Origin of the sequence: Bradyrhizobium cajani (assembly GCF_009759665.1) — a bacterium.
In the GTDB taxonomy this organism is placed as follows: Bacteria; Pseudomonadota; Alphaproteobacteria; order Rhizobiales; family Xanthobacteraceae; genus Bradyrhizobium; species Bradyrhizobium cajani.
On sequence record NZ_WQNE01000001.1, the window covers coordinates 399,892 to 457,562 of the forward strand.

Annotated in this window: 43 protein-coding genes (2 of these 43 only partly in view); 22 read left to right on the forward strand and 21 right to left on the reverse strand. The window is 63.4% G+C overall.

The window, feature by feature from the left end; genetic code table 11:
• Window positions 1-123, forward strand: partial view of an SDR family NAD(P)-dependent oxidoreductase gene (locus tag GPL20_RS01845; RefSeq protein ID WP_167532847.1) — the 3' end only. It extends 771 nt beyond the left edge of the window; only the last 123 of its 894 coding nucleotides appear in the window; its start codon lies off the left edge, out of view; the stop codon is at window positions 121-123.
• Window positions 124-434: 311 nt separating this feature from the next.
• Here the strand turns inward: GPL20_RS01845 and GPL20_RS01850 are convergent, their stop codons facing one another.
• Window positions 435-3,191, reverse strand: coding sequence for an ATP-binding protein (locus tag GPL20_RS01850; RefSeq protein ID WP_246249991.1), 2,757 nt, complete (start codon window positions 3,189-3,191; stop codon window positions 435-437).
• Between the two features lie 221 nt (window positions 3,192-3,412).
• Window positions 3,413-3,691 (reverse strand): hypothetical protein, encoded by a 279-nt coding sequence (locus GPL20_RS01855; protein ID WP_157327123.1) that lies wholly within the window; start codon window positions 3,689-3,691, stop codon window positions 3,413-3,415.
• 312 nt (window positions 3,692-4,003) lie between these two features.
• On the opposite strand from GPL20_RS01855, the gene GPL20_RS01860 reads away from it, so the two are divergent.
• Together GPL20_RS01860 and GPL20_RS01865 are read left to right on the forward strand one after the other, a co-directional pair.
• Window positions 4,004-4,246: a hypothetical protein gene (locus GPL20_RS01860; protein ID WP_157327125.1), complete on the forward strand. Its 243-nt coding sequence runs from the start codon at window positions 4,004-4,006 to the stop codon at window positions 4,244-4,246.
• A 257-nt stretch (window positions 4,247-4,503) separates the two neighbouring features.
• Window positions 4,504-4,737 carry a hypothetical protein gene (locus GPL20_RS01865; protein ID WP_157327127.1) on the forward strand — a complete coding sequence of 78 codons (234 nt, stop codon included), beginning with the start codon at window positions 4,504-4,506 and terminating at the stop codon, window positions 4,735-4,737.
• Window positions 4,738-4,945: 208 nt separating this feature from the next.
• On the opposite strand, the gene GPL20_RS01870 is transcribed toward GPL20_RS01865, so the two are convergent.
• Together GPL20_RS01870 and GPL20_RS01875 are read right to left on the reverse strand one after the other, a co-directional pair.
• The gene (locus GPL20_RS01870) at window positions 4,946-5,845 is read right to left on the reverse strand and encodes a helix-turn-helix transcriptional regulator (protein ID WP_157327129.1); all 900 of its coding nucleotides are present in this window, start codon (window positions 5,843-5,845) and stop codon (window positions 4,946-4,948) included.
• A 126-nt stretch (window positions 5,846-5,971) separates the two neighbouring features.
• Window positions 5,972-6,946, reverse strand: a complete 975-nt coding sequence (locus GPL20_RS01875; RefSeq protein ID WP_167532848.1) for an IclR family transcriptional regulator — start codon at window positions 6,944-6,946, stop codon at window positions 5,972-5,974.
• A 326-nt stretch (window positions 6,947-7,272) separates the two neighbouring features.
• Here GPL20_RS01875 and GPL20_RS01880 point away from each other — a divergent pair, with 326 nt between their 5' ends.
• From GPL20_RS01880 to GPL20_RS01895, 4 genes are all read left to right on the forward strand, one after another.
• Window positions 7,273-10,083, forward strand: coding sequence for an ATP-binding protein (locus tag GPL20_RS01880; RefSeq protein WP_254125032.1), 2,811 nt, complete (start codon window positions 7,273-7,275; stop codon window positions 10,081-10,083).
• A gap of 83 nt (window positions 10,084-10,166) precedes the next feature.
• Window positions 10,167-11,330, forward strand: coding sequence for an ABC transporter substrate-binding protein (locus GPL20_RS01885; RefSeq protein ID WP_157327135.1), 1,164 nt, complete (start codon window positions 10,167-10,169; stop codon window positions 11,328-11,330).
• 120 nt (window positions 11,331-11,450) lie between these two features.
• Window positions 11,451-11,882 carry a helix-turn-helix domain-containing protein gene (locus GPL20_RS01890; RefSeq protein ID WP_157327137.1) on the forward strand — a complete coding sequence of 144 codons (432 nt, stop codon included), beginning with the start codon at window positions 11,451-11,453 and terminating at the stop codon, window positions 11,880-11,882.
• Between the two features lie 13 nt (window positions 11,883-11,895).
• On the forward strand, window positions 11,896-12,564 hold the full coding sequence (locus tag GPL20_RS01895) for a hypothetical protein (RefSeq protein WP_157327139.1): 669 nt from the start codon (window positions 11,896-11,898) through the stop codon (window positions 12,562-12,564).
• 66 nt (window positions 12,565-12,630) lie between these two features.
• Here GPL20_RS01895 and GPL20_RS01900 read toward each other — a convergent pair whose 3' ends face one another.
• The 6 genes from GPL20_RS01900 to GPL20_RS01925 all read right to left on the reverse strand — a co-directional run bounded on the left by GPL20_RS01900 (window position 12,631) and on the right by GPL20_RS01925 (window position 20,760).
• Window positions 12,631-13,899 carry an efflux RND transporter periplasmic adaptor subunit gene (locus tag GPL20_RS01900; protein WP_157327141.1) on the reverse strand — a complete coding sequence of 423 codons (1,269 nt, stop codon included), beginning with the start codon at window positions 13,897-13,899 and terminating at the stop codon, window positions 12,631-12,633.
• A complete protein-coding gene (locus GPL20_RS01905; RefSeq protein ID WP_157327142.1) occupies window positions 13,896-17,078 on the reverse strand; it encodes an efflux RND transporter permease subunit in 3,183 nt (1,060 codons plus the stop codon). Before GPL20_RS01905 ends, GPL20_RS01900 begins: the two co-directional genes overlap by 4 nt.
• Window positions 17,079-17,211: 133 nt before the next feature.
• Window positions 17,212-18,198 (reverse strand): RNA polymerase sigma factor RpoH, encoded by a 987-nt coding sequence (gene rpoH, locus GPL20_RS01910; RefSeq protein ID WP_157327144.1) that lies wholly within the window; start codon window positions 18,196-18,198, stop codon window positions 17,212-17,214.
• A 146-nt stretch (window positions 18,199-18,344) separates the two neighbouring features.
• Window positions 18,345-19,766: a sensor histidine kinase gene (locus GPL20_RS01915; RefSeq protein WP_157327146.1), complete on the reverse strand. Its 1,422-nt coding sequence runs from the start codon at window positions 19,764-19,766 to the stop codon at window positions 18,345-18,347.
• Between the two features lie 56 nt (window positions 19,767-19,822).
• Window positions 19,823-20,503: a response regulator transcription factor gene (locus GPL20_RS01920; RefSeq protein WP_157327149.1), complete on the reverse strand. Its 681-nt coding sequence runs from the start codon at window positions 20,501-20,503 to the stop codon at window positions 19,823-19,825.
• A gap of 77 nt (window positions 20,504-20,580) precedes the next feature.
• On the reverse strand, window positions 20,581-20,760 hold the full coding sequence (locus GPL20_RS01925) for a hypothetical protein (protein WP_157327151.1): 180 nt from the start codon (window positions 20,758-20,760) through the stop codon (window positions 20,581-20,583).
• Between the two features lie 234 nt (window positions 20,761-20,994).
• Here GPL20_RS01925 and GPL20_RS01930 point away from each other — a divergent pair, with 234 nt between their 5' ends.
• Window positions 20,995-21,240, forward strand: a complete 246-nt coding sequence (locus GPL20_RS01930) for a hypothetical protein (protein ID WP_157327153.1) — start codon at window positions 20,995-20,997, stop codon at window positions 21,238-21,240.
• Window positions 21,241-21,529: 289 nt separating this feature from the next.
• Window positions 21,530-21,907 (forward strand): hypothetical protein, encoded by a 378-nt coding sequence (locus tag GPL20_RS01935; RefSeq protein WP_157327155.1) that lies wholly within the window; start codon window positions 21,530-21,532, stop codon window positions 21,905-21,907.
• 89 nt (window positions 21,908-21,996) lie between these two features.
• Here the strand turns inward: GPL20_RS01935 and GPL20_RS01940 are convergent, their stop codons facing one another.
• A complete protein-coding gene (locus GPL20_RS01940) occupies window positions 21,997-22,464 on the reverse strand; it encodes a general secretion pathway protein GspN (RefSeq protein ID WP_157327157.1) in 468 nt (155 codons plus the stop codon).
• Between the two features lie 480 nt (window positions 22,465-22,944).
• Between GPL20_RS01940 and GPL20_RS01945 the strand changes: the two genes are divergently transcribed.
• A complete protein-coding gene (locus GPL20_RS01945) occupies window positions 22,945-25,587 on the forward strand; it encodes a spermine/spermidine synthase domain-containing protein (protein WP_246249993.1) in 2,643 nt (880 codons plus the stop codon).
• A gap of 14 nt (window positions 25,588-25,601) precedes the next feature.
• Here the strand turns inward: GPL20_RS01945 and GPL20_RS01950 are convergent, their stop codons facing one another.
• The 3 genes from GPL20_RS01950 to GPL20_RS01960 form a co-directional block, all read right to left on the reverse strand.
• Window positions 25,602-26,225, reverse strand: coding sequence for a 2OG-Fe(II) oxygenase family protein (locus tag GPL20_RS01950; RefSeq protein ID WP_157327159.1), 624 nt, complete (start codon window positions 26,223-26,225; stop codon window positions 25,602-25,604).
• Between the two features lie 99 nt (window positions 26,226-26,324).
• Window positions 26,325-26,660 carry a hypothetical protein gene (locus GPL20_RS01955; protein ID WP_157327161.1) on the reverse strand — a complete coding sequence of 112 codons (336 nt, stop codon included), beginning with the start codon at window positions 26,658-26,660 and terminating at the stop codon, window positions 26,325-26,327.
• A gap of 95 nt (window positions 26,661-26,755) precedes the next feature.
• Window positions 26,756-28,741: a hypothetical protein gene (locus GPL20_RS01960; protein WP_157327163.1), complete on the reverse strand. Its 1,986-nt coding sequence runs from the start codon at window positions 28,739-28,741 to the stop codon at window positions 26,756-26,758.
• A 432-nt stretch (window positions 28,742-29,173) separates the two neighbouring features.
• Between GPL20_RS01960 and GPL20_RS01965 the strand changes: the two genes are divergently transcribed.
• Genes GPL20_RS01965 through GPL20_RS01980 form a run of 4 tightly spaced genes read left to right on the forward strand, consistent with a single transcriptional unit; the run spans window position 29,174 to window position 32,169 of the window.
• Complete coding sequence (locus tag GPL20_RS01965) at window positions 29,174-29,956, forward strand: peptidyl-prolyl cis-trans isomerase (RefSeq protein WP_309143204.1); 783 nt, start codon at window positions 29,174-29,176, stop codon at window positions 29,954-29,956.
• Between the two features lie 41 nt (window positions 29,957-29,997).
• The gene (locus GPL20_RS01970; protein WP_157327457.1) at window positions 29,998-30,933 is read left to right on the forward strand and encodes a HupE/UreJ family protein; all 936 of its coding nucleotides are present in this window, start codon (window positions 29,998-30,000) and stop codon (window positions 30,931-30,933) included.
• Window positions 30,934-30,949: 16 nt separating this feature from the next.
• A complete protein-coding gene (locus GPL20_RS01975; RefSeq protein WP_157327165.1) occupies window positions 30,950-31,555 on the forward strand; it encodes a HupE/UreJ family protein in 606 nt (201 codons plus the stop codon).
• On the forward strand, window positions 31,552-32,169 hold the full coding sequence (locus tag GPL20_RS01980) for a HupE/UreJ family protein (protein ID WP_157327166.1): 618 nt from the start codon (window positions 31,552-31,554) through the stop codon (window positions 32,167-32,169). Before GPL20_RS01975 ends, GPL20_RS01980 begins: the two co-directional genes overlap by 4 nt.
• A gap of 125 nt (window positions 32,170-32,294) precedes the next feature.
• On the opposite strand, the gene GPL20_RS01985 is transcribed toward GPL20_RS01980, so the two are convergent.
• From GPL20_RS01985 to GPL20_RS02010, 6 genes are read right to left on the reverse strand one after another with little or no spacing between them, the layout of a single operon-like run.
• Window positions 32,295-33,344: a LacI family DNA-binding transcriptional regulator gene (locus GPL20_RS01985; protein WP_157327168.1), complete on the reverse strand. Its 1,050-nt coding sequence runs from the start codon at window positions 33,342-33,344 to the stop codon at window positions 32,295-32,297.
• Entirely contained in the window at window positions 33,341-33,985 is a 645-nt protein-coding gene (locus tag GPL20_RS01990) for a ThuA domain-containing protein (RefSeq protein WP_157327170.1), read from the reverse strand. Before GPL20_RS01990 ends, GPL20_RS01985 begins: the two co-directional genes overlap by 4 nt.
• A 10-nt stretch (window positions 33,986-33,995) precedes the next feature.
• Window positions 33,996-35,093 (reverse strand): Gfo/Idh/MocA family protein, encoded by a 1,098-nt coding sequence (locus GPL20_RS01995; protein ID WP_157327172.1) that lies wholly within the window; start codon window positions 35,091-35,093, stop codon window positions 33,996-33,998.
• A gap of 21 nt (window positions 35,094-35,114) precedes the next feature.
• Complete coding sequence (locus GPL20_RS02000) at window positions 35,115-35,963, reverse strand: carbohydrate ABC transporter permease (RefSeq protein ID WP_157327175.1); 849 nt, start codon at window positions 35,961-35,963, stop codon at window positions 35,115-35,117.
• Entirely contained in the window at window positions 35,956-36,897 is a 942-nt protein-coding gene (locus tag GPL20_RS02005; RefSeq protein WP_254125042.1) for a carbohydrate ABC transporter permease, read from the reverse strand. The genes GPL20_RS02000 and GPL20_RS02005 overlap by 8 nt, the downstream gene beginning before the upstream one ends.
• Window positions 36,898-36,899: 2 nt before the next feature.
• Window positions 36,900-38,159 (reverse strand): extracellular solute-binding protein, encoded by a 1,260-nt coding sequence (locus GPL20_RS02010; RefSeq protein WP_157327179.1) that lies wholly within the window; start codon window positions 38,157-38,159, stop codon window positions 36,900-36,902.
• Between the two features lie 466 nt (window positions 38,160-38,625).
• Between GPL20_RS02010 and GPL20_RS02015 the strand changes: the two genes are divergently transcribed.
• The 4 genes from GPL20_RS02015 (at window position 38,626) to GPL20_RS02030 (ending at window position 45,267) form a co-directional block, all read left to right on the forward strand.
• Window positions 38,626-40,296 carry a TolC family outer membrane protein gene (locus tag GPL20_RS02015; protein WP_157327181.1) on the forward strand — a complete coding sequence of 557 codons (1,671 nt, stop codon included), beginning with the start codon at window positions 38,626-38,628 and terminating at the stop codon, window positions 40,294-40,296.
• 234 nt (window positions 40,297-40,530) lie between these two features.
• Window positions 40,531-42,771, forward strand: a complete 2,241-nt coding sequence (locus tag GPL20_RS02020; protein WP_309143205.1) for a type I secretion system permease/ATPase — start codon at window positions 40,531-40,533, stop codon at window positions 42,769-42,771.
• Window positions 42,761-44,011 (forward strand): HlyD family type I secretion periplasmic adaptor subunit, encoded by a 1,251-nt coding sequence (locus GPL20_RS02025; RefSeq protein WP_157327186.1) that lies wholly within the window; start codon window positions 42,761-42,763, stop codon window positions 44,009-44,011. The genes GPL20_RS02020 and GPL20_RS02025 overlap by 11 nt, the downstream gene beginning before the upstream one ends.
• A 215-nt stretch (window positions 44,012-44,226) precedes the next feature.
• Window positions 44,227-45,267: a transglutaminase-like cysteine peptidase gene (locus GPL20_RS02030; protein ID WP_157327188.1), complete on the forward strand. Its 1,041-nt coding sequence runs from the start codon at window positions 44,227-44,229 to the stop codon at window positions 45,265-45,267.
• A gap of 61 nt (window positions 45,268-45,328) precedes the next feature.
• Here the strand turns inward: GPL20_RS02030 and GPL20_RS02035 are convergent, their stop codons facing one another.
• Window positions 45,329-56,278 carry an immunoglobulin-like domain-containing protein gene (locus GPL20_RS02035; RefSeq protein WP_167532850.1) on the reverse strand — a complete coding sequence of 3,650 codons (10,950 nt, stop codon included), beginning with the start codon at window positions 56,276-56,278 and terminating at the stop codon, window positions 45,329-45,331.
• Here GPL20_RS02035 and GPL20_RS38635 point away from each other — a divergent pair.
• The 4 genes from GPL20_RS38635 to GPL20_RS02055 form a co-directional block, all read left to right on the forward strand.
• Window positions 56,267-56,497, forward strand: coding sequence for a hypothetical protein (locus tag GPL20_RS38635; RefSeq protein ID WP_167532851.1), 231 nt, complete (start codon window positions 56,267-56,269; stop codon window positions 56,495-56,497). The two genes, GPL20_RS02035 and GPL20_RS38635, sit on opposite strands and share 12 nt — an antisense overlap.
• A 126-nt stretch (window positions 56,498-56,623) precedes the next feature.
• A complete protein-coding gene (locus GPL20_RS38640) occupies window positions 56,624-57,043 on the forward strand; it encodes a hypothetical protein (protein WP_246249995.1) in 420 nt (139 codons plus the stop codon).
• The gene (locus GPL20_RS39900) at window positions 56,970-57,350 is read left to right on the forward strand and encodes a helix-turn-helix domain-containing protein (RefSeq protein WP_157327195.1); all 381 of its coding nucleotides are present in this window, start codon (window positions 56,970-56,972) and stop codon (window positions 57,348-57,350) included. Before GPL20_RS38640 ends, GPL20_RS39900 begins: the two co-directional genes overlap by 74 nt.
• Before the next feature lie 104 nt (window positions 57,351-57,454).
• Window positions 57,455-57,671: the 5' portion of a hypothetical protein gene (locus tag GPL20_RS02055; RefSeq protein ID WP_157327196.1), read on the forward strand. The gene runs 164 nt beyond the window's last position; only the first 217 of its 381 coding nucleotides appear in the window; the start codon lies at window positions 57,455-57,457; the stop codon falls past the right edge of the window.

Here is a 57,671-nt window from a genome sequence, read left to right on the forward strand (position 1 = left end):
GTTCATTTCGGTCCGGACGATGATGGGGCTGCGGCAGTCGACGCCACTGCCAACCGCGCCCGCACTGAGCTCCTCCGCCGGATCGGACTGGAAGACATTCTCGCGCCGACGGTCATCACCTAGCATGCGGCTGTCTTTCAACCGCGCGGCGTCCGCATTGGTGTCGACTGGTCTGGAGCGGCGTGCCGCACCAGCCGTGCAATCCTGACAGAAGGATGCAGAGTAGGAAGACCGCCTTGAGGACTGCGGGCATTTTGGATGCAGCAACGAGACGCCGGAGCCGCCCGCCCCCCGCTGCGGAGGGCGACACCACGCACAGGTTGCGGAACGTTCCTGAGCACGGGGAGAGCGGCGCTCGCCGAGGCCGCACCGGCATCCGATCGCATGAATCGGATGCCGCCCCGGCGCATCCGCTGCAACACCACCCTTCGAAGCTACGAACTCGAAAGCTTCGCCATCATCGCTCTGGCACGTTTCAAATCGGCGATCTCGAAACCCTCGGTGAACTTGCCGTACACGGAGTCCAGAACTTGCCGTGCGTCGGCGGGGCGGCTCTGGCTCGTCCATAGTCGCGCCAGGCTGATCGCCGTCCTCAACTCCCAGAACAGCGCCCCCTGACCACGCGCCACCTCGAACGCCTTCTCGAAGGCCTGCTCCGCGCCGGCCACGGAACGATACTCGCCAGGATGCAGCAGCAATTCGCCCTTGATGCGCCAGAGTTCCGCCGCGTACCACAGCTCGTCCCGCGCCTCGCACCGCGCCAGCGCCTCGTCGACGGTCGCAAGCCCCTGCGACACTTCGCCGGCCTCTCCGAGACATCCCGCCAGCTCACCGAGAGGAAGCAGAAAGCGCGGCAGAAATCGCGCCTCGCCCGCCAATGCGAGTGCCTTGCGCAGCAAGGACAAGCCGGTAGCAAGGTCGCCGCCTCGCGCCATCACCACGCCCCTGAAGGCGCGCGCCCACACGTTCCACAGCCGGATCGGGTGGCGTTCGGTGTGCTCGATCAGCATCGTGCAATAGCGCTCCGCCGCGGCGAGATCGCCGGCGAGAAAGGCAACGAAACAAGCGCCCTGGCCCAAGACGCTGCAAAATGTCAGCGCATGTCCGCTCGCGCGGCCTTCCTCGACGTTGCGCTCGACGACACTCAGCGCCTGATCCGCAAAGCCGAGCAGCCAGAGGATGCGCGCCTGGAAGCAATACGCTGAAGCGCGCAGGTCGAACCGGAAACGGGTAACCTGCGGCTTTGCCGTCAGATCGGCAAGGTGGCTCAAGGCCCGGTCGATGTGACGGTGCGCCAGCCACTGGTCGCCGAGATAGTGCAGCTTGGTGGCAAGCAGCCGTTCCGCCATCATTCGGTCGACCGAATTGCTGGATCCGGCCACGACATCCGTGAACCGGTCCACAAAGCCAGGCACCTGGCGAAACTCGCCATTGTTGAACTGATCGATGCACAATCCCCAGAGTGATCGCAGAAGATAATCGCGGTCGCCGAGCTGCTCGGCGAGCTGGAGGGTCACGGCCCAGGCCGGACCGGCTTCGCGGGCTCTCCCAACGCAGTACATCAGCGACCAGCCGCGCGCGGCCGACAATTGCATGCGAAGTCGCGGCGCGTTCGCAGCGCTCTCGTCAAGATTCGACAATGCAAGTTCGGTCCGCTCGCGGCACTCGGCGAGGAGCGACAATTGCACCCAGAGCGGGACCGCCGCCGCGGTCAGCGCCACTCCGATCCGGGCGTCGCCACCGGGCGCGAAAGCCCAATCCAGGCTGGATCGCACGTTGTCGATGTGGCGGCCATAGAAGGCAAGCCATTCCGACTGCGGCTTCACCTCGCTATCGGCCTCCGCGTTGGCGAACAAGCCGCAATAGTACCTGGCCTGGCGACGGGCCGCGTCGGGAAATTCTCCGCGGGCGCGCAGCTTCTCCAGCGCATAGGCGCGCGTGGTATCCAGCAGGCGATAGGAAGGGTGGTCGCCGCGAATTTCGGCAAGAACGAGCGACTTGGCCACCAGGTTGGCAAGCTGATCGGTCACGTCCCCCATGCCATCGCCGACAACCGCGATCACGCCATCGAGCAAGAACTCTCCGGCAAAGATGCCGAGCTGCCGCAGAATCCGTGCTTCGGTCTCCGGGAGCAGGTCGTAGCTCCAATCGAGCGTCGCACGAAGGGTCTGCTGCCGGGGCAACGCCGTCCGACGGCCGGTCGTCAGAAATTTGAACCTGTCGTCGAGAAGTGCCGCGATCTTCGCCGGACTGAGCATCACCGCGCGCGCCGCCGCGAACTCGATCGCAAGCGGAATTCCATCCAGCCGCCGGCAGATGGCGGCGACCGCCCCGAGATTTTCCTCGTCAGGCGAAAAGCTGGAGCCGAGCGCCTTCGCTCTCGTCATGAACAATTCGACGGCGGTGTAGGCCGATGCGCCATCGGGCCTGAGCCGGGGTTCGGGCGGCACGCCCAGGGGAGGAACGCGATAAACCTGCTCGCCGTCGATGCGCAAAGCTTCCCGGCTTGTCACAACGATGCTGGTCTCGGGGCAGCGGCTGACGATCGTGTTGGCCATCTGGGCCACGGTGTCGACGACATGCTCGCAATTGTCGAGGATGAGCAACAGAGGACGCGCGCCGATCGCACGCGCGATCGATTCCGGCGAAATCTCCTCTCCTTCGAGCTTGATACCGAGCATGCTGGCGACGGCCGAGCATACGAGCTTTGGATCAGGGAGCGAAGCCAGTTCGACCAGCAACCGGTCCGCCGCAAAGCCGGCCGGCGGCGTTCTGGCAGCTTGCAACGCAAGCGACGTCTTGCCGATCCCGCCGGGTCCGACAAGGCTCACGACGCGATAGGCCGAGAGAAGCTCCCACACATGCGCGATCGCCGCAGCCCGGCCGATCAAATCGAAGGATGCGTTGGGGATGTTGGTCGACCGCAGCAGTTCGGATGCCGCAGATTGTAGCGGGGCATCCGTCTGCCGGATCTGCCACCCTCCCAGCAACCGATAGCCGCGTCCGACCTCGGTTGCGAGCATGTCGCGGTCCGGACCAAAGGCCTTTCGGATCGCCGCGATATGGACGCGCAATGCGCTCTCCTCGACGAAGACGCCCCGCCAGACCCGCTCGGTCAGATCGTTCTTCGTGACCAGATCGCCCTCGGCCTGGGCCAATTCCGCGAGAATCTCAAAGGCACGTCCGCCCAAAGGAACGGCGTCTCCCATTAAGCGCAATTCGCGCCTGACAAGATCGATCTCCCATTCCGCGCAGGCGTAAACGGGACGCTGGCCTGGCTCAGCCATCACTTAGATGGCCCCGAGCGGTTCCTTGATCTTGCGCCCAACTTATCACCCACTTTCAAAAGGCACAGCTGGCCCGGCAGCGAACGCCGCCAGGCCATGAACGGTCTAATCGCGCTGCCTGCTCTTCAGCAGCCGCGGCAGACGGATCCTTCCAGCATCTTCTCCAGCCGCGCGTCCTCCTTGTCGATGGTCGCATCCGTGCCGAGTGGCGGTCCCTTCGTCGCGCGACCGACCCCATCCGACGACGGAAGCGCCGTGCCGAGCGAGTTCGTTCCTGGCGCCGCCGCACTCGTTCCGAGCGCACCGCCATTCGCCATCGACATGTGCGATCCCATGCCGCCGCGGGCGGATGCCGCGCCCGAGAGACCGAGGCAAACGATGAAGAGAAAAGAGAGCAGTCTCATGGCTCGCACTCCACATGCTTTATGACCTGCACCTAAACTGGACGCCGCGCGTGATTTGACCATGCACGATTGCGCGAACGATTATGAAAAACGTGACAGACTCGACTTCGAAGACGCATTACGCCTTCTTCGATAACCCGCGTGCCATGCCTGTATTCCCCGCGTCGTCTCGCAAGAGTGATGCACATCAAACGAGATTTTCCGGCCGGATTGCCTATATGACTTGACAAGGACAATTCGGGAAACGCCACCAGCCGAGCAGCGATCATCGCCAAGCGACTCTCCGCACATCGTAAGCAATGGAGAATCGCTATGAGTGCATTCAAGACCCTGATCGCCGCAGCGCTGATCTCAACGGCAACGATATCCTCCGCCTCCGCGGCCTGGACGTTTGCCGATCAGGAGCCCGCGGCATTTTCAGCAATGTATCCGAATCGCGACGTGCTCAACGGCGGCGCCCTGACGCCGGCGGGACGGATGGGCCTGGAGCGGGCCTATGGCGCAGCCCCGGTGTTCGGCGCAGGCCACGTCTACGATCGCCACTGGCATCGATGACCGGAGCCAACGAATGGGCGGCCTGCCGCATCCGGACAATCACGCCCGTCCGTGACCCCGCACGGAGTGCGACCGCACCAAGCGGCGCACCCCGCCGGTGTCGAACCATGATCGAGGCTGGCGACCGAGCGCCGCCACGGCTTCGTGCAAAGGCGAAAATGATCGTTCAATTGGTACTGCCCTGCCGGCACACGCATGCACATGTCTGGCGAGCGCGCCGAGATGTCCCGGCGTCGCTTTGTCAAGGAGACGTGCAAATGACTACACTGAAGCTCTTGTCGGCCGGACTGATGGTCGCAGCCATGATTTCCTCTCCCGCGATGGCTCGCGAAGGCAGCAACCACATGCGCCGCGCCAATGTCGACGCCTATGGGTCGGTTCAGCGCGTGCCGGTCACTTCCAAGCGTGGCTGCGTTCGCGCCCCCGACGTCGGTGCGTACGCCACCGCTCCCTGGCGCCGGCCTCCGTGCGAACCCGCATCCGGCTTCTGAGCAGGCGAGCCGCGGCGAGGCCCGTTGCCGCACGGCAACCGCCGGCGCTGAGTTGTAGAAATTCCTCTCAGCGTTTCGGGCTCCCTTCACGGGCCGACGGAAGGAAGAATGGTGGCTTGATGAAGCTCCGTTCTTCCGACCAGGCCACCGGGGCGTTCGACCTTCAATTCTTGTGTCACGCCAGGTTCACTGGCGCCAGGCGCCAGGATCAGAGATCAAATCCCGCCGCGGCGGCATCTCGCCATCGACTGGGCGTATTCCCCGCAAAGCGCCTGAACGTCGTCGTGAAATGAGCCTGGCTCTGAAAGCCCACCGAGAGTGCGACCTCGACAATCGGCATCTCGCAGTTCCGCAGCAGGTCCTTGGCCCGCAATATCCGTCGGTGCAAGATATACTCGTGAGGACTGCAACCCATCGCCACGCGGAACTGGGCCGCAAAATGCATGCGACTGAGGCCGGCAACCGCAGCAAGATCCGCCAGCGGAATCTTCTTGCAGAAGTGCGCCTCGATGTAGCCGAGCACTCGCTTGAGCCGCCACTTCTGCAATCCCCGGATCTTCTTGTCCGCCACGCAACGGCCGGCGCGGGCTCGCTCGCCGAGCTCCGGCTGCCTGTCGGGCTGCAAGGCAAATAGCCTGGCAACGACGGCAAGGCGCAGCGCGTCGACACAAAGAGTACCGTGCGCGGGCTTCAGTCTCTCCACTACGGCGGCAGCCTCGGACAGGCGTCGAACAACCGGATCATCTTCGTTGCAGACGAGCACTTCTGCCGCAGGACTCGATATTGTCCCGGACGCGCGTTGCCGCGGGACCTCGATACGCAGCCAGCCATTGTCGCGCACCCGATCATGTGGCGATATCCAGGAGCCACGCAGTAGTTGCGGCTCAATCGCCAGAACGAGGCCAAGCCGCTCAAAGGCAATTGTGGTTGCGTCCCGGGCCGACAAATCGTCCCTGCGTGGAACGACACCAGGGCCAACCACCTCCGGAAGCGATGCGATTGATGGCGTCGCGACCGCAGAGCCGAGATCTGCGGCTCGGTCGTCGGCGATGACGGTCGTTGGGCTGTGGCCATGTTTCGGTTGTCGCGAGGGTGATGGCTGAGACATAACTGTACTCTGGCTACGCTAATCCAAACGAGGAGGCGCATGACCGTCGCGGGCGAGCAGTGAAAAGCCTCCATCGAAGAGAAGGGTAACAAGGCACGGTCGGATCGCGAGTTAAGAGACGCAAAATCAGGAAACTTCAGATTCGCCGCCGCCGCCTCGCGATCCTGTTCGCGAATGCCGGGCCCGGCGGACTCCGTTGCTCGCCTCGCGAAGCGCGGGACCATACATGTCACGGATAGTTCCTTCGTGCGCTTCGACACCGTCTGCGGCAGCCGCACCGTCGGATGTGCCGGCGTGGAGACAAGCAGCAATTTCCCGCAAGCCTTCCTCCGCGATTTCCCATCCAGACTCCGGCAAAGCCGCCGGGCCCGAGCAAGCGAGGGCGGCAGGACAATTGCCAAAGCAGCCCCGCGGAAGCGGAATTGCGACGCTGCAAAGGCCCTCTGCATATTCCGAGAGGGTTCGGGCAAAGCCATCCGCACGAATGCCATGAATGTCCTGCATCAAGGACGGCATCGTCGTGCGGGTGTTGGACGCCAGACTTGCGAGCTTGCCCCGGCATAGCGCCTCCACCTCGACATCGGCGAGCTGCGACAGGATGGCCTTTCCGCCCGCCGTCGCGTGAAGCGGCACTCTTTCCCCCAGCATGGATCGCGACATCAACGGCGTCGATCCGTGCTTGCTTGCAATGACGACCATCGCACCGCCGTGCAGCGCGCCGATTTCCACCGTCAACCGCGTCCTGACACCAAGTTCCTCCATCGTTTCGATGATGGTGCCGCGGCGCCGATCGGTTGCCAGATAGACGGAGGCAAGTTGCACGGCGAAGATGCCGAGGGAAAACCGATCGTCGATGCTCCGTTCGAGCAGGCCGATCTCGGTCAGGGAAACGAGGAAGCGATGCGTCGTACCATCATCCCAACCGAGATGCCGCGCGATTTCCTGCAATCTGCGATGTGAGCAAGTGTTGTTCCGATCGACGGCGTCAGGAATGAAAAGCTCGAGCAGGCTGCCGAGCTTCTGGACGGTCGAGACGCGAAATCCCCTGCTCTGCGTCCCTTCCCGGTCGTGCCGCACATTCCTTCCGGTCCGCTCTCCCATTTTGGCACTCCCAATCAACGTCACGAATTCGTGTATCGAACACGAGCATTTCGGACGCTTCCGTCGAGCCATGGCGGACAGGCGACTACTGAGAAGGTCTTCTTGACACGCCAACCGCCTCCCCTGTAGGACACCAAGGCATATTCACGCTTTCATAATCTTGCCAGGGGGCAGTGATGTTCGGGAGGCTTTGACCTTCCCGGCGTCACGGCAGGGAATCTGATCAACGGACCCCTATGTCTTCTTCGCCGGCCGATCGAACCTACGCTTTCGGAAACTGGCTCATTGACTGCCAGCGCAGGGAGCTGAGGCACGACAACGTCACGGTGCCGATCGGAAGCCGCGCCTTCGAGATTCTCAAGAAGCTGGCCGGCTCGGCCGGTCTCCTGGTGACCAAGGACGAGTTGATCGGGAGCGTCTGGTCAGGCCTGGCCATCGAGGACAACACACTCCAGGTCCATATTTCCGCCGTCCGCAAGGCGCTCGGCAAAGATCGCGATCTCCTCAAGACGGTCTCAGGCCGTGGATATACCCTCGCTGGAAGCTGGCGAAGTGGGCATCCGGATCAGTCGGCAGCCGCAATGGTATCCACTCCGGCCGACTCTTCCTTTTCGAGCAACCTTCCGAATACGCGTGCGCCTCTGATCGGACGCGAGGATTGCCTGAGCGAGCTGGCCGGATTGCTGTCCGCATACCGGGCCGTGACTCTCGTCGGTCCCGGCGGCATCGGAAAGACGAAGCTGGCAATCGAGCTTGCGCGGTGTGTCGCATCGACGTTCGACGATTCCGTCGCGCTGATCGAGCTCGCGACCTTGCAGGATCCGGCACTCGCAACGTCCGCCACGGCCCGCACCCTTAGGCTGGCCTTGAATGACAAGGACGTCTCGGCTGCGGGCATCGCCCAGGCCATCGGTACGCGCCGCCTGCTTCTCATTCTGGATAATTGCGAGCATGTCATCGATGCCGCTGCACAGATCGCGAGTGCCGTGCTCCGCTATTGTCCGAACGTGACCGTTCTTGCAACCAGCCGGGAAGGACTGCGCATCGACGGTGAATATGTGGCGACCATCCCGCCGCTGTCGGTTCCCAGAACTGACGTCCGGGATCCCGACCTGCTTCTGCGGGAAAGCGCAGTACAGCTCTTTGTCGCACGCACGCGCGCATCGCGTGCGGGCTTCGTTCCCGGCGCAGAAGACCTGTCGAAGATAGCCGCCGTCTGCCGGCGGCTCGACGGAATTCCACTCGCGCTGGAGTTTGCCGCAGCCCGGGCCGCGAACCTCGGAGTAGACACCGTATTGCTTCGGCTGGACCGCCGCTTCGAGCTCCTGAGCAGCGGCCGCCGCGACCAGCTGCCACGGCACCAGACCCTGCGAGCAACGCTCGACTGGAGCTACGACCTATTGTCGCCGGAAGAGCAGAGACTGCTCTGCTGGCTCGCGGTGGCTCCGGCCGGCTTCACGCTCGACGCCGCCATTGCAATGATGGACGATGTCCTGTCACGGGCGGATGTCATCGAGATATTGTTCAATCTGGTCGGAAAATCGCTCGTTTCGCTGGATCCCTCTTTTGAGGGGCGATGGCGCCTGCTCGAGACCACCCGCGCTTATGCGCTGGAGAAGCTGGCAGAAGCAGGATTCGTGGAGCAGGCTGCCAGGCGGCATGCGGGCTTTCTGAGACAGCTCGTCGCGCCGCTCGGCGGGACATCTCCCGCCTCCGACGAGATCTCCCGTCTCGCCCAAGAGATCGGAAACGTGCATGCGGCACTCGACTGGGCCTTCGCACCCGGTGGCGATGCCGCGCTCGGCATCGAGCTCACGTCGGGCTTCGTTCCGGTATGGATGCAGTTGCTGTCCTTCGTGGAGTGCTCGACCAGGATCGAGCACGCCCTCGCGCACCTCAGCCCCGAGCTACCTTGCGGTCCGCGACTCAAGGCACAGCTCCATGTCGCTTTGGGCTTCGCGCTCCTCAATACGACTGGCACCGCGGATCGCATGAAGGCAGCCCTCAACATCGGTCTTGTGCTCGCCGAAGAGCTTTCCGATCTCGAGCTTCAGCTCAAGGCCGTCTGGACACTGTGGAGCTACAATCTCAACTCGGGCCAATATGACGCGGCCAAGGACGTCGGAGAGCGGTACCTCGCAATCGCCCTGCGCACGGAAAATCCCGCGAACGAGACGGTAGGCCGCCGCCTGATCGGCGCCGCAACCCATTTTTACGGAGCACAGGAGGATGCGCGACGCGAGCTGACCCTGTCCCTGGACCATTCGGCTCACGGATTGACGGACGGCCCGAACCAGATGTGGTTCCTGCTCAACCAGAGCGTTCTGGCCAAGGCCATGCTGGCCCGCGTCCTGCTGCTGCAGGGAAAGGTCGCCCCGAGCAGATCGCTGGCCGCCGAATGCCTCCAGGACGCGCAGCGCGAGAAGGACAAGCTTGCAATTGCCTATGCGCTGCGGAATGCCGTCTGTCCGATCGCGCTGATGACGCATGATCTCGCCGGTGCCGATCAGGCGATATCGTCTCTCCTCGAGCTGGTCACGCGTGAGGGCATAGCTTTCTGGACGAGCTGGACGTCCTGCCTGAAGGGTCAGTTGCTCGTCCTGCAAAGCAGGCATCACGAAGGAGTGGCGCTGCTGCGCAGCGGGCTGAAAGCGCGGGCCGAGAATGGATGGCTGATGCGCAATCCCGAATTTCTCGGAACGCTCGCGGAGGGTCTGCTCGCGACGGGCGAGACTGCGCAGGCCCTGGCCGCCGTGGAAAATGCATTGAACATTTCCCGGCAGGGCAAGCAATTGTGGTGCCTTGCGGATCTGCTGCGCATCAAGGGCGAGATTCTGCTGGCCGACACCCCACTCGATCTCTCTCGGTCGGAGTTGCTGTTCGCCGAGGGTCTGTCCGTTGCCAGAGAGCAGCAGTGCCGCTTCTACGAACTGAAAGTCGCCGCAGCCTGGGCAAGGATCATGGCAGGATCGGACCGTCAGCAGACCGCGCTTGATCTCGTCGGTCCGGTCAGCGCACTGTTCGATCGGGAGATCGATCTTCCCGCACTCGCCTTCGCCCGCGGGCTCATTGCAAGCCCGGGCATCTCGGTGACCACATGTGCCGGCGACCAGCCCGCCTCCTGCACCTGCCACTAGCCGAAACGATTCCCCACTCAATCCTCCGGACCCGTTTGATGAGCCTCTCTCGACGACAGATACTGGGCGGCGTTGGCGCCTCTATGCTTTCGCCCGCCATCATCCGTGCGCAGGGCACGCGACCGATCAGGATCGGCGAGATCAACTCCTATAGCAGCGCGCCTGCGTTTACCTTGCCCTATCGTCGCGGCTGGCAGCTGGCGGTCGAACAGCTGAATGCCAAAGGCGGCCTTCTCGGGCGAGAGCTGCAGGTCATCAGCCGCGATGACGAAGGCAAGCCGAGCGTTGCGCTTCGCGCAGCGGAAGAACTCGTGCGCAGGCAAGGCGTCGATCTTCTGGCAGGCGCGTATCTGTCGAACGTCGGGCTGGCGATCAGCGACTTCGCCCGGCAAAACCGGATCCTGTTCGTGGCAAGCGAACCGCTCACGGACGCCCTCGTCTGGGACCAAGGGCATCGATATTGCTACAGGCTGCGTCCATCGACATACATGCTGGCCGCCATGCTGGTGGAGGAGGCGGCGCAGCTGAAGGCGACGCGATGGGCGACGATCGCCCCCAACTACGAATACGGACAGTCGGCCGTAAGGTGGTTCATGCAGCTTCTCAGCCGCCGTCGTCCCGACGTCGAGTTCGTTGGCAGTCAGTGGCCGCCGCTTGGAACCATTGATGCGGGCGCGGTCGTGAATGCCCTCGCTCAGCAGAACCCGCAGGCGATCCTCAACGTCACCTTCGGACCCGACCTCGCCAGATTTGTCCGGCAAGGCAATGATCGCGGCCTGTTCAGGGAGCGAAACGTCGTGTCGTTCACGACCGGCGAACCTGAATATCTTCATCCTCTCGGACCGGACGGACCGGAAGGCTGGATCGTGACCGGCTATCCCGTGACCGAAGTTCTGGGCGACGCCAACAACGCCTTCGTGTCGGACTATTCCTCGCGATACGGCGAGGCTCCCACCATGGGTTCCGTAGTCGGCCACGCCCTGATCAGCTCCATCGTGGCTCCGATCGAGAACCTCGGGAGCCTCGATACCGAGGTGATGGCCGACGGGTTTGGCAATGTCGGCTTCGATACACCGTTTGGACGAGCAACCTGGCGTTCGATCGACCATCAGAGCACCCTCGGAACATTCGTCGGCCGTACGACCGTCAGAGACAACAAGGCCGTCATGGTGGACTGGAAATATGTGGACGGCGGAGCGATGCTTCCGCCGGACACTGAAGTACGCAGGCTGCGCCCGGCAACATAAGGCGCGGATGTCGATTCTGCCTGGCATGCGCACGCTTCAGAAAACTTCACGACAGCGACAAGGAAATACGGAGTCGCTCGGCGCATAATGCGATCCTGACCATGATGGTGGGAGCCGCAGATGACCCTCGAGCCAAGTCCGACTGATCAAGCGGCGGGCAAAACATCCTCCTCGCCGGACACGGTGCAGGCGCTCCGTCATGCCTCCGGACGAGGCCACCTCGCCGAATGGCAGCTGCGACGACTTAGTGAGGCGATCGAATCCAGCGCCACGCCGTGGTCGATCGAGGCCATGGCAACGCTGATCGGCCTCAGTCCAGGCCGCTTCTGCAAGCGCTTTCGCACCACCACCGGCGTTCCGCCTCATCGCTGGCAAATGCTGCAACGGCTCGAGCGGGCCAAGCAGCTCCTGCGCGATCCGAGTCTCACCCTGACCGACATCGCCTATGCTTGCGGCTATGCGAGCTCCGCGCATTTCTCGACCAGCTTCAGACGCGCCACCGGCACGACACCGAGCAAATACCGGCGCCGGTGCACGGCTCACGCCCGATAGGCGGACCCAGCGATTGGATGAGGCGAACGTCGGTTCGCCTCAGCATCCCGTCGGCAACACCGGCGATACTCCCGGCGTTGGCGCTGCGCCTGTCGCGTTGGCCGGCAACACCGTCGCGGGCGACGCCAGGTTCATCGAGACCCCTTCCGTGCAGGCAGAGCTGTTCGGGCTGGGCACGACGGCGCCCGGATCAATACCTGTGACGCCGGCGCCGGCGGTGTCCGGCATGATTGTGCCAGGTGCCGGACTGGCCGGCACCTGCGGGATCGACAGTGGCAGTGACGCAGCACTCGTCACCAGCCCCCCCGGCGTTGAGCTGCACGCGACCGTGCTACCTGTCCCCGCCGGCGCCGCTGCGGGGATTGTTCCGGTGGAGCTGCCGGCCTGTCCCGTGATCGGCAGTATCGGAGCGCCGCTGCCTGACGTCGGCACGCCCGTGCTCGATACGATCGGAAGCGCCGGCACTGGCGTCGGGGACGTCGATGGCGGAGCGCAGACGACCACCGTACCCGGTGTCGTCGGATCCGAGGCGAGCGGAACGGGAGCGAGCGTCGTGTCGGGGGCGTTCGGCTCGGTCGCTGCAGAAAACGGACCTGGACTATTGAGCGGCGAGATCACGATCGCGCCCGGCACCGTCGGAAGGTCCATGGCCGTGCTGCCGGTCGTAGCCACCTGCGCCTGACTCGGCGAGCTGCCGAGCAGCAGAGTCAAAATCGTCGCGAAAACAATCCGCATCATCTCCATGCCCCTAGCTCACTTCGGTCTTGCGAATGGCGACCTTGCTGCCTTCCGCCAGGTTCACCGCCGGATTGAGCACGACCTGCTCGCCGGGCCGCACACCCTCACGCACTTCAACCGTGGTGCCGAAATCCCGCGCGATCGAGACCTGCTGAAAATGGACGACGCCATTGCGCACGACCACGACATGAAGACCGTTCTGATCGAAGACGAGCGCATCCGACGGGATGATCATCGACGGCGTCCTGCGCGGGATCGACAGTTCGACCGTGCAGTAGATGCCGGGATTGAGCACGCCGTCCGGATTTGGCACGTCGATCTCGGTCAGCAATGTTCGGCTGCCCGGCTGCAACGCGGTCGCGATCCGCGTGACCTTTCCTGGAAACGTCCGGCCCGGGATCTCGGGGACGCGGATGACCGCATCGACGTCCGGTGCAACTCCGAAGGCCTCATCCTGCGGCACGAAAACCTGCGTTCGGATCACGTTGGAATGCATCAGCGTGAACATGAAGGTCGACCCGGCCTGCACCAGGCTGCCATTGTCCACGTTGCGTTGAGTAATCACGCCGTCAAACGGCGCGACCACGCGCTGGTAGTCCTTCTCCTGCTGGAGCACTCGAATCTGGGCCTCCTGCGCTGTGATGTTCGACTGGGCGACATTCACGGCCGCCTGCTGAGCGCGCAGGGTGAGACGGTCGTTGTCGCCCTGCTGCGCCGTCAACCACCCTTGCTTGACGAGGTTGCTGTCGCGCGCATTGGTGACGTCGGCGAGCTCCCGGCTCGCCTGCGCCTGCTGAAGCGCGGCCTGGTTCTGTGCGAGCGTCGCTTGCGCCTGCGCGATCTGCTGGTCGAGCTCCGGAGCGGTGATCTCGGCGAGGAGATCGCCCTTCTTGACGTGATCTCCGATATCCACGTAGCGCTTCTCGATATAGCCGCTGGTCCGCGCGAAGATGTTGGCCGCCTCGAACGCGGTCGTCGTCGCCGGCAAGGTGACCTTCATGATGTCGCCGCTGGGCCGGACCGCAGCCACCCGGACCTCCGGAACCGCGGTCCTGGTCTGTTCTGCCAGCGCGGCGACGTCGCGCGCGGCCTGATAATGCCGCCAGCCGCCAAAGCCAAGGCCGCCCGCAAGCAGCAGCAGCATGCCGCCCCCGAGCAACACACCGCCGTAACGCCGTCCGGATCGCGCGCCCTTGCTGGGCAGCTCCACGATCCGGCAGCTCTCCGCATCGGGCCCGTCCCCCGCCTCGTCATTGGTCCGTACGCGAACATCGCTCATTCTGGTTGCTCCTCGAATACGCCGTGCCGAGGCTTGCCATCATTGCCCTTGCGCAGCATGGCAAAGAGATAAGGCACGATCAGCAATGTCGTCGGGGTTGCGAACAGCAGCCCGCCGATGACGGCACGCGCCAGGGCTGCGTTCTGCTCCTCCCCCGGGCCTCCGATCGCCATCGGGATCATGCCCACGATCATCGCGGCGGCGGTCATCAGGACGGGACGAATCCTGGTGCGGCCGGCGCTGAGAGCAGCCTGGAATGCGGAGTGTCCCTTCAACTGCTCATCGCGCGCGAACGTCACAAGCAGGATGGAATTTGCGGAGGCAACGCCGACCGCCATGATCGCGCCCATCAGCGAAGGCACGTTCAGCGTCGTTCCGGTGATGAACAACATCGTCACGATGCCGCAGAACGTTGCGGGCAGGGCCATGATGACGACGAAGGGATCGCCGAAGTTCTGGTAGTTCACGACCATCAGCAGGTACACCAGGATGGCCGCGAACAGCAGTCCGATTCCCAGATCGCGGAACGACTGATGCATGCTCTGGATCTGTCCCAGAACCTGAATCGAATTACCAGGCTGGAGCTGCTTCTGCAGCGTGGACGTCACCTTGCTGATATCGGCCGCGACGCTACCGAGATCGCGCCCCTGCACACTCGCATAGACGTCGAACACCGGCTGGACATTGGCCTGGTTCGAATTGGTGGGAACGGTCCCGCGCTTGAAGGTCGCGACGTTGCTGAGAAGGCCCGGCACCGTCTGCCCGCTGGCTGCAAGCGAGGCCGACACCGGCGTGTTCCCCAGTGCATTCAGCGAATTCGCCCTGTACTCCGGTGTTTGCACGGCGAGATAATAAGGGATCCCCGACGTCGGGTCGGTCCAGAAGTTCGGCGAGACCTGCGCGGACGAGCTCAGGCTCACATTGATATTGGTCGCGACCGTGCTGGCATTGAGACCCAGTTGGGCGGCCCGGGTACGGTCGATGTCGGCATAAAACGCGGGAGCATCGACTTCCTGCTGTAGATGCGCATCGACAACGCCCGGAATCGCCGCCAGGCTCTTCTGAAGCTCCTTTGCCACAGCCAGATCGTTGGTACCGTAGCCGACCGTGCGGACATCGATCTGCGCGGGCAGGCCGAAGTTCAGGATCTGCGTGACGATATCGGCCGCCTGGAAATAGAAGACGTCCTCGGGGAATGCCGACGGCAGCACCTCGCGCAGCTTCCTGATGTAGTCCGCGGTCGGCTTGTGTCCTTCCTTCAGCGACACAAGAATGGTGCCGTCATTGCCCCCTATCGTCGAGCCGTCCGTGAATGCGAGATTGTAGGCGCGTGCCGGAAGCCCGATATTGTCGACGATCAGCGCCCGATCCCGCTCCGGAATGACCTCGCGAATCTTGTCCTCGACTGCCTGGAAGATCGCTTCCGTCTTCTCGATGCGGGTGCCTGCGGGAGCGCGAACGTGAAGCTGGATCTGGCCGCCGTCGATCAGGGGATAGAAGTCCCGGCCGACATAGACGAACATGGTGGCCCCGAGCGCAAGCACCAGCACGCCGACGACGGGCACGACTGTGCGACGCCGAAGCAGCGTCAGAAGGAGATCGGAATAGCCGTTGCGCAGCCGCTCGAACCCGCGCTCGAACATGACCGAGGCGCGCGCGAAGATGCCCGAGGGGGTTTCGCCCTCGCCATGGCGCCGCTCGCCCTTCAGCAACAGGCCGATGGTGATCGGCGTGAGTGTCCGCGACAACCCGTATGACGCCAGCATCGCAAACACCACGGCCAGGCCGAGCGGCGTGAAGAGATATTTGGCCGGCCCCTGTAGAAATACGACCGAGGTGAACACGCAACTGATCGCCAGCGTGGAGACCAGCGTGGGAACCGCGATCTCGGCCGCTCCGTGCAGCGTCGCCTCCGGCAATGGCATGCCCTCCTCGGTCCAGAGCCGATGTGTGTTCTCGATCGTCACCGTCGAATCGTCGACCAGGATACCGACCGCGAGCGCAAGCCCGCCGAGCGTCATCGTGTTGAGGGTCTCGCCGAGAAAATACAGGACGACGAGCGAGGAGAGCATCGCGAGCGGGATCGAGATCAGGACGACGAGCGTCGATCGCCACGACCCCAGAAACACCAGGATCATTAGCGCCGTGAGGCCGGCCGCGATCGCCCCCTCGCGCAGCACGCCATTGACGGAGTGAGTGACGAATACCGACTGGTCGAACAGCTCGTTGATCTTGAGCCCCGCAGGCGCCGACGCGCGAATCGATTTCAGGGCCTTCTTCACGCCATTGACGACGGCAAGCGTAGAGGCATTTCCGTTCTTGATCACGCTGAGCAGCACGGCGCGGTGGCCATCCTCACGCACGATGTTCTGCTGGACCTGGGAGCCGTCACGGACCTGGGCCACGTCCTTCAGGAAGATCGTGGCCCCGTTCGCGAACTTGACCGGGATCATGTTGAGATCCTTGATCGAGGCCGGCGTCGCGTTGGTTCGGACGGTGTACTGGGTATCGCCGATCTTCGCCGTGCCGGTCGGCAGCGTCAGATTCTGGGTGTTCACAGCATTGACGATGTCGAGCGGCGTCAATCCGCGCGACACCAGCTTGTTCGGATCGATGTCCACCATGATCTGACGGTACTTGCCGCCGGCAGGCGTGGGCAGCGTCACGCCTGGAACGGGAGCCAATTGCTGGCGGACCCGGTAGATTCCGAAATCATATAATTGCTGCTCGTTCAGGCTGTTGGATTCAAGGCTGAGCTGGAGCACCGGGACGCTCGATGCATTGAACTGCACGATGATCGGCGGCTGAATGCCCGGTGGCATCAGCGCCCGGATGGCGTTGGTTGCCGAGACGATCTGCGAGATCGCAAGATCGAGATTGACGTCCGGCTGGAAGTAGATCTTCTGAACCGACAGGCCGTTGAGCGTCTGCGCCTCGATGTTCTTGATGCCGCTGACGTTGGCGCTGATCGAATACTGGCTGTAGGTGCTGACTCGCTGCTCCATCTCCGGCGTCGAGAGGCCGGTGTAGCTCCAGATGACCGTGACGACGGGGATGCGGATCTCCGGGAAAATATCCGTGGGCATCGACCGGATCGCGATGCCGCCGAGAAACAGGATCAGCGCCGCAAGCACATAGAACGTGTGCGGAAACCGCAGCGCGAAACGAACAATTCCCATGATGGTCTGCCTGAAGCAAGTTGCGCGGGATCGATGGACAGGTGAGGACGGGCGGACATCCGTGCAAATGAAAACGAATTCAGGGGCTCCATGCGGGGACACCCGGTTCGATTCGCGGCATCTTCTCGATCGCTCATGGAGCGGTCAGCTCCCGCGGCGGTGCGATCGGGATGTCGTCGGGCCAGACACCCCTTGCGCGGCCACGCCGTGCGCCGGAAGGCGCGGCATCCCGCGCGGCGAGAATGGCGGCTCGCCTGACCTTGGCAAACGCGCGGATCTCGATCTGCCGAACCCGTTCACTGGAGATCGAAAGTTCGTGGCCAAGCTGATCCAGTGTAACGGGGCATTCCGCAAGCCGCCTCGCTTCCAGAATGCGGCGCTCGCGCGCGTTGAGCACACCCAGCGCAACGTGCAAGGCGTTGGCGCGGCACTCCGTCTGCTCGTGATCCGCGAGCACAGTCTCCGCATCGACGGCGTCATCGACCAGCAAAGCCTCCCTCTCGGTTCCTTGTTCTTCGCCGCCGACGCGGACGTTCAGCGAGATGTCGCCGTTCAGGCGCGAATCCATCTCGATCACGTCGCGCGCCGGAACCTCGAGCTTCTCGGCGATCGCCTCGGCGACCTCAGGGGTGAGCGTCGCCATCGCACCGCCCGTCGCTTTCCTCATCTCGCCGCGGAGCCTGAAAAACAATTTCTTCTGCGCAGCGGTCGTCCCGATCCTGACCAGGGACCAGGAACGCAAAATGTACTCGTGAATGGACGCCTTGATCCACCACAACGCGTAGCTGGAGAACCGCGCGCCACGATCGGGCTCGAAACGCGATGCTGCAATCACGAGACCGAGATTTGCTTCGGCGATCAGATCGACCAGCGGAAGACCGTATCCCTTGTAGCCTCGCGCCACCCTGGCTGCGAGGCGGAGATGACTCGTGACGAGCGCATTGGCGGCGTTCCCGTCCCGCGTCTCCTGCCAGCGGCGTGCAAGCTGCTGCTCCTCGCCGGGCTCGAGAAACTCGTAGCGCTTGATGGCGGCGGAATACGCGCTGAGGAACGGGGCCGACCCGGATGCGCCTGGCGCAGCTGCGGCATTCTTCCTCGCGACCTCGTGGCAAATCTGCATCTGCTGCTCCCACACTCAAAACCGTCTGGCAGGTTTTAGGAAGCTTCCGCGCACGGAGGCCACTAAATTGGGCGTAACAAACCTGAATTCACTTTCAGACATTCAATATGTCCCGACATCGAGCGTACCGCGCATCATTTTGACCATCACATCTCGTTGGCGTTTGCGTGAAGCAGGACCTTGGACCCACATGCGGCGGCTCTTGGCGTCCCTCTGGTCCACGCCAGGATCTCGATCCTTCCTCCGGGAGCCGGACCGACGATCAGCCGAAAGCCGTGCAGCTTGACGATGGCAGCCACCAGGCTCAGCCCAAGCCCGACGCCCGGCGTGTTGCGCATCTTGTCGGAGCGGTAGAACCGCCGCAGCACCGCTTCGCGCTCCTGCTCGCTGATACCGGGCCCGCTATCGATCACCCGCACGAGCGCCGTCTCGTCGTCCGATGTCAGCTCGAGCTTCACCCGTCCGCCCGGCGGCGTGAACTTGACGGCATTGTCCACCAGATTGGCGATCGCCTCGAACAGCAGGTCCCGATCACCCAATACCTGCACATTGCGATCGATGACGACGCCAAGCCCGATGTCCTTGTCTTCGGCGATGGGCTCGTAGACGTCGCATACCTCGCGCAGGATCTCATCCAGCGCGACGTCGTCGAAACCGGCCGTACGTCGATTGTCCTCGATCTCGGTCAGGCGCAGCAAGGCGGTGATGATTGCGAGCGACTGGTCGATCCCGGCGATCGCCCTGTCGGTCACCTCCTGGAGCTGCTCCAGCGTGGCCGCGTGCGTTCGCCCGCGCTCCAGCGCCAGGCGGGCGCGCGTGAGGGGCGTTCTGAGATCATGAGCGATATCGTTGCCGACGCCTGCAAGTGCGTTAATCATCGCCTCCATCTCGTCGAGCATGCCATTGACGATCCTGGCGAGCCGCGCGAACGGATCGTCTGCGCTGTCTTCCGGAAGCCGTTCGCGCAGCTCCCCGGCGACGATCCGCTGTACCCGCTGGTTCACCTCCTCCACCCGCCTCTGGGCACGGACACTGAGCCACGCGCCGGCCAGCAGGCAGAGACAGAAGGCCGGCAACAGGCCGAGCGCGAGCGCCTGCCCCACCACGCTCGATATCTCGCGCGTCTCGTCGACGTTCCTCCCCATCACCAGGATATCGCCGTCATCGAGACGCCTGCCCACCGACCTGATGATCGGATCGTGGGCGGCAAGTTTCTCGATAAGGTCGAGCCGCACACCCTGCACCGCGCCGTCGAGATGGAGTCCGCGCGGCACGCGATCGATGTTGCCGGCGATCCGGGTGCCGTCGGCATCAAAAAGCCCGGCATACTGGACGCCTCTGGAATCCTGCGCGAGATGATCGGAGATCGCGTTGACGCGGCGGCCCGACGGCAGATCGGCGATGAAGTTGATCTGGGTGGTGATCATGCGATCGGACCGCGTTATCAGATAATCGTCGAGCTTCCAGTAGATGAACGCGAACAGCCCAACGACGAACAGTGCAAAGGCGGCCGCCACCGCCAGGGCCCAGAGAAACGTGTTCGAACGGATGAACTGGATTTGACGCATCGGCCCGGCGCTCGATATTCGGGCAGCCCGTGCCCCGATCAGTTGGCTCCTGCTCTCTATTGGCGCGAGCGCAGAATGAATCCGGAGCCGCGAACATTGTGGATGAGCTGCGGCTCTCCGGGACCATCGACCTTGTGACGGAGCCGACCCATGTGCACGTCGATCAGGTTCGTGGTCGCGGGAACGAATTTGTAGTTCCAGACCTCCTCGAGCAGCATCGCGCGCGTCAGCAGCTGATCGCTCCGGCGCATCATGTATTCGAGCAGGCGAAATTCACGCGGCAGCAGGTCGATCTCGCGCTCGTTCCGTCTCGCGGTCCGCTCGATCAGATCGAGCTCCAGCGGCCCGACATGCAATGTGGTTTCGCGGCTGTCTATCGGACGGCGCAGCAACGCCTCTATCCGCGCGACCAACTCGACGATCGCGAATGGTTTTGTGAGATAGTCGTCTCCCCCCATACGCAATCCGCGCACCCGGTCGTCGACCGCGCCAAGCGCGCTCAGAACCAGGACGGGCGTCCTGAGCTGCTCCTTGCGCAGCGCCTCGATCACGGTCAGCCCGTCCATTCCCGGCAGCATGCGGTCGACGATCATGGCATCGGGGCCCGACGAGCGCGCCCGGTCGAGGCCATCGACGCCGTCAGGTGACCATTGAACCTCGAACCCGCGATCGGCGAGTTCGGCAACAATCGCCTCGGCGGTTTCGGAGTCATCCTCGATCAGGAGAATCCGCGTCATATGCCTGGTCCCACGTTCTGCGAGGCGTTTCGGCCTGCGGCGGAGAAGCGTGGTTTCAGCGGTCCGCACTGTCATGTTCAATGCTCGCCCGCTCCGAACACGCGGCGGCGCGCCGGCTTGCCGTCAACCACTCGCTGCATGACGAGATAGTGCTGCGGAGAACGAGGCACCACTAAATAGCTTTTCAGGAAGCGGGACAGAGTCGTCGCCAACAGGTCCAATGCAATTGCAAAGCGTCTGGCCGTGGTCGTGACCATTTCAGGCCTCCTTCTGAACTGTGCTTCGTCGAAGATATGCCCTCGACGCGTTCGCTGTTACTCTGGAAGGCAACCCATGTTGCAGATTCGCACGATCGTGGTCGTGACGCTGTCCTGGCTCACATGTCGTTGAACTCCGGTGAGCAATTCGTGCATTTGAATGACGCCCGATCGCTCACACCTGGATGAGCAGCCGGCTTGATCGGCCTGCTGTCATCATAAGGAGAAGCCGAAATGACCACTCTCAAATTCCTGTCGACGGGACTGATCGCAGCCGCCGTGCTCGGAGGACCTGTCATGGCGCGCGAACACCATGCCGTCATGCGGCAGCCCGCAATGGAAGCCGATACGGTCGCATCGAGCGCACCCGTCTATCAGGGGGGCCACGCCTGCGTTCCGGCGCCGCGCGTCGGCGCCTTCGCGACGGCGCCGTGGACCGGTAATAATGTGCCTTGCGAGCCCGGCACAGGCAGCTTCTGATCGCCGCAACGTTACGGCCGGCCGGATGCCCCCGGTCGGTCGCTCCACATCGAACGACTCGGAGCGCGCTGGCAGGTCCAGCCCGCTCCCCTTTCGCCGCGGCTACACGCGGTCAGATCACCTTCCCGGCAGGCGCCCTCATTCCTGAAGCCGAATTTAGTGGGATTATCGCGCGCCGCTCCTACCTTCATTTCATCACGAGCCTCGTCATCACGAGCATTGGCGACCGCACGACGCGGACGCGAACCGTGCGGATGGCTGGGCAGTTCGAAGCGAAAGGAGTTCCCCCATGAAACGAGCGATCATGATTCTGGCGACGGCAGCGCTTGCCTCGACCCTGGCGATCGGAACGGCCGAAGCACACGGCGGTGGCGGCGGCGGCGGCCACGGTGGTTTTGGCGGCGGCGGTCATATGGGCGGCTTTGGCGGCGGCGCACATTTCGGCGGCATGGGGCATGCCGGAGGCTTTGGTGGCGGACCGCGGTTCGGCGGAGAACACCTTGGGTTCGGCAGTCATGTTGCGTCTGGCGGAGTAGGCCTCCGTCAGCACGCGTTTCATCACTATGGTCGCTATCGGTACGGATATGGATTCTACGGAGCCTATCCGGATTGCTATGATTGGTACGACCTGCACCCCGGCGTGCCGTTGCCGCTGAGCTGCAGCTAGAGCGTTGTTGCAGGTCGCCGCGGCGGATGCGCGGGCGCAGCCTTATCGGCCGATGCCCGCGACATCCGGTTGCGCTGATTCAAGAACGCTCAGTCGTAGTCCGGCGTATGCGAGCTGTGGCGTCTCGCCGCGCTCTCCGCAAGCGTGTACCCGGCTATCAGCGGGCCCTCGCCCGGCCGCGGGAATTTCAGGGTCTCGCTCAGCTCGCCGTGCACCAAGATGGCCTCGCGGCCGTGAACTGAGCGAAGCCTCCAGTCCTGATAATATTCGCCGACCTTCAGGCGCAGCACGGCCTTGCTCGCTTGGTCGATGAAGAGCCCGAAACTCTGATCGCCGCCGCTGACGGTCCCGACCAACGAAAGGTGCAGCTCGACCTTCGGCGGTGGACTCGGCGGCGGCGGCATCGGCGACTCCGGCGCCGCAACAACGACAGGAGGTGGCGGACGGCGCGACGGCGCAAAGATCGGTCGCTCGCGCGTGGTCGACAATGCCGCGAGCGGAATGGCCCACAGCGGATTTCCTCGCACCGCTTCGCGCCTGATGGAAGGCGGCGGCATGCCAACCTCGCCTGCCGGGACTGGAGTCGCGGAAGCATCCCCCAACCGAAGGTCTGGCACGCGCCCGACGGGCCCGGGCACGTCGATATCGAAGACGTCGGCCGGCAGCGCCGAGGTCGAAGCGGAAACTCCGAGCAAAGGCATCAGCATGAGCGCGAGCCACAGCGGCATTCGCAGTCTCGCCACCTGACCCCTCATGTCCTCATCGCCGGCCGGGATGCGAGCAAGACGCACGGCTTCTCGCCCGAGAAGAAAGCTGGCGTCCCATACGCGCGAAGCCATGCGTGGATTACCCGATGGATTGGGCTTATCGACCGCTAATGTGACATCTGTACGAAACGGCTGCGGCCGACGCGCGGCGTCACATGGCGCAGCTCGGCCGTGCATGCTTCCACAGTCACAAATCCTGCAGAAATCCGACATAGAGCAAATGCTTTGATCGGCTGAGCGTCCGGCGCGGCGTGCAAATTCGAGTTGAGAATGAGAAGAATGCAATCCGATCCGGACAGCACCGCAATCGCTTCGGCAGAACGGCTCGCGCGCGCGGTCCGGGTTCAGACCGTATCGAAGCGCCCGGCTCTAGCCGCCTCTCGTTGGGCGCTGACCCCGGTCGTGGCGGCATCCGGCTTCGCAGGCCTCGGCTACGAGATCGTGTGGACGCGCCAGTTGAGCCTTGCGCTCGGAACCGAGATGATGGCGGTGCTCGGCGTCATCGCGGGATTTTTCGGCGGCCTGGCATTGGGTGCCTTCGCGTTCGACGAGTTGATCCGACGTGCGAGGTCGCCGTGGCGCGTCTATGCGATCCTCGAGGCCGTCATCGCGGTTTGGGCCTTGATCAACGTCTGGCTTCTGCCCGCGGCCGGGCGGGCGCTGTCGCCTCTGCTCGGCACCGAACCATCTCCCGTCCTGCTCTGGGCCGGCAGCCTGGCGCTGCCGACGCTCGTGCTACTTCCCGCAACGATGGCGATGGGCGGAACCCTGGCCGCCCTCGAGCGGATGACGCGGGAAGCTCGCGGCGAGGCTCGCGTCACGGCCGGGGTATATGGGGCGAATACAGCCGGGGCCCTGGCTGGAGCGCTGGCGTCCACGTTCCTGCTGATCCCCCTGCTTGGATTCTCCGGAACGCTGGTCAGCCTCGCCGGCGTCAACGCGTTCTGCGCCGTGAGCGCGCTCGCGCTCGGATCGGCGCGAGGCGATGCACGGGCCGACGCGGACGTGGCTCGACCACAACCGGTTCGAGAGCTACGGCTCACGATCACCTTGTTTGCCACCGGTCTGCTCGGAATCGCGTTCGAGGTCCTCGTGGTCCGTCTTGCCGCGCAGGCGATGCAGGACACGGTCTACACGTTCGCGGGGCTGCTGGCTGCCTATTTGCTCGGCACCGCGGCAGGGGGCTTGCTCTGGCAGCGCGCAGGGCGAGATGCGCAAGACGGCGGTCTCCGTTGCCTGCTCGCCGGCACGGCGTTCGCCTGTCTTATCACCGCATCGCTTGCGCCTTACGTCAGCCGCCTCATCGAGGCCACTTCCTCTGCGGGTGCACTTGGTGAACTGGCCGTGGCAATCGCGCTGTTCCTGGCGCCCGCGACTGCGATGGGCGCATTGTTCGGCCTGCTGGCGCAGCGCGTGCGCGACCAACGCGGGTCCGTTGGATGGGCGGTCGGCGTCAACAGTCTCGGCGCCTCCATCGCGCCGTTGATCGCAGCGCAGTTGTTGATCCCAACTCTCGGCATATGGCAGGCACTCCTTGCGGTTGCGGTGGCCTACCTGCTCCTGCTCCCGTCCGGCCGAACGGCGCTGATGTGGTCCGCCGCACCGGCGATCTTCGCACTCGTCCTCTGGATTAGCCCAGCTCCCTCTTTGATGAAGGTGCCGCCCGGTGGCGCATTGCTTGCCGTCCGCGAAGGGCCGATGGCAACCGCCAGCGTCGTCGATGACGCATCGGGTACGCGCTACCTCGAGGTCAACGGCCATTTCCGCATGGGCGGCACCAGCTCTGCTCGATCAGATTACCGTCAGGCAATCTTGCCGCTGCTGCTCCATCAGGCTCCCCGGCAGGCCGTGTTCCTCGGCATAGGCACCGGCGCTACCGTGGTCGGTGGATCGCAGATGCCGGGCGTGAGCGTGCTCGGCGTCGAGCTCTCCCGGGAAGTGGTGGAATTGCTTCCGTGGTTCGTCAATACGGCGGCGGCGCCAGCACTTCGGGTCACCGTTGCAGATGCCCGCCGCTACATCGCTGCCGATACGAAGCAGTACGACGTGGTCGTCGCCGACCTGTTTCATCCGGCGCTGGACGGAAGCGGCGCGCTCTACACGGTGGAGCATTTCCAAGCCGTGAAACGCAGGCTCGCACCACGAGGCGTGTTTTGCCAATGGCTCCCCCTTTATCAGCTCGATCTGCCGTCCTTGCGCGCCATTATCCGCAGCTTTCTCGACGTCTATCCCGACGGTTCGGCCTGGCTCAACCACTACAGCGTGCGCACGCCGATGCTTGCGCTTATTGGCGCGAAGGATGGTGGCTACCTCGACCCCGACGCGCTCGCTGCCCGACTGCGCGATCCCGCGATCGGACAGGTCGTACGTCCGCTGGGATTTGAAACCCCGATCGATCTGCTCGGCCAATATCTCGGAGGCCCACGCGCGCTCTCCGCATTCGCCGGCCAAGGACCGCGCAACACGGATGACTATCCTTTCGTGACCTTCGATGCGCGTCGGAACGTCGGTGCACTCACCGCTGCGCCATGGTCGCTTCTGCTCGCCGTCACGCGAAACATGCAACCCGATCCGGCAGAGCTCCTGGCTGGCGCGCAGCGCGACGCGTGGAGTTCGCGATTGAGCGCCTATTGGCGCGCGCGCAACCGATTTCTCGAAGCCGGCGCGTCGTTGCCGGGCGATCCGCGTGGAACAGCCCTGATTGAAGCGGCCTCGCCCGGCCTCATCGAGGCGCTCCGTTCGAGCGCCGAATTCGATCCGGCCTATGGACCGCTGATGGGCATGGCAAGATCCCTGATCAGTTCAGACCGGGCAGCGGCGCGGCGCCTGTTGCAACAGATCGACGCCGCAGCACCGTCGCGCAGCGAGGCAAGGGAGCTGCTGGCGCGCGAATTCGGTGTCCGAAAAGAGTGACCAGGCTTTGTCGCTCACGGCGTAAAGTTGATGCGATAGCCCCAGCAGTCGAGATGATCGGGAATGGCATTGAATGCGATCGTGATCCTCTGCCCGCCCGGATTCCGCGGCACCTCATGGTAGAGGTAGCTCGGAAAAAGAACGAGATCTCCGGGTTCTGCCTCGGGCAGGACGTACTTGCCCGCATTGAAAGGCCCGATCGCGGCAGTTCGCGTGTGGTGGCGAAACGAAAAGTCGAAGCCGCCGGGCGGACGCACGAAAACCGTCTTGCAGGCCGGGTGCGAGGGCGTCAGATAGAAAATGCCCGAGACGAAACTGTTGGCATGGGAATGCAGCGTCTGATTCCCGCCGGTCTCGAGCATGTTGGTCCACATCTCCTTGACGGTCCAGCCGAGCTTCTCGCCGAACAGCAGGACGCCGAAATCGACGAGCTTCGGCACGGCCAGCTCAGCGATCTGCCGAAACAGCTCGTTGTCGCGCGGATCGGCAACCTCGGTATGGAAAAGCTGGCCGGAGCGGAGATTCTCCTCGATCCGCGTGTTGCGGATCGCTGCTACCGCGGCTTCATTCAGCGACGGAGGGAGCAATTGAGGCGAGCGCAGGAGGGGAATGGGGAAAAGCGGCTCGATCTGGTCCATATCGCAAAATCTATCTGTTTCCGGTGCAGTCGCCACAATGCGCGGGCAAGGATGACACTGCGATGACAGATCACGGGCCGTGAAATTCTTCGGCGTGATCTACTCGTCGGCCTTCAGTACTCTCAGCCGCTCCCCCGGCGGCAGGTCGTGGCGCCGTTCACGCACCTGTTGCGTTGCGCGTGCCGCCATGTCCAGGCATTCGTCGAATTCGCCGTTGCCGGCTTCTGCCAAGGCCTGGTGCAAGTGTCGCTCGGCAAAGTAGCGGGAGAGATTGTCCGGCGGCAATTCTGCGGACAATGCACGCGCTTCCGCGACCGCAACCTTGCAGTCCTCCCAAGTCGGCTCGTCCGAAGCTGCCGCCGCCTCGCCCGAGGCCGCAGCGGCCCAGCCGACAACGAGGCACAGTGCGTAGAGCTTGGCGCGAGACACATTCATCCGTCGAAAGAACCTTGACCGATCTCGTGACCAAAATGCATCCGGCGGAACGCAACAATCGTTGCGTCCCGCCGGATAACTTCTCATCCCGTGGGCTAGTGGTTGTGGTCGTGATCGTGGTCGTTGTCTGCCCGATGACCAAGCCGCCGCGCCAGATCAGCGTTCGTCTCGACCAGCAGCTTCGGCGAGCCTTCCGGCCTGATGAAGATCGGATTGGCGTAGAACCAGACGTTGGACCAAGCCTGCACGTCGTGGGTGACCTTCTTGACGCCGCTCACCGTCTCCAGATGCGCAGGGCAGGCCGGATCCGCGCAGCTCACCTGGGCATTGCTGGCGTCGAGCACAGGATTGCCGGCGCTGTCCGTGACGTTAGGCGTGCCGACCGGAATGTTCGTTCCGCGTGCGCGAATGTAGAACGGGGTATTGCCGGCCGTGAACGTGGTCGTGAACCGCAGCCGGACAGAACGGCCATCTCGGTGTTCGCGGTGCATTTTCGTCGCCGGAATCTGCCGCGCGATGGTCGCCGTGGGATTGTACACGATCGCCGCACCTGCAGTGCCGCCTGCATTGGGCACGGCATAGCCGTTCGCGCCCGGCGCGATCACGCCCGTGATCTTGCCGGTGATCAGATCAACGTGGTCGAGCAACGGCTTGTTCAGCGGCTGCTTGATCCCGACTTGCTCCAGCAGCGGATTGTTGAAGCTGTAGGGGCTGTTGTTCTTCTCCGGAACGGTCATCTCCATCTCGACGATAACCTGGTCGCCGGGCTTCACGACCAGCGTTTCGCCCATGTTCTTCCAGTCGTCGCCCCGCGCCCTGGCGCGGAACACCATGTCCGGGCCGATCAGGTCGGCGTTGACCGAGTAGGAGTTGCCCGACCGCATTCCGTCGACGACCGATTGCGCCGAGAACCGTCCGCCATTCGGAACATACAGCCTGGTGTACTCGCCGGGAATGAAGTCCGCGGTCGTGAACGAATCGCGGGCACCGCCAGCACCACGGCTGTGCCAGTCCGAGCTCACGAAGATGAAGAAGTTGCGGCCCTCACCCAGCATGCCGTCCCACAGCCCGCCGACCTTCGCGGTGTAGATACCGCTCATGCCATAGGTGCCGCCGCCAACCGCGCCGGTGCCGTAGGAACCGGAGCCGCCGGTCAACCCGCCCTCTGCAAAATGACCGGGCGATTCGATGCCGAACGCGACAGTCGGCCCGGCATTGTTGAAGTCGCGGAAGTGCTCGATGTTGTAGCCCTTCGACCCCGCGGGATCGAACGGCCCCTGCCGCTCGGTGTGGGTCGGAATGACGTAGGATTGCAGCGGATGCTTCGACTGCAACCACTTGATGCCCTCCAGCGCCTTCAGGTGACCTGCCGTGCCCGAATTATTGACGTTGTCCTTGCCGGGCCAGAGCTGGTTTTCGCTGCCCTCGGCGATCGGGCCGATCGCATCGGTATCGGCTCGGTCGAAGCGGTACTCGAACTCCGCCATCTTGTCCGCATTGCCGCCCCGACGCGGGTTCTGTCCGGTGATCACCGCGACGTCGACGTGCTCGTGGCCGGGAGCGATCCACTCCAGACCTTCAATCAGCACCTTGTCATACATCGGCGTGCGGTTGACGATGATCGGATACTCGATCTCCTGAATCGATTGCCAACGCCACATTTTGGCGTTGCTGCCGGTGCCGTTCGGTGTGCCCTTGAGGCTGCTGATCGTGATGCCGTCGATGGTCTTGCCGAGCGTCTGATCCCAGGTCGTGGTCGTTTGGCCGGGAATATTGGCGCTGCTGTCGCTGAAGCGGCAATCCCGATTGCCGGAACCGCCGTGATTGCCGAGGGTGAACCAGTCGAGATTGAAGTTGTTGCCACCGGCGGCCGCGGCGCCCTTCCCGACGGAGCGATCGATCGAATAGCCAGCGGCAACCGAACCATCGGTGCAGGTGTTATGATTGTGCATATCGCCGGCAACATACGGATTGCCCTTGTTGTTCCGCCCCTTGTCCAAATCGTCGGCGACGGCAGCCTGAGTTAGAGCCAGGGACGCTGATGCTGCGGTCAACAGGATGGTTTTGCTAGTCGGAAACATCTATCGCCCCTCTCTTGGACTTCACTTGGGTCTTGGAGTTCACTTGGACTTGGTCGGCAAAATTCGACGAGGGTGACGGAGCTGCTGCTTGCGGCTGCATCTGACGACACCCTCCAACACCGAATTAAAGACCAGAGTTCGAATACAGCTTCGTGAAGGTTTTGTGCTGACCACACTCCTTCGCTGCGACGGCAGATGCCAAACTCCAAATTTTCTGCGCTGCACTGATGATTGCAGATGACAGATGAAAGGCTCTGTCGCATAAAGCGCGCGGCTACGCCGTGCCCGAGATTTTGTGACAGTTCAATGTCAATGCCTGCGACATCCGATGAAGTGCAGTCCCTTCCGACGTCGCGCGACAGGCGCTCGGACTCCAGCATCGAGAGCACACGTGGTGGGACGCAGCCTTCGCACTCGATCGGCTCCCTGCTGATGCGCGTGTCGCGCGAACCCTTGCTGCACTTCACGCTGCTCGGTGCAATGATCTTCGGCGCCGACGCCGTTCTGCATCCTCCTGCCAAAGAGGAGAAGGTGATCACGGTCACCAAAGCGATGCGCCAGTCCTTCATCGATAATTTCGACGAGGACAAATTGCGCACGCCTTCGGACGAACAGCTCAGCAAGATGATCGAAAGCTGGGTGGCCAGCGAAATCCTCTACCGCGAGGGCAAGTCGCTTGGCGTGGACCGCGGCGACGAGATGATCCGCGATCGGATCGCCTTCAAGATGCAATTGATGATCTTCGACCAGATTCGGGTGCCGCAACCGACGGAGGAGCAGCTGGGGCAGTGGTTTGCAGAAAATCACGTCCGCTTCGACGAGCCGGAGCGCGTTTCTTTCTACATCACGCCTCCGACCGATCAGGCCACGGCGCAGCGTCAGTTCGAGGACATCGTCCAGGAGCATGAATCGGAAGAGTTGCAGCAGCAGACTCGCGCCGTGCTCGCCCGGCCGGTGGCGAGCCTCGCAGCCTCCTTCGGCGAAGATTTCCGCGACACGTTGCTGGCGATGCAGCAAGGCCAATGGAAGGTCCTGCGCTCCAAGGACGGCTGGCACGTGGCCCGCGTCGATTCCCGACACCAAGGAAAACTTGCCAGCCTCGATCAGGTGCGGGACGAGGCCGCAAGAATTTGGCACACGGAGGAGACCCGCAAGCTGGCCTGGGAAGCGGTCAAGCGACTGAAGACGTCCTATCAGGTGCGGTACGAGCAGTGACGGCGATCCGATACCTGCGATTGGCGCTGCTGCTGTTCGCCATGATTGTGCTGCCATCCGCACTCAGCGCGCATGAGGCGGCGATGGGCGTGCTGGAATTCCGCGAGGTGCGGCCCGGCGCGTTCATCGGCCGCTGGACCATGGAGCCGTCGATCGGCGCTGCGCGGGTCGATCTGCGGGTGCCGTCCCACTGCCTCCTCCGCCTCCCCGAGATGAACTGCGGCCAAAAAGGTCTGGTCGGCTCGATCACCATTGGCAATCTCGGCTCCAACATGTCGGTGGTCCTGATTAAGGTCATTCCGATCACGGGTGAGCCGCGCAGCTACACGATCTCGACTGCCAATCCCGTCGTCTCCATTCTCGGCACTGGTGCCCCGACACTGGAGGCCTGGATCGAGTTGGCCAAGGTCTATGTGAACTACGGAATCGATCACATCCTCCTGGGCGCCGATCACCTGCTGTTCGTGCTCGGCCTGATCTGGATCGTCGGCGGCGGCTGGCGATTGGTCAAGACGATCACGGCCTTCACGATCGGACACAGCGCCTCGCTTGCAGCGGCCGCCTTCGGCTTGATCGGCGTGCCGGAACGCCCGCTCAACGCCTGCATCGCATTGAGCATCGCCTTCGTCGGGGTTGAGATCGTCAAGCAACAGCGCGGCGAAACCGGGCTCACCGCCCGCCATCCCTGGGCCGTGGCATTCACCTTCGGCCTCGTTCATGGCATCGGTTTCGCCGGCGCCCTGGCGGGGCTGGGGCTGGAACGCCGTCTCCTGCCTGCGGCGCTGCTCTTCTTCAATGTCGGCGTGGAAATCGGGCAGCTCGCCTTCGTGCTGCTCGTGCTCGCGCTGATCTGGGCGCATCGGCGGCTTGATGCCGCGCTGCCGCGTTGGGGCGAGGCGCTCCCCGCCTACGTCATCGGATCGGTATCGATGTTCTGGTTCTTCGGCCGAATTGCGCGCGTGTTCGCCGCAATCTGAATGAGAGACGCGCACCATGTGCCCACGCATCGTCCGATCTCTTCCCGCCGCAATCGTAGCCTTCGTACTGGCCCAGCCGGCTTTCGCGCATGAGCAAGCCGGCGTCGCCGGCGGCCTCGTCAGCGGCCTACTGCATCCCGCCACAGGCATCGATCATCTGATCGCAATGGTCGCGGTCGGGATCTGGGGCGCGCAACTGGGCGCGCCGGCGATCTGGGTGCTCCCCATCACCTTCCCGCTCGTCATGGCCGTCGGCGGGGTCCTCGGAATCATGCGGGTGCCGCTGCCGATGCCGGAGGTCGCGATTGCGCTTTCGGCACTGATCCTCGGCGTGGCTGTCGCCAGCCGCCTGCGCTTGCCATTTGCCGCGGCCGCCGCCATCGTCGCGGTTTTCGCGATATTTCATGGTCATGCACACGGAGCCGAGCTGCCGGGTTCTGCAAACCCGCTGGCTTACGGGGTCGGCTTTGTCACAGCCACCGGGCTGCTGCATCTGTGCGGCATCGCAATCGGCACTCTGACGCGATGGCCGGCCGGAGAGCGCATCATTCAGGGACTAGGCGCCGGCATCGCGGGACTTGGCTGCTACTTCCTCGCACAGGGCCTCGGAGCCATCGCATGACGTCGAACTTCCGATGTGGACTCATTTCGGCCGCGATGCTGCTCATCCACGCCAACGCGGCCGAGGCACACATCGTCGCGGCTCGCCTCGGCGATTTCTACACGGGGGCACTGCATCCCCTTACCGATGTTCAGGACATCGTTCTCTGGATCGCAATGGGCGTGCTGGCCGGTTCGCTGGGCAGCACGAAGGGGCGCTGGCTGATCCTCGTGTTTCCGCTTGGGCTGCTCGCCGGGTCGGCTCTCGGGCACAGATTCGGGGTGGCTTCGACCGGACTTGCGGACGCTGCGATGATGCTGGCGCTGGGCCTGATGCTGGCGGCCGCGGCGCGAATTCCGACCTCCTTGCTGTGCCCACTCGCATTCGGGCTTGCCGTCATCCGGGGCGCCGCGAACGGCGTCGACCTCGGGCCGGAGACCGATCGGCTGCTGTTTGCGACGGGATTGGTCTGCATGGGCTATGTGGTCATGACACTCACGATGGCCCTGACCCTTGCGTTCAGGTCGACCGCCCCGGATGGCTCGGCGAGCTGGCGAACCATCGCCATTCGGGCGCTCGGAGGCTGGATCGCGGCCATCGGTCTCATGATGGCGGGCCTTGTTCTGGCCTCATGAAAAACGCGCGACCCCGGACGCCCACGAAGCCTTTCTGAAGGTTGAGATCGGCAAATGGGGACGGATCATCAAGGCGGCTGGAATCGAGCCGCAGTAGGCGAGTTGGCATCGCCTGCGAGCTCGAGTTACGGCAGATTGTCCCGCAGAAAAATGTCGATGCGGATGCGCTCCTGGTCGGGGCTGATCGGCTCGCCCGAACAGTGCGCGAGCAGGATGCGCGCCGCGGACCGCGCCTCGTGGCCGGGATCCTGGTTGATGATGGCATCGAGTGTGCCGCGGACCAGGAAACGCCGTGTGTACTGGGTCAGCTCATGGGTAATCCAGACCACGTCGCGCGCGCGGCCGGAGGCCTCGAGCGCATCGGCGATGCCGCGGTTTCCGGCGCCGCAGCAGTATATGCCGCGGAGATCGGCGTGGCGCGCGAGCAGCGCAGCGGTAAGCTTCCGCGTGCGGTCGCTATCGTCGCGGCCCTCGATGACCGGTAGCGCGGGCAGGTTCGGATATTCGCTGGACAGGATCTGGTGAAAGCCGAACTGCCGTTCGGTGTGATCGCGCAGCGACAACGATCCCGCAATCACGGCAACCGTCCCCTCGCGCCCGGCGAGGAAGCGCCCCATCAGCGTCGCGGCGGTGCGGCCTGCGGCCGGATTGTCGATGCCGACATAGTGCAGGCGGCGCGAGCTTGGTGCGTCCGAGACCAGGGTCACCACGGCGACCCCGCGTGTGGCGAGTTCGTCGATCGCGGCGCGAACCCTCGGATGGTCGAGCGCGATGACGGCGACGCCCTGATAGGCGGGCGACAGGTTTTCCAGCGCACCGGCGAGCACATCCGGATCGAACACGTCGACATGGAGGATATCGATGTAGCCGCGCTGGCCGGCGAGCCAGTCTGCGGTGCGCTGGACCTGCTCGCTTAGATTGGTCATGAAACTGTTGCTGCCGGACGGCAGAACGAAGGCGAAGCGGAACGTTTGCCCGCGGGCGAGCCGCGCGGCAGCGAGGTCGGCACGATAGCCGAGTTTGGCCACCGCGGCCTCGACGCGCGCGACGGTCTTGGCGCGCACGCCCTCGCGCCGATTGACGACGCGATCGACGGTCGCTAGCGAAACGCCGGCCGCGCGCGCGACGTCCTCGAGCGTGGCGCGAACCGCCGGCAGCGTCGCGCCGCCTGTCATTCGCGTGCCGCCCACAGCATGCCGCGGGTCATCAGAGTCCGGATCTCCGGTACGTCGAGTTCGTAGGCACGATGGCCGAGCGAGGAATAGAATACCCTGCCCGCGCCATAGCGCTTCTTCCAGACCACGGGCATCACCACGCCCTCGATCCAGGGCGCGTGCTCGCCGGTGAAGGTCGTTGTCGCCAACACCTCGTTGGCGGGGTCGACATGCATGTAATACTGCTCGGATCGATGTTCGAAGCTCTTCAGGCCCTTCATGATGGGATCATCCGGCCTCGTCAAGTCGACCTTGTAGTCGATGATGTTGCCGGGATGCGCAACCCATTGCCCGCCGCACATGAACTGGTAGTCGACGGAATCGCGGAACGCATCGCACATGCCGCCATGATGACCGGCGAGCCCGACCCCGCTCCGCACTGCCGCGCAGAGATTGAGCGCTTCCGGCTTCTCGATCTTCGACATCGTGTAGATCGGGATGATCAGCGACAGATCGTGGATCGCGGGATCGGCGAATGCCGCCGTCGTCGTCTCGATCCGCACATCAAAGCCTTCCGCCTTGAGCCAGCCGCGAATCATCGAGGCGCAGAGATCGGGATCGTGTCCCGGCCAGCCGCCCCATACAATCATTGCCTTGCGCATGGTCATTCCCTCAGTCGATCTGTCCGGTTTCACGCCCGACCGGCAGCATTGCCGGCCGCTCGACGCGGTTCTCGATCTTGACGCGCCGCCCTTCGTCGGCGGAGATCTGGAACGCCTCCATCACCTCCAGCACGTGGAAGGCGAGCGCGCCGCTCGCTCGATGCGGGCGGTTATTCAGGATCGCGGAGGCCATGTCGGCGACACCGATGGAGCGGAACTCGCCTTCGACATGACCGTGCGTCGACGGCACCGTCTCAAATTCCCCGCCGGTCTTCGCGACCTGCACCTCGCCGCCGAAGCGGTTCGGGTCCGGCACCAGCATGCTGCCCTTGTCGCCGTAGATCTCGATCGGCGCGTGCCGGTGCTTCGGCACGTCAAAGCTCATCGCGATCGAGACGACCGCGCCACTTTCGAATTCGAGCGTCCCTGCAACATGGGTCGAAACCTCGACGGGGATCAGCGTGCCGTTCATCGGCTGGCTGGTGACCAGGCGCTCGGATTTCGGGCGCGCGATCGAACCCATGACGCTCGCGACCGGACCGAGCAGTTGCACGAGATCGGTGATGTAGTACGGCCCCATGTCGAGCATCGGCCCTCCGCCGCGCAAGTAATAAAAGCCCGGCGCCGGATGCCAGCGCTCATGGCCGGGGCAGCCGAAGAAAGCGCTGCCCGCGACCGGCGTGCCGATCGCACCGTCGTCGATCAGCTTGCGCGCGGTCTGGTGCCCACCGCCAAGAAACGTATCCGGCGCACACCCGACGCGCAGGTTCTTCTGTGCGGCGAGTTCGATCACCTTGCGGGCTTCCGCGACGTTGATGCCGAGCGGCTTCTCGGAATGGACATGCTTTCCGGCATTCAGCACCGCGAGACTGACGTCCGTGTGGGCGAGCGGCACCGTGAGATTGATGACGATCTCGACGTCATCGCGTTTGAGCAATTGATCGACCCGCATCGCCGGCAGCCCGAAAGCAGCGCCCTGCCGCTCCGCGACGTCACTGCGCATGTCGGCGAGCGCCTTGATTTCCATGACCGCGAAGCGCTGGGCAGCTTTCAGATAAGCTGTGCTGATATTGCCGCAGCCGATGATTCCGATGCCGATTTTTCTCATTGTGATCTCCGTGAGGTATCGTCATCCCTTGACCGCGCCTGCCGTGAGGCCGGCGACGATGTGCTTCTGCGCCAAAAGGAAGAGCAGGATCGTCGGCAGGATGGTCAGCGTGATGAAGGCCAGGATCAGGTGCCACTCGGACGAATACTCGCCCTGATAGACCATGATGCCGAGCGGCCAGGGATAGAGCGCATCAGTGTTGAGCATCACCAACGGCAACAGATAGGCGTTCCAGCTGTTGACGAAGGTGATGGTCCCAACGGTCGCCAGGATCGGCCGAGACAGCGGCAGCGTCACGTAGCGGAAGAATTTGATGTAGCTGCAGCCGTCGACCAGCGCGGCCTCGAGCAGCTCATAGGGAATGTCCTTGAAGAAGCGGCGCAACAGCAGCACGCTCATCGCGAGGCTGAAGGCCACCTGCGGCAGCGCAACGCCGAAATAGGTATCGAGCAGTCCGAGATCGCGCACCTTGATGAACAGCGGAAGCACCGCGGTCGCCGCCGGAAACAGCAGGCCGAGCGTCAGGTAGCTCAGCAACATCGAGCTGCCGTAGAACTTGATATGGGCGAAGGTGAACGCGGCCATCGAGGCGACGATCAAGGTCAACGCCACCGCGAGCGACGAGATGATCAACGAGTTGCGCAGGAGCTGCCAGTAGCGCACGGAGAACAGGATGTCGGCATAATTCTGCCACTCCCAGTGCTGCGGCAGGCCGAACGGATTGACGCGAAGTTCGCCGAGCGACTTGAAGCCGCCGAGCAAGGTCGCGAGCAGCGGCACCAGCACGAAGACGGCGACCAGGGCGAGGAACAGCGCCTTGAACAGCACGGCGGGATCGAACGGCGTGCGGGTGGCATCGACGCTACTCATCGCGCATGAACCATCGCTTGTAGGTGAAGGCAAAGGTCACGCAGATCACGAACAGGATGACACCGATGGCGCTGCCGTAACCGACCCGCATGCGGGAGATGCCGTTGTTGTAGAGAAAGCTCACCATCGTGTTCGAGGAGTCCGCAGGTCCGCCGCGCGTCAGCGGCATGACGAGGTCGAACAGCTGCAGCGAGCCGACGATGGCGAAGAATATGGAGAGCCGGATCGTCGGATAGAGCAAGGGGATGACGACATGGCGGAGGGTTTGCGACCGCGTTGCGCCATCGATGCGCGCGGCCTCGATCAGGGTCTTGTCGAGGCCCTGGAGCGCCGCGATGAACAGCATCATGTGGAAGCCGAAGTACTTCCAGACGACCACGATCAACACCGCCAGCATCGACGTGTCGGTCGAAGCGAGCAGATGCGGCGGTTCCGCACCGAAGGAACGCCAGATCGAGGCGACAAGGCCGTAGTCGCCGTCATAGACGAAGCTGAAGATCAGCCCGGTCGCGATCTCGGCCAGGATATAGGGCATGAAGAACAACATGCGCAGCGCCACCGCTCCGCGAAAACGCTCCGCAAGCATCAAGGCCAGCGTGAGCGCGAGCGGCAGCTGGATCGCGAGCGAGACCGCGATGATCAACCCGTTGTTGCGTAGTGCGAGCCAGAATGCGCGCGTTTCCAGCACGAAGCGGTAGTTGTCGAAGCCGACCCAGTTGGTCGGCCTGCCGAACCCGTTCCAGTTGAAGGCCGAGTACCATGCGGCCTCCCCGACCGGCAGCACCACGAACAGCGTGAACAGCATCAACGCAGGCGGCAGGAACAGGATCAGTACCGTGAAGCGGCCATCCCAGCTCGGGCCGCGAACCGCGATTGGTGAGAACGATGTCTCCGCGACGCCTATCACCGGTGAGCTCGCGATCCGCCGCGCCACCGTCAGTTGCCCTGCTTCCATGCCGCTTCGATCGCTTTGGCGGCGTCCTGCGGACTCATGCTGCCACCGGCGATCTCCGCGGTGACGTCGTTGACAACGCGGCCGACCGAGGGGCCGAGGCTCTGGTCATAGAAATTCTGGTGGTAGTTCGACTTCACCAGATTGGCCGCGATCAGCTTCATGAAGGAATTGTTGAGGCCGGCGTCCGCGCCCTGCACCACGGGGATGATGAAGTTGCCCGCAGCAAGACGTGTCTGCACGTCCCTGGAGACGAAGTATTTCAGGAAATCGACCGCCTCCTTCGGCGAGCCTTTGGTGATCAGCCAGCCGGTGATGCCGCCGAGCGTATCTGTCGGCGCGCCCTTGCCGCCGGCCGCGACCGGAAAGTCGAACCAGCAGATCTTGTCCTCGCTCAAGCCGACCTTGTCGGCGGCGAGCGCACGCTGCAAATGATAGACCGTGCTGATCGCGAGCGTCATCGCCGCCTTGCCGTCGCCGAAATAGCCGACGGCCTGCGGGTTCTTGAAGCCGAGAAAACCGTTCTGGAAAGGCTGGAGATCGACGAGCTGCTTGAACAGCTCGCCGGATTTCTGGAAGGTCTCGCCGGCAAAGCCGCCGTTGTCGCCGCGCAGCGCCGCATCGAACGCCGCCTTGCCGCCGATGCGCACCGCAAGATGAGTCCAGTAGAAGTGCAGCGGCCATTTGTCGGCGCCGCCGACCACGATCGGAGTCACGCCCGCCGCCTTCAGCGTCTTTACCGCGGCGAGCAGATCGTCCCAGGTCTTGATCCCCGCGGGATCGACCTTCGCCTTGGCCATCAGCTCCTTGTTGCAGAGGAAGCCGACCTGCGACAGCGCGGTCGGCAGGCCGTAGACGCGGCCGTTGCTGGTGAAGGCGGCGAGCGCCGCCGGCGTGAGGCTGTCGCTGTAACCCTTCACCTGATCGGTGATGTCGTCGAGGACGCCGGCCTCGATCTGCGTCTTCAGGACGCCGCCGGCCCAGCTGTAGATGATGTTCGGCCGGTCCTTGGATTGCAGGATGGTCGGCAGCTTGGCCTTGTAGGCCTCGTTCTCGAGGAACTGCATGTCGACCTTGACGCCGGGATGCGACGCCTCATAGGCCCGGGCGACCTCCTCCCAGATCTTGACCTGGGCCGGGTTCGCCTCGATGTGCAGCCATTTCACCGTCGTGTCGGCTGCAGCGACGTTGGCCCCAAGCAGGCATGCGACAGCGGCGAGTCCCAGCTTTCTGAGCAATCTCATCACGTCCTCCCAACCGGCTTCTTTTCTTTGGCTGCAATCCTGCCTTCAATTTTTGAGGTACGCAACTAAATACCTGATCGACGCACCTCACATGAGAGGTGGCTCGCAAGGGCGACCGGGACCCCAACATGGCCAGCGGCAGCATTGCTGACACAAAAAATATAAGTTATATCAATAACTTATGTGGATTTTGCGCCATTGCACCGAGAATCGGCGAAATTCGCTCGGAGTGCAGCCAAGGGGCAGTCGGGCGAAAATACGGGCTCTCCTGTGATCCCTGCCTTGGCGGCGAGGCACCATGTTACCCTTTCGGTGCCTCCGGCGTGGCAAAAATGCGACATGGGCGCTTATGATTTGTTCAGTTTTCTAGTTTTTCCTAGCTTGTCGTTCCAGTCCTTGCCAAGCTTTCAGCCAATTTTCCCGGGGGTCCCCGCGACCGAATTGTTCGGAGAGGGGGGAGGATCAATTGCTAAGGCGCATTCTCTTTTCAGGTGCATTATTTCTCGCTCCGTGCAGCGGCGCGCTGGCGGAGCCGTACTCGATTAGCGACGCCTTGAAACAGGCCGTTCGCACCAATCCGGGGGTTGGCGAGGCGTCTGCCAATCGCCGCGCCACCGAAAGCGAGCTTCGACAAACCCAAAGCACGCTGCTCCCGCAAGTGCGCATGGAGGCGCGGTGGGGGCCCGAGAAATTCGACCAGAGTGCTGCCGTGGCGAGCGGCACCGCCCTACCCATCCCGGTGGTGGGAAATGGCTCCTGGCGAAACGGGTCTCAGGAATCCGTGGTCGTCCGCCAGATATTGTTCGACGGCTTTGCCTCGATTCACGACATATGGCGGCAGACGGCCCGCGTGAACGCGGCCGCGTTCCGTGTTCGTGAGCGCACCGAGTTGATCGCCTTGGACGCGGCGGAAGCCTATGTCGACGTCGTGCGCTATTTGCGACTGGTCACGCTCGGCGAGCAGAACGTCGCGAACCATGAAAAGATCTTCGCCAACGTCAACACGCGTTTCTCCGGCGGACGGGCCGGCGAAGGCGACCTCGAACAGGCGCGTGAACGCGTTGAAAATGCGCGCGCAACGCTGGCGGAATTCCGCCGGAGCCTGGAGGAAGCGCGCGCCAAATACCGCAAAGTCGTGGGACTTGAAGCCATCAATCTTCGTTTCCCGGGACCGCTCGGCGGCTTGCCCACGAGCCGCGACGAGGCGCTCGCAACGACGGTCCGCTTCAATCCCACCATTCAGGCCGCTCAGGCTGACGCTGATGCGGCAAAGCACGCATTCCGCGTGACGGATGGCGCTTTTGTGCCGACCTTCTCGCTCGAGGGTCGGGCTACGCACAACGACAATACGTATCCTTATCTTGGCGTCACTCACGACGACTACAGCGGCAAGGTCGTCATGTCCTGGGATGTCTTCCGGGGCGGTCAGGACGTCTGGCGACGATCCGAGATGGCCGAGCGCTACGTCGAGAGCACTGCGCGACATGCGCGTTTGCAGCGCGACGCCATCGAATCCATCGACAAGGCCTGGGCGGCGCGCACGGTCACCTCGACACGCATCGCGGCCCTGGTGCGGCAACTCGAGGCTGACCGGAAGACGATTGCGGCATTCCAGAAAGAATATGAACTTGGTCAGCGCTCGCTGATCGATCTGCTGAATGCTCAGAACCAGTATTTCAATGCGCTCGTTTCGCTGACTTCGGCGCGCGGGGTCATCGTGTTCGCCGACTATCAGCTTCTGGCAGCGATGGGCACGCTGCTCGAATATCTGAAGGCTCCCCCGCCGGTCGATGCCGCGCCGGTGGATCTCGGAATTTTCGGAACACCCGACTTCAAGGCGCCCACGCTTCGCGTGAAGCTGCCCCAGACCGGCTCCGAACCGCTGAACGTCCCGGTGCCTCCTCCCCAGCCCGCGCCACAGCGTCTGGGTTATGCCAGTGAAGCGCCCGAGCCTGATGCCTTCAGGGATCGATGGCCGCGGACTTCCTATCAGCCAAGTATGGTCGGCGTGACGGAGTGGCTCACGCAGCAGCGCAGCAGCGATCCTGTCGCCCTGCAGACGTCTCCTGTTACCGCTTACGCGGCGAACCAGAAGCCGCATTGGCTCGCGACGGCCTTCGAGCCTGTTCGGAGATAGTCCCGACTCCGCCATTGGAACCGGGAACAAGCGCGTTTGGCAGTGCCGCCGAACGGCGAAGGGCGATTCGTGGATTAACCTTTAGTTGCGCTTTTGCCAATTTAACCAAATGCTTCCTATGCGTTTTCCGCTATCTTGGAATGCCGGTTCGCCGCTCGATCCGCGTTATTTCATATTGGACATTGGCACTTGTTATTTCGATCATCCGAGTCAAGCCGCGCGCATAGCCGCCCCATTGGCGAGCCGACGGTTGCGCTTGAACCCGAGCAAGCGAGTCATCGTCGCGACGGGGATGACCCACTTGCCGCATCGCTCGTGTACCTCGCGTCGTATCATGGCCGCGCCGTAAGCCGCGAGGCGTTGCTGGGCGGCCTGCCGATCGTCGACGGACAATTGTCGGTCCCGCTCTATGATCGCGCAGCTCGGCGTGCGGGGCTCGAGACCGAAGCCGTCAAGCGGGACATTGCCGACATTCCCGCGCTGGTGCTGCCGGCAGTTCTGATCATGAAGAACGGGACGACGCTGATTCTCCTGGCGTTCGATCAAGCCCGAAGCAATGTGAAAGTCATCAATCCGTCCCTGACGGATTACACGCCCGAACTCCAGGAGATTCAGACCGTCTCGTCCGGATACACCGGATACGCATTTTTCGTCAGGGCCGCGGTGGAGAGCAACGCCCGCGCCGTCGCCGCGGGCGACCTGCCGCGAAGCCACTGGTTCTGGTCGGTGGTCAAGCTGCATTGGCGCAGCTACGGTCACATCGCGCTCGGCGCCTTTCTGATCAACATGCTTGCGCTGGCGACACCGCTCTTCACCATGAGCGTTTACGACCGCGTCGTTCCAAACGGCGCAATTCCCTCCCTGATCGCGCTATCGATCGGAATGGGGCTGGCGATAGCGTTCGATTTTATTTTCCGAACGGTTCGCAGCCGCATGATCGACGTTACCGGCAAGACGATCGACGTCATCCTTGCCGCCAACATCTTCGAGCACATCATGGGCGTGAAGATGGCGCAGCGGCCTCCCTCGGTGGGTATCGTCGCCAATCAGTTGCGCGATTTCGACTCGGTCCGCGAGTTCTTCACCTCCGGCAGTGTCGTCTCCGCAACGGATCTGCTGTTTGCGGTCTTGTTCATCGGAATCCTCTTCGTGATTGCCGGGCCGCTGGCCTGGATACCTCTGGTGATGCTGCCGGTCATGCTCCTGATCGGCGTCGCACTGCAGCGCCCTCTCGACCGGGCCATGAAGCGTCAGCAGGCTGAAGCCGCGGCCAGGCATGGCGTGCTGGTCGAGTCGCTGTCCGGCATTGAGACGATACGCGCGACCGGTGCCGAGGCCCGCATGCAGACGGCCTGGGAGCGATCGGTCGCCGCTACCGCCCGCTCGGGCGAAGACGTTCATTTCTGGGCCTCGCTTGCTCTCACCAGCGCCAACACGGCCCAACAGCTCACCAGCCTCAGCCTGATCGTCGTCGGCGTATTCCTCATCCTCGACGGCAAGCTCACCGTAGGCGCCCTGGTGGCGGCAAACATGCTGGCGGGGCGCATCCTCGCTCCGATCGCGGGAATTGCCTCGGTGATCACGCGCGGAACGCAAACCCTGAGTTCGTTGAAGGCGATCGATCGGATCATGTCGCTGGAGCGCGAACGGTCGCCCACGCGCGCCTATGTCTCCAGGCGCATCCGCGACGGCGCGATCGCTTTCGAGGGCGTCAGCTTCACCTACCCCAATGCGCCGGGCAAGGCGCTGGACAAGGTGTCGTTCAGCATCGAAGGCGGGGAGAAGGTCGGCATCATCGGACGCGTTGGATCCGGCAAGACCACCGTTGGACGGCTTCTGCTCGGCTTCTACGAGGCGCAGGAAGGCCGGATCCTCGTCGACGGCGTCGATTCACGGCAATACGATCCCGCCGACCTGCGGTCCGGCGTCGGCTTTGCGATGCAAGACACTGAACTGTTTTTCGGGAAGCTGCGCGACAATATCGCATTGGGCAAGCCCGAGGCCACCGACGAAGAGATCCTGGCTGCTGCGCGCCTGTCCGGGGTCGAGGCGTTCATCGCGGGCCATCCCTTGGGCTACGACATGCCGATCTCGGAAGGCGGTCGCAGTCTGTCGGGCGGTCAGAAGCAGGCCATCGGCCTTGCGCGCGTGCTCATCAGGAAGCCGAAGATATTGTTCCTCGACGAACCGACCGCGCATTTCGACGTCCGCAGCGAGGCCGAGTTTCTAGAGCGCCTGAAGACGCTACGCGACGAGCGGATGACGATCCTGATCTCGACGCATCGGCTTTCGCTGCTCAACATGGTCGACCGCCTCCTGCTGTTCGACAACGGCCGGCTGGTCGCTGACGGCCCGCGCGACAAGGTTCTCGCGCTCCTGCAGGGCAAGCCGGCGTCATCCGCGCCGAGCCAACCCGCAACGCCGCCAGCTGCCGCGCAGCCGGCCACTGCAATGGCCAGAACCAATGTCGTCTGATTTCGCGTTTGCAAACGATATCCGGGCTGCCGCTGCGCTTCGCGCGCCGCGCACATCGCGTATGTTGCTGGCAGCATCCCTCGCCCTGCTCGCGACATTCCTGACCTGGGCCCATTTCGCCGTGCTCGACGAGGTCAAGCGGGGAAATGGCCGCGTCGTACCGTCGCGGCAGATCCAGGTGGTGCAGTCGCTCGAAGGCGGCATCGTCGGCGATATCCTCGTTCAGGAAGGGGCGATCGTCCAGCAGGGACAATCCCTCATGCGTATCGACGACACCAAATTCGCCTCCGAGTTCGGCGAGATCAGGGAACGGCGGGCCGCGATGGCCGCGCGCGTCGCCCGGCTGGAAGCCGAAGCCAGGGGCAAGAGCGAGCTGGTCTTTCCCGATCAACTCGATCAGGTCGTGCCTTCGGCCGTGGCTGCGGAAAGCAGCGTCTTCAAGATGCGCGGGCAAAAGCTTGCCCAGGATGTCGACGTCCTGAATCAGCAGGTCACGCGGCTGACCGGCACCCTCAAATTGCTGGACCGCGAATTGGCTCTGACGCGCAAGCTGTACGAGCAGAAAGTCGTGCCGGAGATCGAGATGTTGCGCCTCGACCGGCAGGCGACCGAGATGAGAGGGCAACTTGCGGAAGCCCAATCCAAGATCGCGAGCACGGTCTCGTCTTTCCGCTCCCAGGCGGACGAGGACCTTGCCAAGTCCAAAGGCGACCTGGCCGTGCTCGACGAAAATATCAAATCGGCGCAGGACCGCGTTCGTCGAACCGACCTGAAGGCGCCGGTGCATGGCATCGTCAACAAGCTGAACGTGACCACCGTTGGAGCGGTCGTGCAGCCCGGTGCCAATGTGATGGATATCGTTCCGCTCGACGACACCCTGCTGGTCGAAGGCCGCATCAAGCCCCAGGACATCGCCTTCATCCGGCCCGGCCAGGACGCCGTGGTGAAGATCTCGGCCTACGATTCCTCCGTCTACGGCTCGCTGAAGGGCAAGGTCGAGCGGATCAGCGCCGACACCATCGTCGACGAAAAGGCCGAAAAGACGCCGGAGCGCCAGGAGAGCTTCTACCGCGTCATGGTGCGGACGGAGAAGAACCATCTGGGCACGGAGCAGAAGCCGCTTCCGATCATCCCCGGCATGGTCACGACGGTCGAAGTGCTGACCGGCGAGAAATCCGTGCTCGACTATCTGGTAAGGCCGGCCCGCACCCTGCGCGACGAAGCCCTGCGCGAGCGTTGAGACTTCGGCAAGGTTAACAGGGCGCAAAGGCCGCGGCGATAATTTGCCGATCCGGCGCAGCGCGGAATTGACCGCCTTCGCGACAAGGCCGTCACCCTCCTCCCGTTTTAACCTCACCTAAGCGTCGCAGCCTCAGTCTCGATCCGACAACAGGATCGGGGCGTGGATCGACGCGACAGACGTTGACGACGCTCCCGGCGCAGGGGACGTCGTCTATGACACTGCATTGGGAATTGCAGCGGAAAGGCCTGTGCGCGCTCGGCGCAGCGCTGGCTGCCTTGATCGTTGCGGGCGTGACATCGCCTGCGCGGTCCGATGAGGTCTCGGCACAGGACGCCTTGGCACAGGACACGTTGGCGCAGGACACCCAGGACACTCTCGCGCCCGGCATCGACGTGGCCGCGCGCGCTCCGGCAACGTTCTTCCGCATCAACGACGTGCTGGCGAAGCTCGATGCGATGCGCGGCCGCGGACCGAAGGCCGTCCGCCTCGCCGCGCTCACGCCTTCCAATATCGCGACCGACGCAGCCCCCGAGCCCAGGCCCGCGCCGGCAAAAGGTGACGAGCCGTTCGGCCTCTTCACCTTCCGCGCGCCCGAGGGTCTCCTGTGGCAGAAGTGGCGGGGACTGGAGGCCAAGCTGACCAGGGACGCCGAGACGATGAGGCGATGCGAGGCTGATGCTGCCAATTGCCCCTCGAATGCCGCGCAGTTCCTGCGCTTGGTCGGCGCCGTCAAATCGAAATCGGGACGCGCAAGGCTCGATGAAGCCAACCGCGCGGTCAACATGGTCGTCCGCTACGTCAGCGACTATGCGCAGCACGGCGAGGCCGATCGCTGGAGCTCGCCGCTGGAGACCTTCGCCACCGCGAAGGGCGACTGCGAGGATTATGCGATCGCGAAATACGTCGCGCTGCACGAAGCCGGGTTTCCGCGCGAGGATCTGCGCCTCGTGCTGGTCCGCGACCGCGCCGTGCGGCAGGACCACGCCGTGCTCGCCGCGCGCATCGAGGGCCAATGGCTCGTCCTCGACAACCGGCGCTCCGAGCTGATCGAGGAGTCCGGTGCGACCAACCTGGCGCCGCTGTTCGCGATCGACCACGCCGGCGTTCATCTGTTCGCCGCGCCCTATGCCCAGCGCCAGCTGGCCGGCCCCGCGGAAGCGGCGCCCGCAGCCAGCGGCGAAGGCACCGCGTGGGGCAATGTGGACATCGCTGCCGGCGCTGCCTGGCCCGGCGCCCTTCCGCTGCTGATGTGAGACAAAAAGAAAGCGGCTCTCATCGAGCCGCTTTCCAGGATCGTTGGTACCGGCCTGACCGCTAGGCCTGTGCCGCGTGGTTCACCTGCAGGTCGTTGTCGATAAACAGCGTGGCCGCAGGGCCGGCAGTCGAGACCCATTGGTGGAAGACTTGCCCCCCTGCCGATGTGTAGGTCGTCGCGGTTTCGGAGAAGTTTGTCAGCTCGACGTCGTCGCCTGCCGATCCGATCACGAACAGCGTATTGGCCGTGCCCGTCTGGCTGTTGATCGCGCCTGCCCCGCCCGTGAAGGTAACCACATTGGCAGCGGTCAGCCCGTGCAATTCGGTGCCGAACGAGCTGCTGGCAGACGCCTCTGCGGTAAGCAGGATCGCTTCCAGGTTGGACAGGTTCTCCGTCGACAGATCGACGTCGTACAACCGGACGCCGTTGGTGACGTGCGAATTGGCGGAGGAAAGACCGCCGGTCGGCGCGCCGCTCACCTGGAAGGAGGTATTGTAGATCGCCCCCTCATCGATACGCAGAATGTCGAACCCGGCGTCGCCGTTGACGCTGGTATCGTTCGTATCGAACACGATGACGTCGTTCTTGCTGCCGCCCGTGATCGTGTCAGCGCCGGCGCCTCCGTTCAGGAACGTATTCCCGCCCCCGCCGGCCAAGGTGTCATTGCCACTAAATCCATAGACATAGTTGCCGTTGACGCTGGTGCCGGCCAGCGAATTGGCGAGATCAGATCCATCCTGCGAGTTCACATAGGTGTCCGAGTTGTGACTACCGTCCGGAACGATCTCTGATGTCAGCGCTTCCGCGGTGCTGCCGGTCAGCAGATATTCGATCTTGGTGGTGGCACCGCTGGCCTTGTCCATCGTAACGCCATTCAACTTGAAATCGGTGACGTTGATCTGGGTCGTGGCGGTAAAGGCGGCCTCCAGGACGACCTCGAACGTATGCGTCCCCGTGATATTGAAGCCTGCATCGCCCGTGAAGGTGGACGCCTGGCCCTGACCTTGGAACGTCAGGAGCTGCGCGAACGCATCCAGAGGCTGCGCCTCGTCGATGAAGCTGAGAATCGCCTCCTGCACAGTATTGTTCGTGTTGGTCTTGAAGGCGCCCGTCAGCAGCCTCGCGGCCGGAATGGCCGTGCTGTCGACAAACGTGGCCACGTTGTCGGTGGTCAGTTCGGCGTTGGATACCCCCACGCCGCCACCGGACAAGGTGGCTTCCGTCGAAGTTGCCGTGATGCTGAAGTTCAAATTGTCCGGCAGCGCGCCTGTCGACGGCGCCATCACGGCGATGCTCAGGTCGATCGTCGCCGTCTGGCCTGCATTCGGGTTCAACGCGGTATCATTGGGAACGATGATGTGGATGTTACCGGTCCCGCTGCTGTAGGTGTAGCTGAAATTCGTGCTGACACCGTTGTAGGTCCCGGCGATGGTGCCGCTGGCCGCCAGGCTGGCCGTGAAGCCGGTCTGTAGGTGGATATCCAGCACGTGGGTCTCCGACCCGTCGTGCACGTCCCCGAACATCGCCTTGACCTGCAGCGACCCGGTCTCGCCATTGCTGAATGCCGAGTTGGAGTCGCTCGCCGAGTCCTTGACGAAGATGATGTGCGACTGGCCGGTCACCGGCGCCGGCGCATCCGCGACGGCGTCGACGTAGATCGTGCCCGGGGTTGCCGCGCTGGTGGCTGTCGTTGCCCCCTGCGCGGCCGTCGCCGTCATCGAAATGACGGCGTCCACGTCGCTGTTAAGGGGCGGCGACATGAGCACCGCTGCCGTTACGGCCGCACCATCGGCCGCACCCGTGATGTTGATGGTCAACACACCGCTGCTGAACGAGGCGCTGCTGACCGAGGCGGTGCCACCGCCTCCCGTGAGCGCGAGGTTGGCGGCTGTCGCATCGACCGTCCACCCGGCGAGACCGGAGACGACGATCTGCGTGACGTGCGAGCTGCTGCCGACGCTCGCGGTGAACTGGATTCCCTCCTGCGTGTCTTCGGGCAAGCCGTTGTTCGGCCCGATGGCAATCGTCGGTGAATAGACGACCGGAACGGTCGTCGTTCCCGCGGTCAGCAACTGCTCGTATTGACCGCCACCGCTGACACTGTCGATGGAATCGGCGATCGAGGCCTGGTTGGTGATCTCCGCGTCGGAGTAGGTCCTGGTGACCGAACCGCTGCTCGCATTCGCAGCGATCATGACGTGTTCGCCGTTGCTCAGCAGGACGTCCAGCGGCGAGTTCGGCGTGAACGGGCTCAGCCCGCTCGACAGCGTCACGGTATAGGTGATCGACCCGCCGTATTCCGAGATGCTCGTGGTGGAGGTGGTGAGCGTGGCGGTGACCGGGTTGAGGGTGTCGGTGACCTGTGCCGTCGCGGTGCCAGTGCCGACCACCAGGTTCTCGAAATTGCCGCCGGTCGCATTGCTGATCGTCGCCGTCAGCTGCGAGCCGTCGAGATAGACGTCCTCGCCGTTCCCCGACGGGATCGTCAGCGTTCCCGTCGTCTGGCCGTCTCCGATCGTGATGATACCCTGGTCCGTCGTGATGACCGTGTCGCCATGCGAGACGTTCGACAGCGTCGCCGTGAACACGTAGTTCGCGATCGCGCCTTCCTGCACCGTCGAGGCACTCAGGTTCACCGTCGTCGTGTCGATGGTATCGCCGACATGCGCCGTCGCCGACCCGGTCCCGACCACCAGGTTCTCGAAATTGCCGCCGGTCGCATTGCTGATCGTCGCCGTCAGCTGCGAGCCGTCGAGATAGACGTCCTCGCCGTTCCCCGACGGGATCGTCAGCGTGCCCGTGGTCTGGCCGTCTCCGATCGTGATGATGCCCCGGTCGGTCGTAACGACCGTATCACCATGGGAGACGTTCGACAGCGTCGCCGTGAACACATAGTTCGCGATCGCGCCTTCCTGCACCGTCGAGGCACTCAGGTTCACCGTCGTCGGGTCGAGCGTGTCGGTGACTTGTGCCGTCGCCGACGCGGTGCCGATCGTCAGCTTCTCGAAGTTGCCGCCCGTCGCGCTGCTGATCGTCGCCGTCAGCTGCGAGCCGTCGAGATAGACGTCCTCGCCGTTCCCCGACGGGATCGTCAGCGTGCCCGTGGTCTGGCCATCGTGGATCGTGATAGTGCCCCGGTCGGTCGTAACGACCGTATCACCATGGGAGACGTTCGACAGCGTCGCGGTGAACACGTAGTTCGCGCTCGGCCCTTCCTGCACCGTCGAGGCGCTCAGGCTCACCGTCGTGTCGTCGACCGTGTCGTTGACCGTCAACGTCGCGGTGCCGTATTTGGTGAAGTCGACCTTCTCGAAATTGCCGCCAGAGGTGCTGGCGATCCAGATCAAGCTCGTATCGCCATCCAGATAGACATCGTCGCCCTGGGCTGGCTGCGGATCCGACGACGCCGTCAGGTGTCCGGGTTCGAAGGTGATCTCCACGCCATTATTCAACGTCACCGTGAACGTCGTAAGCGACGCATAATCCATATGCGCCGAGTAGACGACCGTCTCGTTTTCCAGCACCACGACGTTGTGCAGCGTCACGAAGTTGGTGGTGATGGTGTCGTTGATGTGTGCCGTCGCCGATCCAGTCCCGACCACCAGGTTCTCGAAGTCGCCGCCGGTGGCGTTGGTGATCGTCGCCGTCAGGCTCGTGCTATCGAGATACGGATCCTCGCCGTTCGGCGGGACCGGCGCCACGGTCAGCGTTCCGATAGTCTGGCCATCGTGGATCGTGATGGTGCCCCGGTCTGTGGTGACGATCGTATCGCCGTGCGAGACATTCGACAGCGTCGCCGTGAACACGTAGTTCGCGCTCGGCCCTTCCTGCACTGTCGAGGCGCTTAGGCTCACCGTCGTGTCGTCGACCGTGTCGTTGACCGTCAACGTGGCGGTGCCATACTTCGTGAAGTCGACCTTCTCGAAATTGCCGCCAGAGGCGCTGGCAATCCAGACCTGGGTTGACCCACCATCCAGGTACACGTCCTCGCCCTGCGCGGGCTGCGGACCCGACGATGCCGTCAGGTGACCGGGATCGAAGGTGATCACCACCCCATTGTTCAGCGTTACCGTGAATGGAGTATCGATCGGCGCGTAGTCCAGCTGCGCCGTGTAAACGATCGTCTGGTTCTCGAGCACCACGACGTCGTGCAGCGTCACGAAGTTGGTGGTGATGGTGTCGTTGATGTGTGCCGTCGCCGATCCAGTCCCGACCACCAAGCTCTCGAAGTTGCCGCCGGTGGCGTTGGTGATCGTCGCCGTCAGGCTCGTGCTATCGAGATACGGATCCTCGCCGTTCGGCGGAACTGGCGCCACGGTCAGCGTTCCGATGGTCTGGCCGTCATGGATCGTGATGGTGCCCTGGTCGGTCGTGATGACCGTATCGCCGTGCGAGACGTTCGACAGCGTCGCTGTGAACACGTAATTCGCCGACGGCCCTTCCTGCACCGTCGAGGCGCTCAGGTTCACCGTCGTCGGAGTGTCGGTGTCGTTAACCGTCACCGTCGCCGTGTCGGTGGTGTCCAAGAGCTCGTAGTTGCCGCCGGTCGCGCCGGTGACCGAGACAGGGTAGCTCCCGTGATCGACATAGGGGTCATCGCCCTGCACCGCGAACGGCGTCGAGGTGCCGGTGGTCTGACCCGCATGGATCGTGATCGTCGCGCCGTTGCTCAGGGTCAGCACGAGGTCACTGCCTTGCGGGGCATGATCCACACTGGCCGAGATCGTCGCCGTGCCGACGCCCTCGTTCACCGTGACGTCGTTCAACGTCACCTTGGTCGGGTCGCTGTCGTCGGTGACCACGAAGGATATCGTCGATCCCGACTTATCGCCGTCACCATCGGTAACGGTGTACGTGAAGTTCGCGGGGCCGCCGGTCTTGTAGACGTCGTCGGGCTGCGCAACGAACTTGTAGGCGCCGTCCGCGGTGACCTGGAGACTGCCGTGAGCGATCGAGATCGCCTGGGAATACCCGTCATTGCCGAAGGACAGGTTCGCCCCGTTGATCTGCGTGACGGTCGCACCGTCGGCACCCGGATCGAAATCGAGCTGCCCCGTGACCGGCGCAGACCCTTCGGGAACGTTCTGCGACGCTACCGCAAATGCATGCGGACCGTCGTCCTGGAAGTTGATGTGAAGCCCGGCCGGCGAAACGGCGTGGGCGGTATCGCCATCGCCGTCGGTCGCGGTCGCCGAAATATACACGAGGCCGTTCGTGATCGAGACCTCGTCGTCGTAGGCCGCGGGCGTCGAGCCATCGAGATTGTGGGCGATCGCCGCAAACTGGGCGACCCACAGATGCCCGTCGGTGCCGACATAGAGCGCGAACACCTTCTCGCCGGTCTGGAAGTTGTTGCTGTCGACGCCCCAGACGATGTTCGGGTTGGTGCTATCCGTGAACAGGAAGATGTCGTGGTTGCCGACCGTGGTGTTCAGCCCGGAATCCTGGCCGGTGAAGCCGCCACCGGTGGAATTCGTCAGCTGATAGGACACTCCTCCGGCCGGGCCGGGTCCATCCGTGCCGAAATCGGGCGTCGTGAACAGGGTGCTGGCGGCGCCGGTCGACTCTGCGTAGCCGAGAACGGTGACGATATTGGCGGCAACAATCGCGCCGGTCAGCACGCTCGGAGCCGTCGCGGGATTGACGTCGTTCTCCGGATTCGGGCCGGATTGCGGAGCAAACCCCGCGCTCTCGTCATGGGTGACGCTGAGCGTGGCGGGCGCGCAAACGACGGACGAGATGCCGCTCACCGAGAACGGATGACCGACATTGACCTCTTCAGGATCATTCGGGTCGGTCGGAAGCGCCGGCTGGCTGTTCGGCGTGCTCGAGAACGCGACGTTGTCGTAGTTGGAGATGACGAGACGATTGAAATCGGCGGTCGTGTTGACCGTGACGGTCGCCCCCTCGTTCAGGCCGACGATGACGACGCCGACGAGCGTGCTGCCGTTATAGACCGGAATCTTGGTGTAGCTGAGATCTCCGGTGACGGTGACGTCGTTCAGCGTGATCGCCAGCGGACTGCCGTCGTCGTTGAAGTTGTTGTTGTCGTTGGCGCTGAACACCTGGACGAAGACCGTCGCCGTGTTATTCGCGCTGCCCTGGATCTGGTGGATCGTGAACGAGGCCGCGTCGACTTCGTAATGCCCGTTATACGCAAAGGTGCCGGGGAACGTGACGTTGTTGACGAAGTCGAGCCGCAATATTTCCGCAGGCTGGTCGTTGCCTCCGTGGACCTCATGGCCCTCGATCGACTGGTTGCCGACGCCGATATCGTTGCCCGTCGTATTGATCGTGTTCGGGTTCGGACCATTGCCTTGACCGACGCCGGACAACAGCACGTCCTGGTCGCCCGGACCATCGAGACCGCGCTGGTCGACGTTGCCAGCCTTGATGCCGACATAGGTGAGCGGCGTATCGACGCAATCCTCCGAAGCGGAAATCGTCGGACCGGAATCGTCGATGGAGACGATGGAGTGGCCATTGTCGATGAGAGTAGCGGTGGCCGACTTCGTGACATGGTCACCATCGCCGTCCGTCACCGTTACGGTCAGCTTCACGCCGACGCTCTGGCCGGCAATCGCCGTCAGCAACGAGATCGGTTCATCGAACAGTGACGGATTCTCGGGCAACCGGGATCCAGCCGGTTCCGACGCATCGTGATCGATCGGCAGGAATTGATCGACCACGAGCTGCGCCGTGGCCGGATCGGTCGAGCTCAACGAGATGCGCAGGACGACGGCGTCGTCGCCTGTGAACTGCGTATCGTGGCCGATACGGCCGACGATCTGACCGCCCTCGAGCGTCAGCCAGACGGTCCGGTGGGCCACCGACGTGCCGTCGAGTGGACTATCAGCGAGCGCGGTCACAACGAGGTTGGTCTTGATCCCACCCGCTCCGGGCGCGCCGGTCAGGACCAGGCTGAGCGCGGACGTGACGGGATTGGCCAAAGCGGGACCATCGGCGCCGTAATTGATCACCGCATTGGTGAACAATGGGGCGAGCAGTCCCTCACCCGACTTCAGCTCGCCGATCTCAGCCGTCGAGGCTGCGTCCGTCGTGAACGTCACGGTGACGTTGGCCGTGTCGTCGGCGGTCCCATTCGGCGCTCCGCCGCCCGACTCGCCCTCACCGAGGTTGTACTGATCCGGCGGCGAGCCGTCCTGACCGATGGTCTCGTCCAGGTTCAGCTGAAGCGCGACGAACTCCGGCTCCGTCACGTCCGTGCCGATCGTCAGCTTCGGGCCGTCGTCGTTGAAGTGGATCCGGTCCGAAATATCCGCCGATGCGGACGACGTGTCGCCGTCGCCGTCCTTGATGGTCACGACAGCCGAGATAGAGCCCGCGGCCAGCGAAACCTGGTCGTTCGGATTCGAGGCGTTGAAGTGATGGAGCGAGAGATATTCGACCACCGACACCTTGCCCGTGTCCGGATCGATCGCAACCGCAAATGCGGTCTTGCCGGTCAGTTCGGGATGAACATTATCCTGCCCCACCGTGCCGATCACGCGGCCGGCGCTGTCCAGTGACAACGTAATCGCCGTTCCGTCCGTCAACGTCACGCCGGAGTCGGTTGAGTTCAGCTCAAGCGAATAGGTGATTGCAGCGGTCGGGTCGGGCCCGTCGACACCGAAATACGGCAGGATGCTCAGCGCCGCGCCGCTGCTGGTCGCATAGGCGAGCACCGACCCGGGCTCGTCCGGATCATCGCCGGGGTTCGCAACGCCCGTAAAGATCGCCAGCGGGCCATCGACGTCGTTGGCCTGGTTGTTCGGGGTCTCGTCCGCGGTCACCCCGAAATTGTGCGGCACCGTCGCCAACACCAGCGGGCCGTCGTCCTCGAACTGGATGTCACCGCCAATGTTGGCGGAGGCCGATGCGCGGTCGCCGTCACCGTCGGTGACCGTGACCGTTGCCTTGACCTGACCAAGCGCATTCGCGAGCGAAACGGCCTCGTCGATATCGCCGTCGACATCGGCGCTGTCATGGTGAAGCGAAACGTACTGGACGACGGACACCTTGCCGCTGATCGGATCGATCGCAATCGCAAAGGCGGCGGGATCGTTGCCAGTGTTGGTCACACCCGTGTCGGCGTCGGAACCGTCGTAACGGCCGACGATCAGGCCGCCCTCCAGGAACAGGAAGATCTCCTTCCCTCCTGTCGTCGTGATGCTGGAATCGATCGGACCGGTCGTGCTGTTGCCCTGCGCGTCGGTCAGAGTCAGCGAGAAGACCTTGGCGCCGGTCTTGGCCGCGCCGTCGGTACCGTAATCGACATTTTCGATGGTGAGTGCGGCGACATCGCTCTTCGCGTAACCGATGGGAAGACCGAAGGGAACCTGCGGGTCGTGTCCGGGATTGCTGACGCCATTGAAGACCGGCGTGAACAGGATGTCGTTGTCGTCGCCGAACGGCGGGCTTTGCAACAGCAGGGTCTCGTCGTGGACGACGGCAAAGCCTGCCGTCACGGACACCGTCACCGTCGGACCGTCGTCGTCGAAGGCGATGAACGATTTCTCGTTGCCAATCAGAGTGACCTGAACCGACGAGCTGGTCTGGTCGCCATCGCCGTCGATGGCTGTGGTGGTGAGATCGAGCTTGAGGGTGCCGTTCCCGATGAGGCGCAGGATCGCCTGCTCATCGAATTGCGACGGATTCTCGGTGCCGCCATGATCGATCGGCAGGAACTGGTCGACAGTAATCGTCGCCGCCGAGGGATCGGTGGCGTCGTCCAGGGTGATGCGGAAGGCGACATATTCATGCGCGGCAGTACCGTCACCGACGATCCGCCCCTCGAGCGTATTGTCGTCGACCTGAACCAGCACGATGGCGCGCTGTGAAGCCGTGAGGTTCGCGAGCGGCGAGCCGACCAGCGCCGTGGCGGTGAGGTTCGTATCGACCGTGTCGCTGGAAAGCACGAGCTTGAGCACGTTGCTGGTGCCGCCCTTGGCGCCGGGGCCATCAGTTCCGAAATCGGGAATGGCCGCGTCAAACAGCTCGGCAAGCTCACCCGCGGTGGTCGACAACTCGCCGATGGCCTGCCCCTGTGTCGGATGGATCGCGACGGTAACAGCGGTTGCCTTATCGTCGGCAATGCCGTTCGACGGCCCGCCCCCCGATTCGGGCTCGCTCCCGTTGTAGCGATCGCTGAGCTGGCTGTCGTCCTGACCAATGGTTTCGTCGAGGTTGAGCCGGCCAACATTCGACGGATGTTCGCCCTCCTCCCGCGTGATCGTCGGACCGTCGTCGTCGAACGCGATGAACGTATTCTCGCTGCCGATCAGATTGACCTGGACCACCGAGCTGGCCTGGTCGCCATCGCCGTCGGTTGCCGTGGTCGTGAGCTGCAGATTGAGCGTGCCGGCGTCGGTCAGATGGAGGAAAATCTGTTCGTCGAACACCGACGGGTCTTCCGAGCCGCCGTGGTCGATCGCAAGGAACTGGTCGACCGTGATGTGCGCGGTCGCAGGATCGCTGGCGTTCTCCAAGGTGATCCGGAAGGCGACGTACTCATCGCCATTGCCGGCAACGCCGTCGCCGAAGATCCGGCCCTCGATCGTGGTGTCGTTGACCTGGACCAGCACGATGGATCGCGCGGCTGCGTCGAGGCCCGCCAGCTGCGTGCCGGCAAGCGCAGTCGCGGTCAAATTGGTGCCGACGGTCTCGCTCGACAGCACCAGCTTCAGGACGTTGCTGACGCCGCCGTCGGGCCCGGGACCATCGGTCCCGAAGTCGACGAGCGCGGCCGGGAAGAGATTGGCAAGTCCGCCAACGGGCGTCGACAATTCGCCGATCGCCTGACTCTGCGCCGGTGCGGTCGATACGGTAACGCTCGTCACTCCGGTATCATCCAGAGTGCCGTTCGGCGTAATGCCGTTCGATTCCGTTTCGCCGATATTGTAGCGATCGGTCTGCGGGCCATCTTCCTGGCCGATGGTTTCATCGAGATTCAGCAAGCCGAGGGACGGCAGTTCGCTGCCTTCACCGCGGGTGACCACTGGACCATCGTCGAGGAACGACACGCCGAGCGAACCGCTCGACAGCGCAGTCGCCGTGTTGCCACCAAGGTCAGTCACCGTCTGCTGCACGAACACGACATCGGCAAGCTGCGCGCCCTCGCTTGTGTCGGGATCGGACGCCGTGCCGTGCTTGATGGCCTCATACTGGGCGACATCAAGTTTCAGGGTTGCGGGATCAAGGTAGAGCTGGAAGGCAACCGCGCCGTTCGGATCGGCGATGCCGCCGGCGCCCTCGCGGCCGACGACGAGATTGCCCTCGGTGAACAGGAAGATTTCATTGCCGGTGACCGTCGCCTGCAGACCGGAATCGACGCCGGCGAAGGCAGCGCCGGCAGAGGTCGTCAGCACATAGGTGATCGTTCCGGAGCCGTCCGTACCGAAGCTCGCGCTCGAGGACGCAATCGCCGGGATGGCGCTTTCGGCCCATCCGATCAGCCCAACCGGAGAGAAAACAGCAGGCAGGGCACCGTTGAGCTGATCGTTCGCGCCGTTCAGAACCTGCACATCGAGGGTTTCATCGTGGATGACGATCGTGTCCGAAAGCCCGAACCCTGCGCTCGGCAGAGTCGTCGCGGGCAATCCGGCGAACGTCTCCGGGCCGAGTGCGAAAGTGCCCAGGCTTTCCTGCCCGAGCAGGTCGAGCGGATTGCCGGCATTCAAGGGGTCCACGGCGGAGTTGGAGAAGCTGGCGCCGCTCCCTTGAGCGTTGCCATTGCCATCGCCGGCTGCAGGCAGCACGGACTGGTCGGTGGTAATGGGGAAGAGGCTCGCGAACTCCTGGACGTTGACGTCGCGCCCAGCCGCCAGCTCGATCGACAGCAGGTGCTGATCGTCATGACGGGAATCGAAGACTGGATCGACCGTGATCGTCGATTTGTTGTCGAACAGAATGATCAGCTTCTCGCCGACACGAACGAGCGTGATCTTTTCGTTGGCTACCGCCGAGAAATCGAGCTTGACCTTCTGGTCATATCCGAGATGGACGACCACCGCCTGATCCGTGAGCGGCTTTGTGAGTGCGAAAGTTCGAACTGGGGTTGCGTTGGTGGGAACAGCATTGCCGGCAGCCTGCGCTACCTGAAATTGTGCGTTCATAAATTGCCCCTGCCAAAACTCTGTGCAGTTGAAATCAAGTCTGAAGAAAGTAAGGCGAAAATTTTCGCTTTTAAGCTATTGTTAACCGAGGCGGGGGTCAACGAAATCAACTAGTTAACAAGTAGTTTTTGGTCGGCCGTGGTAAATTGGCTAACAGGTTCCGCGCGGCGCCGAAAAGGCATTTAAATTGAGCAACTTGCAGGGAATGATCGGGAAAACCCGGCAATCACGGGAGCAGCAATGAAGGTATTATTGTGCGCGGGAGTCGCAATCCTCCTTGGATTGGGCGCGCCTGCTGCGGCCGAGGACGCGTCACCTCCCGTCGAAAGAACGGTCAAATCCGCGACCAACAAGGACACGCGGATCGGCGTCTTCATCAACGTGCTGCCCGATTGCACTTCGGGTCCTCTGCCGACCATCCGTCTGGTCAATGCGCCCGCGTCGGGGAAGGTAACCGTCAAGTCGGCGAAGGTGAAAGCCACGAATTACAAGGCTTGCCTTGCGCTGGAAGTACCGGCCTACGTCGCGTTCTATAAGTCGCAGCCCGATTTCATCGGCGACGACGTCCTGACGATCGAGGTCAAATATGCCGGCGGTCGAACGGAAATTCAGAAGATCACGATCAACGTGGCGGGCCCGGGAGCGCAGCAGAAGATCTAGGCGGGCGTTTCATCGCCAACGTCGCTCGCCAGCACGGCGTCAGCTTCAAGCCGTCCAGAAGCATTTCGCCATGCGCGGGATCACCGCCGCCCAATTCCTGAAGCGCATCCGCCTTGTACATGCCTACGACATGCTGGCGGAGGCATGTTCGCGGACAACCGTGACCAAGGTCTGCGCCAAATGCGGCTTCGGCAATCTCGGTCATTTTGCCCGCGACTATCGCAGCGAGTTCGGCGAGCTGCCCTCCGATATCCTGCTGCGGGCCAGGATGCGCCACCGTGCCCTGTCACGAGACGGCAACAGATGACCGCGAAGCGCGTTGCAACGGCATCCGCGGGACGACCGCGGTTTGACGCTGTTGGTGATTTTTGCTCTCTTAGCCGGTGATTTCTGGAGTCATTGGGGGAAGCAATGCGCAATTGGACGACGAAGCCTCTCGCGGTAGCCATCCTTGTCGGAGCCGGCCTGACCGGCCATCTCCGCCCGGCCACCGCCGCCGACATGGCCCTGCGGGCTTCGCCAACCGCGGTCGGCAGTTGCTCGGAGCTCGTCTTCACCTGCGAGAACGGCAGGCAATATCCGCTCTGCCCGATCGCAGTATCCGTCGCGGGTGAGGTCGTAACGGCGT

What these genes read in the sequence shown, in the direction of transcription:
- GPL20_RS01980 (WP_157327166.1), top strand. Translation starts at nt 31,552, where the DNA reads ATGACGTCGAACTTCCGATGTGGACTCATTTCGGCCGCGATGCTGCTC.
- GPL20_RS01940 (WP_157327157.1), bottom strand. Translation starts at nt 22,464, where the DNA reads ATGCCGCCGCCTTCCATCAGGCGCGAAGCGGTGCGAGGAAATCCGCTG.
- GPL20_RS01855 (WP_157327123.1), bottom strand. Translation starts at nt 3,691, where the DNA reads ATGAGACTGCTCTCTTTTCTCTTCATCGTTTGCCTCGGTCTCTCGGGC.
- GPL20_RS01985 (WP_157327168.1), bottom strand. Translation starts at nt 33,344, where the DNA reads ATGACAGGCGGCGCGACGCTGCCGGCGGTTCGCGCCACGCTCGAGGAC.
- GPL20_RS02000 (WP_157327175.1), bottom strand. Translation starts at nt 35,963, where the DNA reads ATGAGTAGCGTCGATGCCACCCGCACGCCGTTCGATCCCGCCGTGCTG.
- GPL20_RS01875 (WP_167532848.1), bottom strand. Translation starts at nt 6,946, where the DNA reads ATGGGAGAGCGGACCGGAAGGAATGTGCGGCACGACCGGGAAGGGACG.
- GPL20_RS01890 (WP_157327137.1), top strand. Translation starts at nt 11,451, where the DNA reads ATGACCCTCGAGCCAAGTCCGACTGATCAAGCGGCGGGCAAAACATCC.
- GPL20_RS01960 (WP_157327163.1), bottom strand. Translation starts at nt 28,741, where the DNA reads ATGTTTCCGACTAGCAAAACCATCCTGTTGACCGCAGCATCAGCGTCC.
- GPL20_RS01975 (WP_157327165.1), top strand. Translation starts at nt 30,950, where the DNA reads ATGTGCCCACGCATCGTCCGATCTCTTCCCGCCGCAATCGTAGCCTTC.
- GPL20_RS38635 (WP_167532851.1), top strand. Translation starts at nt 56,267, where the DNA reads ATGGACGACCACCGCCTGATCCGTGAGCGGCTTTGTGAGTGCGAAAGT.
- GPL20_RS02010 (WP_157327179.1), bottom strand. Translation starts at nt 38,159, where the DNA reads ATGAGATTGCTCAGAAAGCTGGGACTCGCCGCTGTCGCATGCCTGCTT.
- GPL20_RS01860 (WP_157327125.1), top strand. Translation starts at nt 4,004, where the DNA reads ATGAGTGCATTCAAGACCCTGATCGCCGCAGCGCTGATCTCAACGGCA.
- GPL20_RS02025 (WP_157327186.1), top strand. Translation starts at nt 42,761, where the DNA reads ATGTCGTCTGATTTCGCGTTTGCAAACGATATCCGGGCTGCCGCTGCG.
- GPL20_RS01955 (WP_157327161.1), bottom strand. Translation starts at nt 26,660, where the DNA reads ATGAATGTGTCTCGCGCCAAGCTCTACGCACTGTGCCTCGTTGTCGGC.
- GPL20_RS01925 (WP_157327151.1), bottom strand. Translation starts at nt 20,760, where the DNA reads ATGGTCACGACCACGGCCAGACGCTTTGCAATTGCATTGGACCTGTTG.
- GPL20_RS01965 (WP_309143204.1), top strand. Translation starts at nt 29,174, where the DNA reads ATGCGCGTGTCGCGCGAACCCTTGCTGCACTTCACGCTGCTCGGTGCA.
- GPL20_RS02030 (WP_157327188.1), top strand. Translation starts at nt 44,227, where the DNA reads ATGACACTGCATTGGGAATTGCAGCGGAAAGGCCTGTGCGCGCTCGGC.
- GPL20_RS39900 (WP_157327195.1), top strand. Translation starts at nt 56,970, where the DNA reads ATGCCGGCGGTCGAACGGAAATTCAGAAGATCACGATCAACGTGGCGG.
- GPL20_RS01950 (WP_157327159.1), bottom strand. Translation starts at nt 26,225, where the DNA reads ATGGACCAGATCGAGCCGCTTTTCCCCATTCCCCTCCTGCGCTCGCCT.
- GPL20_RS01885 (WP_157327135.1), top strand. Translation starts at nt 10,167, where the DNA reads ATGCTTTCGCCCGCCATCATCCGTGCGCAGGGCACGCGACCGATCAGG.
- GPL20_RS01995 (WP_157327172.1), bottom strand. Translation starts at nt 35,093, where the DNA reads ATGAGAAAAATCGGCATCGGAATCATCGGCTGCGGCAATATCAGCACA.
- GPL20_RS01920 (WP_157327149.1), bottom strand. Translation starts at nt 20,503, where the DNA reads ATGACGCGGATTCTCCTGATCGAGGATGACTCCGAAACCGCCGAGGCG.
- GPL20_RS38640 (WP_246249995.1), top strand. Translation starts at nt 56,624, where the DNA reads ATGAAGGTATTATTGTGCGCGGGAGTCGCAATCCTCCTTGGATTGGGC.
- GPL20_RS01945 (WP_246249993.1), top strand. Translation starts at nt 22,945, where the DNA reads ATGAGAAGAATGCAATCCGATCCGGACAGCACCGCAATCGCTTCGGCA.
- GPL20_RS01915 (WP_157327146.1), bottom strand. Translation starts at nt 19,766, where the DNA reads ATGCGTCAAATCCAGTTCATCCGTTCGAACACGTTTCTCTGGGCCCTG.
- GPL20_RS01990 (WP_157327170.1), bottom strand. Translation starts at nt 33,985, where the DNA reads ATGCGCAAGGCAATGATTGTATGGGGCGGCTGGCCGGGACACGATCCC.
- GPL20_RS01905 (WP_157327142.1), bottom strand. Translation starts at nt 17,078, where the DNA reads ATGGGAATTGTTCGTTTCGCGCTGCGGTTTCCGCACACGTTCTATGTG.
- GPL20_RS01865 (WP_157327127.1), top strand. Translation starts at nt 4,504, where the DNA reads ATGACTACACTGAAGCTCTTGTCGGCCGGACTGATGGTCGCAGCCATG.
- GPL20_RS01870 (WP_157327129.1), bottom strand. Translation starts at nt 5,845, where the DNA reads ATGTCTCAGCCATCACCCTCGCGACAACCGAAACATGGCCACAGCCCA.
- GPL20_RS01970 (WP_157327457.1), top strand. Translation starts at nt 29,998, where the DNA reads ATGATTGTGCTGCCATCCGCACTCAGCGCGCATGAGGCGGCGATGGGC.
- GPL20_RS01930 (WP_157327153.1), top strand. Translation starts at nt 20,995, where the DNA reads ATGACCACTCTCAAATTCCTGTCGACGGGACTGATCGCAGCCGCCGTG.
- GPL20_RS01900 (WP_157327141.1), bottom strand. Translation starts at nt 13,899, where the DNA reads ATGAGCGATGTTCGCGTACGGACCAATGACGAGGCGGGGGACGGGCCC.
- GPL20_RS01935 (WP_157327155.1), top strand. Translation starts at nt 21,530, where the DNA reads ATGAAACGAGCGATCATGATTCTGGCGACGGCAGCGCTTGCCTCGACC.
- rpoH (WP_157327144.1), bottom strand. Translation starts at nt 18,198, where the DNA reads ATGCAGATTTGCCACGAGGTCGCGAGGAAGAATGCCGCAGCTGCGCCA.